Origin of the sequence: Saccharothrix sp. CCNWYY140 (assembly GCF_037401995.1) — a bacterium.
Lineage (GTDB): Bacteria > Actinomycetota > Actinomycetes > Mycobacteriales > Pseudonocardiaceae > Actinosynnema.
In genome coordinates, this window is sequence record NZ_JBBEGC010000063.1 from 1 (window position 1) to 42827 (window position 42827).

42 protein-coding genes and 1 riboswitch are annotated in these 42827 nt (G+C 70.3%); of the genes, 23 read left to right on the forward strand and 19 right to left on the reverse strand.

Annotated features, from left to right (window positions below; all coding sequences use genetic code 11):
* Positions 1-119 precede the first annotated feature (119 nt).
* Positions 120-1232, reverse strand: coding sequence for an XdhC/CoxI family protein (locus tag WBN91_RS24755; RefSeq protein WP_337724952.1), 1113 nt, complete (start codon positions 1230-1232; stop codon positions 120-122).
* Positions 1225-2343 (reverse strand): vWA domain-containing protein, encoded by a 1119-nt coding sequence (locus WBN91_RS24760; protein ID WP_337724951.1) that lies wholly within the window; start codon positions 2341-2343, stop codon positions 1225-1227. Before WBN91_RS24760 ends, WBN91_RS24755 begins: the two co-directional genes overlap by 8 nt.
* Positions 2344-2428: 85 nt before the next feature.
* Between WBN91_RS24760 and WBN91_RS24765 the strand changes: the two genes are divergently transcribed.
* The 7 genes from WBN91_RS24765 (at position 2429) to WBN91_RS24795 (ending at position 9972) form a co-directional block, all read left to right on the forward strand.
* On the forward strand, positions 2429-3616 hold the full coding sequence (locus tag WBN91_RS24765; protein WP_337724950.1) for a DNA cytosine methyltransferase: 1188 nt from the start codon (positions 2429-2431) through the stop codon (positions 3614-3616).
* 10 nt (positions 3617-3626) lie between these two features.
* On the forward strand, positions 3627-4421 hold the full coding sequence (locus WBN91_RS24770; protein WP_337724949.1) for a GIY-YIG nuclease family protein: 795 nt from the start codon (positions 3627-3629) through the stop codon (positions 4419-4421).
* Between the two features lie 10 nt (positions 4422-4431).
* Positions 4432-4863 carry a very short patch repair endonuclease gene (locus tag WBN91_RS24775; protein ID WP_337724948.1) on the forward strand — a complete coding sequence of 144 codons (432 nt, stop codon included), beginning with the start codon at positions 4432-4434 and terminating at the stop codon, positions 4861-4863.
* A 141-nt stretch (positions 4864-5004) separates the two neighbouring features.
* The gene (locus tag WBN91_RS24780; protein WP_337724947.1) at positions 5005-5847 is read left to right on the forward strand and encodes a hypothetical protein; all 843 of its coding nucleotides are present in this window, start codon (positions 5005-5007) and stop codon (positions 5845-5847) included.
* A 3-nt stretch (positions 5848-5850) separates the two neighbouring features.
* Positions 5851-7179 (forward strand): hypothetical protein, encoded by a 1329-nt coding sequence (locus WBN91_RS24785; protein ID WP_337724946.1) that lies wholly within the window; start codon positions 5851-5853, stop codon positions 7177-7179.
* Entirely contained in the window at positions 7176-9071 is a 1896-nt protein-coding gene (locus WBN91_RS24790) for a DEAD/DEAH box helicase (RefSeq protein ID WP_337724945.1), read from the forward strand. Before WBN91_RS24785 ends, WBN91_RS24790 begins: the two co-directional genes overlap by 4 nt.
* A gap of 76 nt (positions 9072-9147) precedes the next feature.
* Positions 9148-9972 (forward strand): DUF3883 domain-containing protein, encoded by an 825-nt coding sequence (locus WBN91_RS24795; RefSeq protein ID WP_337724944.1) that lies wholly within the window; start codon positions 9148-9150, stop codon positions 9970-9972.
* Positions 9973-10000: 28 nt separating this feature from the next.
* On the opposite strand, the gene WBN91_RS24800 is transcribed toward WBN91_RS24795, so the two are convergent.
* The gene (locus WBN91_RS24800) at positions 10001-10855 is read right to left on the reverse strand and encodes an AAA family ATPase (protein WP_337724976.1); all 855 of its coding nucleotides are present in this window, start codon (positions 10853-10855) and stop codon (positions 10001-10003) included.
* Between the two features lie 179 nt (positions 10856-11034).
* Entirely contained in the window at positions 11035-11913 is an 879-nt protein-coding gene (locus WBN91_RS24805) for an AraC family transcriptional regulator (RefSeq protein WP_337724975.1), read from the reverse strand.
* Between the two features lie 82 nt (positions 11914-11995).
* Between WBN91_RS24805 and WBN91_RS24810 the strand changes: the two genes are divergently transcribed.
* Both WBN91_RS24810 and WBN91_RS24815 read left to right on the forward strand, forming a co-directional pair.
* Positions 11996-12802 (forward strand): NADP-dependent oxidoreductase, encoded by an 807-nt coding sequence (locus WBN91_RS24810; protein WP_337724943.1) that lies wholly within the window; start codon positions 11996-11998, stop codon positions 12800-12802.
* Positions 12803-12861: 59 nt separating this feature from the next.
* Positions 12862-13101 carry a PspC domain-containing protein gene (locus WBN91_RS24815; protein ID WP_337724942.1) on the forward strand — a complete coding sequence of 80 codons (240 nt, stop codon included), beginning with the start codon at positions 12862-12864 and terminating at the stop codon, positions 13099-13101.
* Between the two features lie 128 nt (positions 13102-13229).
* On the opposite strand, the gene WBN91_RS24820 is transcribed toward WBN91_RS24815, so the two are convergent.
* The 5 genes from WBN91_RS24820 to WBN91_RS24840 form a co-directional block, all read right to left on the reverse strand.
* Positions 13230-14594, reverse strand: coding sequence for a beta-N-acetylhexosaminidase (locus tag WBN91_RS24820; protein WP_443217794.1), 1365 nt, complete (start codon positions 14592-14594; stop codon positions 13230-13232).
* Positions 14594-15427: a carbohydrate ABC transporter permease gene (locus WBN91_RS24825; RefSeq protein ID WP_337724940.1), complete on the reverse strand. Its 834-nt coding sequence runs from the start codon at positions 15425-15427 to the stop codon at positions 14594-14596. The genes WBN91_RS24820 and WBN91_RS24825 overlap by 1 nt, the downstream gene beginning before the upstream one ends.
* Positions 15424-16383: a carbohydrate ABC transporter permease gene (locus tag WBN91_RS24830; RefSeq protein WP_443217793.1), complete on the reverse strand. Its 960-nt coding sequence runs from the start codon at positions 16381-16383 to the stop codon at positions 15424-15426. The genes WBN91_RS24825 and WBN91_RS24830 overlap by 4 nt, the downstream gene beginning before the upstream one ends.
* Positions 16380-17669 (reverse strand): extracellular solute-binding protein, encoded by a 1290-nt coding sequence (locus tag WBN91_RS24835; RefSeq protein ID WP_337724939.1) that lies wholly within the window; start codon positions 17667-17669, stop codon positions 16380-16382. Before WBN91_RS24835 ends, WBN91_RS24830 begins: the two co-directional genes overlap by 4 nt.
* Positions 17670-17749: 80 nt before the next feature.
* Positions 17750-18403, reverse strand: coding sequence for a copper homeostasis protein CutC (locus tag WBN91_RS24840; protein WP_337724938.1), 654 nt, complete (start codon positions 18401-18403; stop codon positions 17750-17752).
* A gap of 445 nt (positions 18404-18848) precedes the next feature.
* On the opposite strand from WBN91_RS24840, the gene WBN91_RS24845 reads away from it, so the two are divergent.
* Entirely contained in the window at positions 18849-19670 is an 822-nt protein-coding gene (locus tag WBN91_RS24845; protein WP_337724937.1) for a phosphodiesterase, read from the forward strand.
* On the opposite strand, the gene WBN91_RS24850 is transcribed toward WBN91_RS24845, so the two are convergent.
* A complete protein-coding gene (locus WBN91_RS24850) occupies positions 19660-20082 on the reverse strand; it encodes a carboxypeptidase regulatory-like domain-containing protein (protein WP_443217795.1) in 423 nt (140 codons plus the stop codon). The genes WBN91_RS24845 and WBN91_RS24850 overlap by 11 nt on opposite strands.
* 59 nt (positions 20083-20141) lie before the next feature.
* A complete protein-coding gene (locus WBN91_RS24855; protein ID WP_337724973.1) occupies positions 20142-20747 on the reverse strand; it encodes an RNA polymerase sigma factor in 606 nt (201 codons plus the stop codon).
* A 346-nt stretch (positions 20748-21093) separates the two neighbouring features.
* On the opposite strand from WBN91_RS24855, the gene WBN91_RS24860 reads away from it, so the two are divergent.
* Positions 21094-22308 carry a low temperature requirement protein A gene (locus WBN91_RS24860; RefSeq protein WP_337724935.1) on the forward strand — a complete coding sequence of 405 codons (1215 nt, stop codon included), beginning with the start codon at positions 21094-21096 and terminating at the stop codon, positions 22306-22308.
* Positions 22309-23240: 932 nt separating this feature from the next.
* Here the strand turns inward: WBN91_RS24860 and groL are convergent.
* From groL to WBN91_RS24880, 4 genes are all read right to left on the reverse strand, one after another.
* The gene (groL, locus tag WBN91_RS24865) at positions 23241-24863 is read right to left on the reverse strand and encodes a chaperonin GroEL (protein ID WP_309111760.1); all 1623 of its coding nucleotides are present in this window, start codon (positions 24861-24863) and stop codon (positions 23241-23243) included.
* Between the two features lie 335 nt (positions 24864-25198).
* The gene (locus WBN91_RS24870; protein WP_337724934.1) at positions 25199-26440 is read right to left on the reverse strand and encodes a serine/threonine-protein kinase; all 1242 of its coding nucleotides are present in this window, start codon (positions 26438-26440) and stop codon (positions 25199-25201) included.
* A 123-nt stretch (positions 26441-26563) separates the two neighbouring features.
* The gene (locus tag WBN91_RS24875) at positions 26564-26770 is read right to left on the reverse strand and encodes a cold-shock protein (RefSeq protein WP_121223452.1); all 207 of its coding nucleotides are present in this window, start codon (positions 26768-26770) and stop codon (positions 26564-26566) included.
* Positions 26771-26849: 79 nt separating this feature from the next.
* Positions 26850-27494: an AIM24 family protein gene (locus WBN91_RS24880; protein WP_337724933.1), complete on the reverse strand. Its 645-nt coding sequence runs from the start codon at positions 27492-27494 to the stop codon at positions 26850-26852.
* 74 nt (positions 27495-27568) lie between these two features.
* Between WBN91_RS24880 and moeA the strand changes: the two genes are divergently transcribed.
* The 5 genes from moeA to WBN91_RS24905 all read left to right on the forward strand — a co-directional run bounded on the left by moeA (position 27569) and on the right by WBN91_RS24905 (position 35036).
* Positions 27569-28774, forward strand: a complete 1206-nt coding sequence (gene moeA / locus WBN91_RS24885) for a molybdopterin molybdotransferase MoeA (RefSeq protein WP_337724932.1) — start codon at positions 27569-27571, stop codon at positions 28772-28774.
* A gap of 133 nt (positions 28775-28907) precedes the next feature.
* Positions 28908-30491, forward strand: a complete 1584-nt coding sequence (locus tag WBN91_RS24890; RefSeq protein WP_337724931.1) for a M48 family metalloprotease — start codon at positions 28908-28910, stop codon at positions 30489-30491.
* A gap of 159 nt (positions 30492-30650) precedes the next feature.
* Positions 30651-31361, forward strand: a complete 711-nt coding sequence (locus tag WBN91_RS24895; protein ID WP_337724930.1) for a phosphatidylserine decarboxylase — start codon at positions 30651-30653, stop codon at positions 31359-31361.
* A gap of 5 nt (positions 31362-31366) precedes the next feature.
* Complete coding sequence (pssA, locus tag WBN91_RS24900) at positions 31367-32392, forward strand: CDP-diacylglycerol--serine O-phosphatidyltransferase (RefSeq protein ID WP_337724929.1); 1026 nt, start codon at positions 31367-31369, stop codon at positions 32390-32392.
* Positions 32393-32870: 478 nt separating this feature from the next.
* Positions 32871-35036: an AAA family ATPase gene (locus tag WBN91_RS24905; RefSeq protein WP_337724928.1), complete on the forward strand. Its 2166-nt coding sequence runs from the start codon at positions 32871-32873 to the stop codon at positions 35034-35036.
* 64 nt (positions 35037-35100) lie between these two features.
* Here the strand turns inward: WBN91_RS24905 and WBN91_RS24910 are convergent, their stop codons facing one another.
* Together WBN91_RS24910 and WBN91_RS24915 are read right to left on the reverse strand one after the other, a co-directional pair.
* Positions 35101-35721, reverse strand: a complete 621-nt coding sequence (locus WBN91_RS24910; RefSeq protein WP_337724927.1) for a LytR C-terminal domain-containing protein — start codon at positions 35719-35721, stop codon at positions 35101-35103.
* Positions 35718-36029, reverse strand: a complete 312-nt coding sequence (locus WBN91_RS24915; RefSeq protein WP_121223461.1) for a DUF3263 domain-containing protein — start codon at positions 36027-36029, stop codon at positions 35718-35720. Before WBN91_RS24915 ends, WBN91_RS24910 begins: the two co-directional genes overlap by 4 nt.
* Positions 36030-36135: 106 nt before the next feature.
* Here WBN91_RS24915 and WBN91_RS24920 point away from each other — a divergent pair, with 106 nt between their 5' ends.
* Together WBN91_RS24920 and WBN91_RS24925 are read left to right on the forward strand one after the other, a co-directional pair.
* Positions 36136-36723: a peptide deformylase gene (locus tag WBN91_RS24920; protein WP_337724926.1), complete on the forward strand. Its 588-nt coding sequence runs from the start codon at positions 36136-36138 to the stop codon at positions 36721-36723.
* A gap of 43 nt (positions 36724-36766) precedes the next feature.
* Entirely contained in the window at positions 36767-37003 is a 237-nt protein-coding gene (locus WBN91_RS24925) for a LysE family transporter (RefSeq protein ID WP_337729403.1), read from the forward strand.
* Here WBN91_RS24925 and WBN91_RS24930 read toward each other — a convergent pair.
* On the reverse strand, positions 36890-37642 hold the full coding sequence (locus WBN91_RS24930; RefSeq protein ID WP_337724924.1) for a hypothetical protein: 753 nt from the start codon (positions 37640-37642) through the stop codon (positions 36890-36892). The two genes, WBN91_RS24925 and WBN91_RS24930, sit on opposite strands and share 114 nt — an antisense overlap.
* 110 nt (positions 37643-37752) lie before the next feature.
* Positions 37753-37876: riboswitch (TPP riboswitch) on the forward strand.
* Between WBN91_RS24930 and thiC the strand changes: the two genes are divergently transcribed.
* The 4 genes from thiC to WBN91_RS24950 all read left to right on the forward strand — a co-directional run bounded on the left by thiC (position 37867) and on the right by WBN91_RS24950 (position 41760).
* Positions 37867-39519, forward strand: a complete 1653-nt coding sequence (thiC, locus tag WBN91_RS24935; RefSeq protein WP_337724923.1) for a phosphomethylpyrimidine synthase ThiC — start codon at positions 37867-37869, stop codon at positions 39517-39519. It overlaps the preceding riboswitch by 10 nt.
* Position 39520: 1 nt before the next feature.
* A complete protein-coding gene (gene thiD, locus WBN91_RS24940; protein WP_337724922.1) occupies positions 39521-40333 on the forward strand; it encodes a bifunctional hydroxymethylpyrimidine kinase/phosphomethylpyrimidine kinase in 813 nt (270 codons plus the stop codon).
* Between the two features lie 18 nt (positions 40334-40351).
* Entirely contained in the window at positions 40352-41164 is an 813-nt protein-coding gene (locus tag WBN91_RS24945) for a class I SAM-dependent methyltransferase (protein ID WP_337724921.1), read from the forward strand.
* 35 nt (positions 41165-41199) lie between these two features.
* Positions 41200-41760 (forward strand): VanZ family protein, encoded by a 561-nt coding sequence (locus WBN91_RS24950; protein WP_337724920.1) that lies wholly within the window; start codon positions 41200-41202, stop codon positions 41758-41760.
* Here WBN91_RS24950 and WBN91_RS24955 read toward each other — a convergent pair.
* Positions 41687-42214: a TetR/AcrR family transcriptional regulator gene (locus WBN91_RS24955; protein ID WP_337724919.1), complete on the reverse strand. Its 528-nt coding sequence runs from the start codon at positions 42212-42214 to the stop codon at positions 41687-41689. The genes WBN91_RS24950 and WBN91_RS24955 overlap by 74 nt on opposite strands.
* A gap of 77 nt (positions 42215-42291) precedes the next feature.
* Here WBN91_RS24955 and WBN91_RS24960 point away from each other — a divergent pair, with 77 nt between their 5' ends.
* Positions 42292-42744: an SRPBCC domain-containing protein gene (locus WBN91_RS24960; RefSeq protein WP_337724918.1), complete on the forward strand. Its 453-nt coding sequence runs from the start codon at positions 42292-42294 to the stop codon at positions 42742-42744.
* Positions 42745-42827: the final 83 nt, after the last annotated feature.

A 42827-nucleotide genomic window follows, 5' to 3' on the forward strand; every position in this document is an offset into this window, starting at 1 on the left:
ACAAGCAAGAAGCCCCCGCCCTTTCTTTTGCTTTGTGTCCATCCTTGGCGGCCTGCCCGCCGGCGAGGCGCTTTTAAGCTCTTCAAGCTCTTCAAGCTCTTCAAAACCAACGCTCCGCTTCACGTAACCCGGTGAATAGCCCCATCCGTCCGAGTCAACCGCTCCCCTCCCCCACCCCACCGCAACGCGATGATCTCCGCCGCGATCGACACCGCAGTCTCCTCCGGCGTCCGAGCCCCCAGATCAAGCCCGATCGGCGAAGACAACTCCGCCAATTCGCTCTCCGTCATCCCAGCTTCCCGCAACCGCCGCATCCGATCGTCATGCGTGCGCCGCGACCCCATAGCCCCGACATACCCGAGCTTCAACCGCAAAGCGACCTCCAGCACCGGCACGTCGAACTTCGGATCGTGAGTCAAAACAGTCACCACCGTCCGCTCATCAACCCGCCCCGCCTCAGCCTGAGCCTGGAGATACCGATGAGGCCAATCCACCACCACCTCATCAGCCTCAGGAAACCGGCTCTTCGTCGCGAACACCGGCCGCGCGTCACACACGGTCACCCGATACCCCAAAAAGGTCCCCAACCTCGCCACAGCCGCCGCAAAGTCGATAGCGCCGAACACCAGCATCCGCGGCGGCGGCTCAAAGGAGTTCACGAACACCGCCATGCCCTCGCCCCGCCGCTGGCCATCCGGGCCGTAGTGCAAAGTCGCACTGCGCCCGGTCGCGAGCAGGCCACGCGCATCATCGGCAATGGCGTCCCGAGCCCTCGCAGACGGCACGTCACCGGACACCCGATCCGGCCACACGACCAACCGCCGCCCAACCCACTCGGGGTGCTCGACAACAGTCGCAACAGCCACCGGCTGCTCCGCCCGCACGGTCTCCACCACGTCCGGCAGCTCGGGAAAGCTCTCCCGCGACACCGCCTCCACGTACACGTCGATGATCCCGCCGCAGGTCAGACCCACCGCGAACGCGTCGTCGTCACTCACGCCGTACCGCTGCAACACAGGCGTGCCCGAACGCACAACCTCCTGTGCCAACTCGTACACCGCACCCTCGACACACCCACCCGACACGCTGCCGACCACCGCCCCCTCCGGCCCGACCAGCATCGCCGCGCCGGGCGGTCGGGGGGCCGAGCTGAACGTGGCGACCACCGTGCCGACTCCGACCGTCTCCCCCGCCGCCACGCGACGGCCGAGTTCGACGAGCACATCACGCACCGCTTACCTCCTTGAGCAGGTGCCGCAGGGCGTCCAGGCTATGCCCGGCGATCAACTCGTCGAGGTGCGGCAGCGCGGCGACGATCCCGGACTGCACCGGCGCGTACCCGTCCTTGCCGACGTGCGGGTTCACCCAGACCACCTTGTGCGCCAGGCGCCGCAGCCGGGCCATCTGCGCGCCCAGCAGCGCGGGGTCGCCCCGCTCCCACCCGTCCGAGCACACGACGACCACGGCCCGCCGCGCCGCACCCCGCTGCCCCCACCGGTCCAGGAACGCCCCGACCGTCTCCCCGAGCCGCGTGCCGCCCTCGTAGTCGGGCACGGCCCGCGCGGCGGCGGCCAACGCCTGTTCGGGATCCCGATGGCGCAACTGCCGGGTGATCCGGGTCAGCCGCGTGCCGACGGTGAACACCTCGACCGGCATCCGCCGCGCCACGACGTGCGCGAACCGCAGCAACGCGTCCGCGTACGGCTTCATCGACCCCGACACGTCCAGCAGCAGGACGACCTTGCGCGCCCGCGTCCTCCGCCGCCGGCGCAGGGGCCGGACCGGTTCCCCGGACGCCACCATCGCCTTGACCGTCCGCCGGGCGTCCACCTCGCCGCGCCTGGCCGGTCCCTTGCGCAACCCGCGCCTGGTCGGCGGCACCGGCCGCAAGGTCGCCAACAACTCCCGCAACTGCGCCCGCTCGGCCACGCTCATCGCGGCGATGTCCTTGTGCCGCAACACTTCCACGTCACTGGCCGCCACCGCGAGCCGTCCGCCCGCCCGCCGCGACACCGCACCGTCCCCCAACGCCGCCGCCCGCCCCGGCGCACTCCCCCGCCGCTTCCCGACCACGACCTCGACCCCGCCGAACCAGGCGGCGAACGCGGCGTCGTACCGGGTCAGGTCGTCGGGCTCCCCGCACAACGCCACCCGCCCGGCCCAGTACACGTCGGCCCGCCGCGCCACGTCGACGTGCTCGAAGGCCCGCAGGAACGCCTGCACCCGCTCCGGCCCGCACTCGACCCCGGCTCCGCGCAAGGCATGCGCGAACCCCACGAGCCCGGTCACCGGCCCGACAGCGGTCACCCTCCGATTGTGCTCCCGGTCACCGCGATCGCGCATGATCGGCTCGACACCTATGATCGAACAGAAGTGCGATCCCGGCCCACCGGGGACATCGCATTGTCGGGAAGGTAGGTTTCGTGCCGTGCGGGGTGCGTCGAAGCGAGCAGCAGCGAACGAACCGACGCTGCCGCTCCCGCTCGGACCCGCGGCGGCGGAGTTCTTCGCAGGGATCGGATTGGCCCGCCTCGGTCTGGAACGGGCCGGCTTCCACGTCCCGTGGTCGAACGACCTCGACCTGGCCAAGAAGCAGATGTATGTCGAGCACTTCCGCGATTTGGACGGCGCCCACAAGTTCGATGACCGCGACGTGCGCGAAGTGCATGCCGAAGATCTGCCGCACGGCATCGACCTCGCCTGGGCGTCGTCGCCGTGCGTGGATGTCTCGCTCGCAGGGGCGCGCCTGGGCCTCAGCGGCGCGAGGTCTGCGGCCTTCTACCAGTTCACCAGGATCCTCGGTGAGATGCCCAAGGACGAGCGGCCGAAGGTCGTCACCCTGGAGAACGTGGTCGGCCTGGCCACCAGCCACGGAGGAGCCGATCTCAAAGCGGCCATCATGGAACTCAACGACCTGGGTTACTCGGTCGACGTGCTGACCTTGGACGCTCGTTGGTTCGTGCCCCAGTCGAGGCCGCGTCTGTTCGTCGTGGGGGCCCTCGAGCCGCCGACGGACACACCAGGCGCCAACCCGTTGCTGCGGCCGGCTTGGTTGCGGCAATCGTTCGACGACGACTCGCTGACGACCCACCGCTTCCTGCTCCCGGAGATCACGCCGTCGCCCGACATCTCGTTCTCCTCCGCGGTCGAACTGATGTCCGAGGACGACGGACGCTGGTGGGACGAAACACGAGTCGCCGCATTTGAACGCGAGCTGTCGCCGGTGCAAGCCGGCCGGCTCGAGGTGTTGAGGAACGCCGGGCAACTCACGCATCGAACGGCGTACCGACGCACCAGGCAGGGCAAGCCCCAATGGGAGATCCGCTCGGATGACATCGCCGGCTGCCTGCGCACCGCCCGCGGCGGCTCGTCCAAGCAGGCAGTCGTCGAGGTGGGCCGCAATGAACTTCGGGTCCGGTGGATGACCCCCTTGGAGTACGCCCGGCTCATGGGCGCGGACGACTACGCCATCGAGGGTCAACGCGACAGTCGTGTCGTGTTCGGCTTCGGGGACGCCGTCTGCGTCCCTGCCGTCGCGTGGTTGGCGAAGCACTACCTGATGCCACTCGTCACGGGGAAGTTGCGAAACCGCGACAACGAACTGGTCACCGTGTAAACCTGACAGGGTGCCGCACAAACCACACAAGAAGGACCTCCCCGCCGAGTCGGTGCGCCAGTTCCTCGACCTCCTCGAAAAGGCGTTGACGACGAAGGACGACCAGGGCAGGGTCTGGGCGGACGCCCAGTGGGGCTGCTATGCCTTCTACGACTACGACGGCGAGCCCATTTACGTCGGCCAGACCAACGAACGACTCAGGGCGCGTGTCCGCAGGCACCTGAGCAACCAGCGCACGGATGCGGTGGCGATGCGAATCCTGGACGTGTTCGAAGTCGCCGAGATGGAACTGTGGCCGCTCTGGGAGTTCGAAGGCACATCGACCAAGGATCCGGCAGCACGGAAGCGGCTGAACGAGGTCGAGCACACCGCGTACATGCGGGCGGTGGATCGGAGTCGATTCAAAGCGATCCTCAACGAGAAGATCCCGCCCGTCACCGGTTCCCTCGCCGAGATGCCGACGTCAAAGCGATTCTCGCTCATCAGCGACGAAACCAAGCGAGAGCGCGGGCATCCCGACATTCGCATCGCCCGAAGGGCGGAAACGATCTCTCGCCTGGCGGCCGTGGCGCACGAACGAGGGGAAGTGTCGGACGGCCTTCGTCGAGTGCTGGTGGTTCAGGCCGCTCGCCTCGCGCACCTCGCCGCAAGCAGGCTCGCCGAAACACGCGGAGCCAAGGCGCCGGGGGCCGAGGCGATCAACCTGCGTCTCCTGGTGGGTGACGTCCACAAGCCCCAGAGTGCGGCGGATGTCGACCAGCCGGAAGGGGACAGCCTCGAACTGGACTTCGGCAGTCAGGACTAGGCTGCGGAGCATGGCGGACCCGTCTTGGGCGACCAGCAGCGCGACACGCAGGTCGATGCAGGCCAACCGCAGCCGTGACACCAAACCCGAATTGCAGCTCAGGCGGGCGCTCCACGCGATGGGCTTGCGCTACCGCGTGTGCGCCCGCCCTTTGCCGGGCGTGAGGAGAACTGTCGACATCGCGTTTCCCAGCGCGAAGCTGGCCGTCGAGGTGCGCGGCTGCTTTTGGCACGGGTGTCCCCAGCACTACCGTGCCCCTGCCGCCAACGGCGGTTACTGGGCTCAGAAGGTCCAACGCAATATCGACCGGGACGCAGACACGGCTCGTCTCTTGGAGGAGGCGGGGTGGACGCTCGCAGTCGTCTGGGAGCACGAAGACCTCCCCGCCGCTGCTCACGCCATCGCCGAGCAGGTACGGGAACTCCGCAGCGCCATGCAGTGACGAATCCGGGCTTGGGCCGGCTGCGCCATATGTGCGTTGTCCGATGCGCACAGATGCCCGGTGGGGGTATGTTGCTGCTGTGGATGCGTTAGACGCCGTCATTTCCGCTGCCCCCGCCATGACACGCCGAGGCTGATTGCTATGACCATGGAAGCCGCTGCACCGTGCCGCCATGCCGGCGCGCCTCCCGAAGAGATAGTCGAGCGGGTTTCGCAGCTCATCCGCGGTCTCGCCGCCGAAGATGAGATCCTCAGTCGTCACGGCCTCAGCGTGGACGAGTTCGCAGGCGCGCTGCCCATGGCCATCGAGGCGCTGCGCGGCCGAACGAGCGCCAGCAATGCCCAGCGCCGCGAGTTCCTTCGGAACCTGTTCACCGCCATGTTGGACAAGAAATTGATCTCCGCACTGGCAGTGCCCAAGTACGGCGCCGACACGGTCTACCGACTCACAGTCGACGGATTCGGCGACATCGCGGTGATCCAGAAGGGGTGCCCGGACGGGGCTCACAGCAGCCGGACCTGGGAGGCTCCGGAATGGGCCGAGGAGACCTATCTGTGGTGGTTGTGCCCTAGTTTGAAGTCCCACCCGGGTGAGCACGTGGTCAAAGGTGTCAACCGCCTGAGGAAGCGCTTCTTCTCCGACCGCGAAGGCGAACTCGACGGCGTCGTCTTCCACAACGAACTGTGCGGCACAGCCGAGCGGATCTGCCCCAAGGCGTCCTCGTCCATAACGATCAACGGCGAGCTCGTGCCACCACCGTGCATCTACGTGATGCCGAGTCGAAGTGGCGACGGGCCGGACTGGAACTGGAAGGGCGAGCAAACGAGAGTGTTCCCGGAAATCCTGCTGCGCTTGTTCGGCGTACCCAGCGAGAGCGCAAACGCTTACATCGGGCACATCGGCTTCCAGGAGCGCGCGAACTCCATCGCGACAAGGGTCACCGCGAACTACGGCCCCGGCCGGTCTACAAAATTCAGGAGCTGACAGGTGCCGAACCCCGCGCTTGACCAAGACCGGGCCACCTTCCTAGAAGCCCGCATTCCCGACAAGGACAACAGGCGGTACATGGCCGTTCCCGCGTGGCCACGCAGCGAGAAGGAGTTGCTTCGCGTCGAAGTCGAGGTCGATTGGGTCCGTTTCTCGACGACCAACCACCGGACCCGAGCCGAGCAGATGCAGGTGGTCCACGTCAGGGACAACCCCGACCTGTTCACCGCCGACCCGCTGGGCGAGGAGGCTCAGGAAGCACAGTTCGAGATCCTCTCCGGACAGGAAGGTTTCGACGCACTCAAAGCAGACCTCAAAGAACGCGGGCAGCAAGAGCCGGCGATCATCACCGCCGACGGCATCCTGATCAACGGAAACCGCAGATCTGCGGCGCTCCGCTCGCTGTACCGCAAAGATCAACACCTCAAGGCCCGGTACGTGCAGTGCTTGGTGCTGCCTCAAGACGCGACCGTGGACGAGTTGGTCGACCTCGAAGCCGAACTCCAGGTGGCCCGAGATTTCAAGCAGGAATACTCCTGGATCAACGAGGCCCTGCTGATCGAAGAGCTGTACAACAGGGAGGGCAGGGACTTCGGGAGAGTCGCCCGCCGGATGCACCGGGACACCGCAACGGTGCGCTCGCTGTACGAAAAATTGCAGCACGTGCACCAATTGGTCGACCTGTCGAACGGGGCGCGACTGCACGTCGATTTCGCTGACAACGAATCCGCATTCGACGAGCTGGCGAAACATATCAAGAACAAGCCGCTCGCCGAAGCGAACAGCGTGCGCACGGTGTACTTCCTCGGCACACTGGCCAACGTTCAGTACCGGAAGCTCCGCAACCTCCGTCGTGACGACGCAGCTCACCTAGTCTGGAACGAAATCGCCGACGACGTCGCCTTGAAGCCGGTGCTCGACCAGGTCGAAAGCCTCTGGGAAGGCGATACCGGAGACGACCTGATCGACGACCTCGTCGGCCCGGCCGACAGTGAATCGCCTCTCGACGACCTGTTGAGCTTCCTGGCCAAGCGGAAGCCGGAGCAGGACATCCCCCTGTCCAACGGTGAGGCCGTGCTCACCCAGGATGTGCTCAACACGCTCCAGAGCGCGATCACAGCGGCAGCCGACGAAGCCGAAGAGCTCGACCGCGACCAGACCGCGGTCAAGGCGCCGTTGGCACGTGCCGACAAAGCCATCAGTGAATTGGAGCGGGTGTACGCCACCCTGCCGAAAGCCCGGTCCTACACCAGCTTCGACGAAGCTGCGATGCAGACGAGGCTGGAAAAACTGGAAACCCTGATCGCTTCGCTCAGGGAGCTCCGTTGATCCTGTTCGAACTGTACGACAGAGGTCGACCGCTGGTGATCGGCAGCGTCGACCACCAAGGCAGCCGCGGCGCTTGGGCACGTGTGCAGGAAGCATTCTCTCGAGGAATCGTGAACGGCAGCCGAGATCGCGTCGATGTGCGGGTCGACGTCTTCCTCGCGGAGTTGAACGTCCTCAAGGAGGTGCGACACATCTTCGGGGAGAAAATCGAACTCGGACCGACCCTTCGCACCCAACTCCTGCGCTTGCAGGAAGACCGGAAGAAGCGCGAACAGGTCTCCTCGGACGGCACGCCGGTCGACTTGCAGGAACTCGCGCAGGAGCTCCTCGCTGCGGGCTTCGACAGACCGCTCAAGAGCTTCCAGCTGGAGAACCTCGCGAAACTGGTCCGCCTCCCGCACGGGGCGGACTTTTCCGTCCCCGGCGCGGGCAAGACAACCGTGTCGTTGGCGAGTTTCGCACTGAGCCGCGTCGGCGGACGGGTTCAACAACTGCTCGTTGTGGCCCCGATCGCCGCGTTCAGCACGTGGAAGGAAGACGCCTTCGAGTGCCTCACTCCCGTGCCGACCGTGGTTGTGCACGCTGGCAACTCCTCGGTGATCCCAGAAAGCACCGACATCCTGCTGACGAGCTACAACCGGGTCGCGTCCGACTACGACCGGGTCCGCGCATTCGTGGCCAGGCGGCCGACGCAGGTTGTCCTCGACGAGGCGCACCGCGTCAAACGGGGGAACCTCGGTGTGCATGGGCGCGCGGTTCTCGACCTCGCGTATGCCGCGGAGCGACGCGACGTCCTCACAGGGACGCCAGCGCCGCAAAGCGCGTTCGACCTCGTGGCCTTGATGAGGTACCTGTACCCCGGCCAAGACCGCCAGATCCTGCCGGCAAGCGCCTACGTGGAACGCGATGGGCGTGAAGACCACGTTCTGCGGGCAACGAGCCAGGCGGTCGCCCGGTACTTCGTGCGCACCCCGAAATCGGATCTGTCCCTGCCTCCGACGGAATTCCGGATGCTGGTCGAACCGATGCCGCCGTTGCAGCAAGCGATCTACGAAGCGTTGATCGGGCGCTACCGGGGCAAGCTCGCCCTCGACGCACGGGCGCGACGTAAGTTCGACAAGCTCGGACGAGTGCTGATGTACCTGCTCGAAGCGGCCACGAACCCGGCGTTGCTGATCGCTGGGTCGGAGTCGGACGACGAGGAGGTCTTTCAGCACCCGCCCCTGGAGGTCAAGGAGGGCGACCCGCTGGCGGACTTGCTCGTCCGCTACCGCGAGTACGAGGTGCCCTGGAAGTACGAACGTGTCCAAGCCATCGTCGCCGACGCTGCCGCCCGTGGCGAGAAAGTGATCGTCTGGTCCACCTTCGTCCGCAACCTCCGGGCACTAGCCGCTCTGTTGAAGGAACATCAGCCGGCCGTCGTCCACGGCGGTGTGCCTCCGGAAGACGGTGCTCCACATGGCTCGACCACCCGTGAGCAAGAGTTGAATCGCTTCCGCTACGACTCCGACTGTCACGTGTTGCTCGCCAATCCTGCCGCTTGCGGCGAGGGCGTCAGCCTTCACCACTGGTGTCACCACGCCGTCTATCTCGACCGGACGTTCAACGCCGGCCACTTCCTCCAGAGCCAGGACCGCATCCACCGACTGGGTCTCAAGAACGACGTCCTCACGCGGTTCACACTCCTGGTCAGCAACGGCACGATCGACGAGGCGGTGAATGCTCGACTCTCGGACAAGGTGGCAGCGCTCGGGAAGTTGATGAACGACCCCAGTTTGGTCACGGTCGCTCTGCCGGAACCCGATGAGCACCGGCGCAACGAGCCCGCGTTCGAAGACGATGCGGATGCGGTCGTCGCCCACATCAGAGAAGCGGCGAAGCGTGCTACCTAGACACGGTTCCACGTACGCCGTATTCCTCCTGGCGCGGGCCGCCCGCGTCAAGCACCGCCACTCGGTAGCCGACTGGGTGGCGGCTGCACGCTCTCCCTCGTCCTATCTCGCCGCGACGGTGGAACTGCTCGGTCCGGTAGATGCCATGTGCCGGCTCGGCCTTGCCCGGGTCGATGGCGAAGGGGTCTTCGTCGACCCGGTTCTTCTGGGCCTCTCCGACGTCGCTGACAAGTTCACGCTGCACAACATCGCCCGCTTGCTCCTCGTGACCGATCCCCCGTTGTGGCTCAGCGTCGCGGTGACTCCCACGGGTGTGGCGAGGGAGTACATTCCGCAGCCCGACCTCGCAGCACTCCGTTGGCTTGGCCCGGCGTTGGACGAAGTCTTGTCCGCGGCGCACGCGGATGTGGCCGCGACGCACCCCGATCCCTTCCGCAAGGCCATCGGCGACACCGCCGAACTCTTCGTGCTGGCAGCCCTGGAGCGAGCCGGCGCAAAGCCGGTTCACGTCGCCAAGATCTCCGACCGCTACGGGTACGACATCGAGGCACGCAAGCCGAAGCTGCGGCGAATCGAGGTCAAGGCGGCGGGGCCGGCCAGCCGAGGGAGCTTCCACCTCTCGCGCAACGAATTCGACAAGAGCCGTCGCTACGGATCCGAGTGGCGACTGTTGCAAGTCGTGTTCCGCACTTCGGCGCTGTTCGCGAAGACCATCGACTGTTCACACGTGGAAGGGATGTTCGTCCTGGACGGCAACGCCTTGGACCGCATCGTGCCCGCGGACTCCACCCACTTCAAATGGACCGAGTCGGCCGCGATCACCTGTCCGGACGACCAGTGGCGTCCAGCCCGCCTTTCGCCGGATCCCACGTTCACAGCCCCAGGCCTGCACCACCGTTGAGCACCACGGGAGCGCGAATCACCTGGGATCAACGAGCGGGCGGCGGGGCGTGCAGCACACCTGCCGACAGGGCGCGCTGGGCGTCCTCCCGGTACTTCAGGACCGCGCCGAGCGTGATCGCCGCGGTCTCCGCGTCCAGGTCGGTGCGGCCCAGGGCGACCAGGGCTTCCGCCCAGTCCAGGGCCTCCGCGACACCCGGTGGTTTGAGCAGCTCCAGCTCGCGCAGCCGCCGCACGGCCGACGCGACCTGACCGGCCAGCCGCTCGTCGAGGCCGGGCAGCCGGCGGCGCAGGATGGCGACCTCGCGGGCCAGGTCGGGGTGGTCCAGCCAGTGGTAGAGGCACCGGCGCTTGAGGGCGTCGTGCACCTCGCGGGTCCGGTTGGAGGTGAGCACGACCAGCGGCGGGGTCGGCGCCCGCACCACGCCCAGTTCGGGGATGCTGACCGCGTTCTCCCCCAGGACTTCCAGCAGGAACGCCTCGAACTCGTCGTCGGCCCGGTCCACCTCGTCCACCAGCAGGACGCACGGCGCCTCCTCCAGCGCGCGCAGCAGCGGCCGGGCGAGCAGGAAGCGGCGGGTGTAGAGGGAGGCTTCGGCCGCTTCGGCGTCCACCGGGCCGGCGGCTTCGAGGGCGCGCAGGTGCAGGAGCTGGCGGGGGAAGTCCCAGTCGTAGAGCGCCTGGGACGCGTCGATGCCCTCGTGGCACTGGAGGCGGATGAGCGGCAGGTCCAGGGCCCGCGCGAGGGCCAGGGCGAGCGAGGTCTTGCCGGTGCCGGGCTCGCCTTCGCAGAACAACGGCCGGTGCAGCCGCACGGCGAGGAAGGCGGCCATCGCGACCCCGGCGTCGGGCAGGTAGCCGACCCGGTCCAGCGCGGCGGCCAGCGCTTCCGGCGACTCGACGAGATCGACCGGCTCCCGCGCGGCGGCTTCAGGCGACTCGGCGGGACCGACCGGCTCCCGCGCGGCGGCCGGCGCTTCGGGCGTCTCGGCGGGATCGGCCGGGTCCGGCGCGGCGGCGGGACCCGGTGCTCCCGGGGTCGGAGGGGGCGGGGTCGCCGAGGTCACCGCTCGAACATAGCTCTTCGGAAGCGGCCCGGCGGGATGCCGTGTTCGCGCTTGAAGGCGGTCGCGAAGGCGAACTGCGAGCCGTACCCGACCTCGCGGGCGATGGTGGACAGCGGGACGTCCGTGTCGCGCAACAACTTCGCCGCCGTCACCAGGCGCCACCACGTCAGGTACGTCATGGGCGGCTGGCGCATGAAGTGGGTGAAGCGCTCCGCGAACGCCGCCCGCGACATGCCCGTCTCGCCCGCCAGCGACGCCACGGTCCACGGCGACCCCGGGTTCCGGTGGATCGCGTGCAACGCCGGCGCCAGCGCCCGGTCCCGCAGCGCCGCCATCCAGCCCCGCCGGTCCGGCGACGACTCGAACCACGCCCGCAGCAGGTACACCAGCAGCACGTCGAGCAAGCCGGGCACCAGGGCGGCCGACCCCGGACCCGGCGACTCCAGCTCGTCCGCCAGCAGCCCGGCGGTCCTCAGCAGGTCCGGGCCACCGCGGTGCACGGTCGCCGACAGCCCGCGCAGCATCGGGTGGACGGTGCCCAGCTCGTACGCGCCGCACAGGGTGACCGTCGTCGGCATCTCGGGCTGCTCGTACCGCACCCGCGACCCCGGCGCGCACGCCTGCGCCGCCACCGGCGTGGCCAGGCTGTCCGCCAGCACGTGCCCGCGCCCGTCCGGCAGGAACACCACGTCACCCTGCCGCAGCCGCACCGGCACGTCGTCGTCCGGGACCAGCCACGCCTCACCGCGCACCACGACGTGGAACCCCGACGCGCCCGGCACCCGGTCGAACCGCTGCGCCCACGGCGCCCGCCAGCCGACCCGGGCCGCGACCGGCCGACCGGTCCGCATCACGTCGATCACGTCGGTGAGCATGTCCACGGTGTTGGACGATGACACATAAATCCGGACGAGAACGCATTGAGCGTCCAACTGTGGATACATACCGTCCGGCTGCATGAGAAGCGCACGCATCCACGAGCACGGCGGCCCCGACGTCATCCGCGTCGACGACATCCCGGTGCCCGTCCCCGGCGACGGCGAGGTGCTGGTGACAGTCACGGCGACGTCGTTCAACCCCACGGAGATCGCGGTGCGCGAGGGGCGGTTCCCGGTCGCGCTGCCGCACACGCTCGGCTGGGACGTCGCCGGGACGGTGGACGAGCGGCCGGTGGTCGGGTGGGTCGAGGGTGCCGCCGCCGAGTACGTCGTCGCGCCGGCCGACCGGTTGGTCGATGCGCCCGCGAGCATCCCCCTGGCCGACGCCGCCGCCCTGCCGCTGGCCGGCCTGACCGCGTGGCAGATGGTGTTCGAGCACGCGGGAATCGTTGCGGGACAACGGGTTCTGATCAACGGCGCGGGTGGCGGGATCGGCGGGTTCGCGGTCCAGCTGGCCAAGCACGCGGGTGCGCACGTGACGGCGACGGCGAGCGCGCGCAGTGCCGGGGTCGTGCGGGCGCTGGGGGCGGACGAGGTCGTCGGGTACCGCCCGGAGGGGAGGTTCGACGTGGTGCTGAACCTCGTGCCGGACGCCGAGATCGCCCACCTGGGTGGCAGGGCGGTCTCCGCGACCCTGAGCGACGTCCCCGAGGCGCACGTGGTGGCGCGGTGGGACGCCGGGCAGTTGGCCGAGCTGGTGTCGCTGGTGGACGCGGGTGTAGTGCGGGTCGACGTGTCCGAGCGGCGCACCCTGGAGGAGCTGTCCGACCTCCACCGCCGGGCGGTGGCGGGGTTGACCCGGGGGAAGGTCGTGGTTCAACCCTGAGCGGGTTTTCAGGGTGTGCCCCCGATGTGCCGCAAGGCTCTGACCAGCACCATTGAGCTATGACGAACGACGTGCTCAACCAGGCCACCGACAAGGTCCGCAAGCTCCGCCGCAGCCGGAACGACCGGATGGTCGCGGGTGTGTGCGGCGGCGTCTCCGAGCTGATCGGGGTGGACGCGGCGATCCTGCGGATCCTGCTGGTCGCCGCGACCCTCTTCGGGTTCGGCACCGGCGCGCTGCTCTACCTCGCGATGTGGTTCCTCGTGCCGGAGAAGGAGGAGGCGGACCAGGCCTACTGACAGCGGGGAGGCCGGCCGGTGACGGGGGTCGCCGGCCGGCCAGGGGGAACGGCCGGCGATGGGGGTCGCCGACCGACCGGAGGGAACAGCCGGGTGACGACGGGGGTCACCGCCCGGCCAAGGGGGAACTAGCGGGGGTGGCCGGGCACACCGGGGAGAACCTGCCACGGACGGGGACCGGACAGGGGCCGGTACTCGACACCGAGGGCGTCCAGGCGCGGCAGGTGGTGCTCGGCCAAGCGGTCGCGGAACTCGTCGGGGTCGCGGGACCCACCGGGGCTCCACACGACCTCGGCGAACGCGCACAGGCGGGGGAAGGCGGCGTAGTCCAGCCGCCTCGGGGAATCGAGGTGCTCGGTCCACAGGTTCGCCTGCGCGCCGAGCACCTCGTCCGCCGCCGCCGGTTCGTAGGCGTAGACGTCCTCCCAGGTCAGGACGGTGCCGACGGGGATGGGTTCGTCCTCGCGGTCGGACTGCCGGTAGTCCAGGTACACGTGCTCCTCGGGGCACATGACGACGTCGTGCCCCCGCGCCAGGGCGGTCCGGCCGGGGTCCTCCCCGCGCCACGACGCGATGACGGTCTTCGTCGGCAGCGGTCCGACGCCGAGCACCTCGTCCCAGCCGTACGGCCGCCGGCCGCGCTGCGCCAGGTGCTGGGCGATCCGGCGGACGAACCGCCCGTCGCCGCCCTCGGCCTCGTCGCCGCCGAGCCCGACCACCTCGTTGGGGAAGACGTCCAGCAGCTCGTCGAACACCTGCCGGTAGAAGTCCACAGTGGACTCGTCGGCCTTGAGGACGTTGGGGTTCACGCCCCAGTCCGTCCACACGCCGCCACCGCCACTGTCACCACCGCCGACACCGAGTTCCGGGTAGGCCGCGATGGCCGCCTGGCTGTGGCCCGGGACGTCGATCTCGGGGACGACCGTGATGAGCCGCTGTGCCGCGTAGGCGACGAGTTCGCGCAGGTCGTCCTGGGTGTAGTAGCCGCCGTGGGGACGGCCGGTCTGCCCGCCGTACCGGCGGTCGCCGTAGCGGGACGACGGGCGCCAGCCGCCGACCTCGTGCAGGCGCGGGAACTTCCTCGACTCGAACCGCCAGCCCTGGTCGTCGGTCAGGTGCAGGTGCAGGACGTTGAGCTTGTGCACGGCCAGCAGGTCCACGTACCGGAGCAGGTCCGGTTTGGGCAGGAAGTGGCGGGCCACGTCGAGCATCACGCCGCGCCACGCGAAGCGCGGACGGTCCTCGACCACGCACACCGGCAGCGTCGGAGGTCCGCCGATGGGCGCGGCGCGGAAGGCGTCCGGGCCGCTGAGCTGGCGCAGCGTCTGGCGGGCGTGGAACTCGCCCGCCGCGTCGGCCGCCTCGATCGTGACACGGCTGTCCACGGTCAGGCGGTAGGAACCGGGCGGACCGTCGTACGGCCGCACGTCGACCGTGCCGTCGAAGACGATCGAGCCCTCGCCCCGCGTGAACGACACCGGCTTGGGGATGATCACGATTTCACCGCTCCCGCGAGTCCCGCGACGAGTCGTCGCTGCACCACCACGAAGAAGACCAGCACCGGGATGGTCATCAGCGTGGACCCGGCCATGATCGCACCCCAGTCGTTCTGGTCCGGCTTGACGAACACCTGGAGCGCCAGCGGCAGCGTCTGGTTCTCCGCCGCCGAGATGATGAACGTCTTGGCGAACAGGAAGTCGTTCCACGCGTGGATGAACGACAGCACGCTCGTCGCCACCAGACCCGGCGCGACCAGCGGGAACAGCACCTGCCAGAGGAAGCGCAGGCGCGAGGCGCCGTCGAGGGTCGCCGCCTCCTCCAACTCCACCGGCACGGCCGCGACGAACCCGCGCAGCATCCAGATCGCGAACGGCAGGCTGAACGCCAGGTGCACCAGCACCAGCGAGCCCAGGTGGTTCAGGCCGAACGCCGGCGCCACGTCCCGCACCGACTGCATGACGAAGAACAGCGGGATGGTCAGCGCCTCGACCGGCACCATCTGCACGACCAGCAGCATCACCAGCAGGGTCGTGCGGCTGCGGAACCGGAACCGGGTCAGCGCGGTCGCGGCCAGGAATGAGATCAGCAGGCTCAGCAGCACCACGGCCAGCGCCACGACCAGGCTGTTCACCAAGTACCGCCCGAAGCTCTGCACGGTCAGCGCGCGCACGAAGCTGTCGAGCGTCGGCGTGAGCGTCCACGGCCGGGGGTCCGCGGAGATGACCTCGTGCTCCGGCTTGAGCGCGGTGAGCACCATCCAGTACAGCGGGAACGCCACCACGCCCGCGATGAGGACCGTGACGCCCTCGACGACCCCGCGCTTCACAGCTCCTCCCCCGACCGGCGCAGCGCCCGCAGGTACCCGAGCGTGACCAGCAGCAGCAACACGGTCATCACCACGCCGATGGTCGCGCCCAGCCCGTACTCGGAGGCGGCGAACGCCTGCTGGTAGGCGTAGACGTTGAGCACCAGGTTGCGGCCGGCGATGCCGCCGCCGTTGGTCATGATGTAGATCTGGGTGAACACCTTGAAGTCCCAGATGATCGACTGGATCGTCACGACGACCAGCAGCGGGCGCAGCAGCGGCAGGATCACCGAGCGGGCCGTGCGGAAGGTCGACGCGCCGTCCAGGGCCGCCGCTTCCAACACCTCGCCCGGGATCGACTTGATGCCCGCGTACAGGGTCACCATGACGAACGGGAACGAGCACCAGATCACCTCGGCCGCGACCAGGCCGAACGCGGTCCAGCGGTCGTAGGTCCAGGAGAACCCGGTGGTGCCGAGCAGTTCGTTGACGAAGCCGAAGTTGGCGTCGAACAGGAACAGCCAGATCGTCGAGCCGGCCACGGTCGGGGTCGCCCACGCGCCCAGCGCCGCCAGGAACAACGTCATCCGGGCCCAGGTGCGCACGCGGGTGGCCAGCACGGCGAGCGCCGCACCGACCAGCAACGTCCCCACAACGCACACGGCTGCGAACCCGACCGTCTGGGCGAGGACGGTCCAGAACGTGGTGTCGGAGAGCAGGCGCGCGTAGTTGTCCAGGCCGAGGAAGACCAGCGGCGCACCGCCGCTGACCTGCTCCTGGCCGTAGTCGAACAGCGAGATGAGCACGAGCTGGTAGATCGGGTAGCCCATGAGGCCGACCAGCACCAGCAGCGCGGGCGCGAGGTAGGCGAAGGCGATCGGGCCGTCGCCCCGCTTCCGCCACCGCGGCCCGCGCGGCGCTTCGGGACGGGCCTGCGCCCGGGTCGCGGGGCGCGGGTCGAGGTGGACGTCGGTCATGAAGCGAACGCCGTGTTCATCGCGTCGGCCGCCTTCTTCGCCGCGACGTCGAGGTCGTTGCCCGCGGCGGCCACCTCCTGGATGAGGGTGGGCAGCACGGCCTGGGCGTCGACCTTGGCCCATTTCGGGGTGACCGGGACGAACTTGGTGCCCGCGTTCAGGGTCTTGATGAACGGCTCGACGGCGGGCTGCGACTCGGCGACGGCCTTCTGCACGTCGGCGAAGGTCGGCATGTTGCCCATCGCGTCGAACATCTTGCGCTGGTAGGTCTTGCCGCCGAGCAGCTGGACGAACTCCTTGGCCAGCGTCTTGCGCTCGCTGCCCTTCAGGACGCCGAGCAGGTTGCCGCCGGCGAACGCGGGCGCGATCGACCCGGCCGTCTTGCCCGGCAGCGGCACGACCGCGTACTTGCCGGCGGCGCTGGAGGCGTCCACGGACTTGCGGTTGAAGTCGCCGCCGATGACCATCGCGGCCTTGCCCGCGCGGAACGCCTCGACACTGGCGTCACCGCCGTTGCCGGCGCACTGGGCGGGCGGGCAGATGTCGTCGGCGATCAGCTCGGTGTACTGGCGCAGGCCCGCCTTGGACTCGGGGCTGTCGATGGTGGAGACGTACTTGTCGCCGTCCTTGCGCGCGATGTCGCCGCCGTTGGCCCACACGAACGGCATGGCGCCGTAGGTGTACTTGCCGCCGGCGGAGATGCCGAGCAGGTCGGGCTTGGCCTCGCGGATCCGCCGCGCGGTCGGGGCGATCTCGTCGAGGGTGGCCGGGGGCTTGAGGCCGAGTTCGGTGAACACGTCCGTGCGGTAGTAGAGGGCGCGGACGCCGACGTACCAGGGCAGGCCGTAGACCTTGCCGTCGACTTCGCCGGTGTCCAGGACGGCGGGCAGGAGGTCCTTGGCGTCGGCCCAGCCGGACAGGTCCAACTCGGCGAACCCGCCGCCGGACACGTAGCCCGCGAGGTCGGTGTTGCCGAACTCGGCGACGTCCGGTGCGCTCTTGGGGTCGCTGAAGGCGGCCTTGAAGCGCTCGGCGCGGGTCTGGACCTGGATGTACTGGACGTCGACGGTGACACCTTGGTGGGCGTTCTGGAACTCGGCCACCGCCTCCTTGACCACGGCCTCCTTCGGCCCGCGGTTGACCTCGTCGAACAGCCAGACGCGCAGCTGCCCGGTCTGCTGGTCCGCACCGGTCGCGGCCGGCCCGGACTGGACCGGCGCGCACCCCGTCATGGCGAGCACTGCGGCGGCGACACCGGCCGCCGCAGCCTTGATGGCAACTCGCATCTCGACCCCTTGTTGCGTCACGTGCAACGGCTATTTCGTGTGAAGCAACGGGGATGCTAGTGTCCGGATCGGCGACCGGTCTAGACCAGATTCACCCAGGTCCGGACGGCCTCGGCGGACAGCGGCGAACCCCACCCGCCGGGCCTCACCGCGCTCCCGACGTGGAACGCCGTGACCCCGAGGGTCTTGAGCGGTGCGACGTGCTCCTGCTTGAGCCCGCCCCCGACCAGGAGTCGCAGGTGCCGTTGACGCTGGGCGAGGTCGCCGAGGACGTTCATCCCCTCCGCCACCCCCTTCGGCGAGCCCGCGGCGAGAACGGTGTCGCACCCCAGCGCGGCCACCAGGTCCCAGGACTGCACGGGGTCGAGCGAGTTGTCGAGGGCGCGGTGGAAGGTCCAGGCACACCCGTCGATCTCGGCGAGCACGGCCCGGCAAGCGGCTTCGTCGATCCGCCCGTGGGCGTCGAGGAACCCGAGCACGAACTCCTCCGCACCCGCCTCTCGCGCTTCGGCGGCAGCCCGACGGAGCCCGTCGAGATCACCGGGCGCAAACCCGGCGGCGTCGCGCAGCATGACCCGGACCGGGAGGTCGGTGGCGGCGAGCACGCTCTTGACCAGGGAGGGAGGCGGGGTGAGGCCGTCTGCGGCCATGTCGGTGACGAGTTCCAGGCGGTGCGCTCCGCCGGCTTGGGCGGCGTGGGCATCGGCGGCGTCGAGAGCAATGACTTCCAGCATGGTCTAGACCATAGTGGCGGTCGCTCCCATCCGACCCCAGCCGCTTTGTCGGTCCCCCGTGGGATGATGGTGTCGGGGGCCGGAGGCCGGCACAGCCCAAACTGACCAGCACAAACAAGCCGAATCCTGGCGACCGCCCAGCCCAGTTGCCCCCCTGCCACAGCCGCCTGCCGACACAGCCTCCGCCTGCCGACACAGCCTCCGCCTGCCGCGACCGCCTGCCAACCGCACAGCCGACCGCCCCAACCGCAGCTGTGCAGCCCACCCGCCCGCGAGCCAGGGCCGGATCAGCCACTGCCCGAACCGCAGCTGCCGCCGAGCCGGAGCCGCCATCGCATCGCGCTCACCGTCGAGCCGGAGCCGCCGGGCCTTGGGTGTGCGTGCGGCGTTTGCGCCGGGGGCGAAACCGTGTCCGGCCGGCGGCGGGCCGTTGTGCGATGGGGGCATGTTGATCGCGCACCTCAGCGACCCGCACCTGCGCACGGACGTCGTGTCGGCCGCCCCCGCGGAAGCCCTCCACCGGGCACTGGGCTCAGTGCTCGCGATCGATCCCCGGCCGGACTGCGTGGTGATCACGGGCGACCTGTCCGAGTACCGCCACGACGCCTACGCCCAACTGGCCGGGCTGCTCGACGGCTACCCGATCCAGGTCCACCTCGTGATGGGCAACCACGACGACGCCCCGGCCCTGAAGCGCGTCTTCGGCGGCACACCGTTCCTCGGCGGCACCCACGACACCCGGTACGTCGTGGACCAACCGCACTTCAGCGTGGTCGTGCTCGACTCGTGGCGGCCCGACAGCCCAGGAGGGCTGCTGGGATCCGCGCAGCTGGCCTGGTTGGACGAGGTGCTGACCCGACGCGAACGGCCGGTGGTCGTGGCGCTGCACCACCCGCCTGTGGACGTCGGCATCCCGTTCCTCGACGGCATGAAGCTGGAGGACGGTGACCGGCTCGCCGAAGTCGTGCGGAGGCATCCCCAGGTCGTGCGGGTGTTGGCCGGTCACGTGCACCGGGTGGTGAGCGCGCCGTTCGCCGGGACCCTCGTCTGCACCGCGCCCAGCACCCACCGGCAGAGCACGCTCGCCCTCCGGCCCGAACAGCCGATGGGGTACCTGCACGAGCCGCCGGCGTTCTTGTTGCACGCCGGTGTCCGTGCGGACTGGGTCACGCACGTGGTGCCGGTCGGGGCGCTGGTCGGTGGGTGGCGTGCCCCTACAGAGCAGGCCACCGCACAGCCGGCGGCCCCACAGCCGGCTACAACATGATCGTCGGGGTGACCACCGTGCGGCCGGGTTCGCCGCGGGAGTTCACCAGGTGCACCACGATCTGCGTGGTGCCGGCGGGCACGTCGGAGAGCACGAAGCGGCCACCGTCGTCGGCCTTCGTCGTGCTCGACTCGTGCTCGGCCACCCGTACCTCGACGGTGTGCTCGCCCGCGGGCACCAGCCAGCCGTCGATGCGGTGGCGTGCGCCGGTCGAGGTGAAGTTCACCATCAGGGTCAGGTTGTCGACCGTGAACGTGATGGTGCCCGGGTTACCGCCGCGGACGCCCGCGAACGAACCCGCCCGCTCCCAGCGGGCCACCTCCACGTCCAGGTTCTCCAGGGCCACCGCGAACTGGATGCGTTCGACCAGCCCCGGCGGTGGCGCGTCGAGCTCGTACACCAACCGGTTCAGCTCGGTGAGGACAGCGGTGTCCTCATGGCCTCTGCGGTCATCGCGCGGGTCGATGTCGTTCACCGCGATCCTCCTTCCGCGTCAAGATGTGCGCGCAACGTCGTCAAGCACCGGCCCCTGGTCGGACCGATGCTCCCGCGTGGCATGGACAGTGCTTCGGCGACCGCGCGGTACTCCGCCCGCCCGGCCAGCACGGTGAGTCGCAGGAGTTCCTGGCACTTCTGCGACAGGCGGCCGAAGGCCCGCCACAACCGGAGGTCCCGGTCGTCGACCAGGGCGGCGTCCTCGGGCAACCCGAAATCGCTCTCCAACTGCTCCGCCAGCTCGTCGGACAGCGCTGCTTCCCGACGGCTGGGGGTCCAGGTGCGCTGGGCCTCCCGCCGTGTCGCCACGACGAGCCACCCCGCCAGCGCGCGGGGTTCGACCAACCGGTCCAGGTGGCGCAGCAGGGCCAGCCACACCGTCTGCACCACGTCCTCCGCGGTGCTGCGGTCCAGGCCGTGCCCGCGCGCGACGTGCCACACGAGCGGCGTCAGGTCCGCGACCAGCACGTCCAGCGCCCTGCGGTCGCCGTCGCGGGCGGCGACGACGCAGGCGGCGTGCCGGTCCGTCCCGTCCAGACCTTCCCAAGGTGGCCGCTCACCAGCCGTGCGCAGCTCTCCCACGGTCGTCACCTCCTCCTCGACATCCCCCAGCCGGAGCTGATCGTTCCACGTCACGGGTGTCGGCGGTCCGCGATGCCCCCCTCGCACCGCGGACCGCCCTTCACCACGGGCGGCGTCCGGTCGGCACCCCTCGAAGCCGACCGTGCTCGCCACCCCCCTCCCCCGAGTGGTCAGTGGGACGGCCGGGTGGCCGTCCGCGGTGGTGTTGCTCGTGTTCCCCGGGGTCGAGGTTCGGTCATCAGATAAGGAGTGCGTAGTTCTACGCTGGATACACAGCCTGTCGTTAACAGTTCACGGTTAGCGAACCGATCATGCGTTCCCGCAGGTGGGTGGCACACTTCCCGGCATGTCCACACGCCGGGCCCGGGTCGTCCACGAGGGCGCCCGGGTGACACCGCTCGAACTGTTCTTCGACCTGGTGTTCGTCTACGCGATCACCCAGGTGACGCAGCTGATGGCCGCCGACCCCACGGTCCGCGGCGTGGTGCGCGGCATGCTGCTGCTCGCCCTGCTCTGGTGGTGCTGGTGCTGCTACTCGTGGCTGGGCAACCGCGTCCACGCCGACGACGACGGCGCGCGGATGGTGCTGTTCTCGGCGATGGCCGTGATGCTGGTGGCCTCGGTGACCATCCCGGAGGCGTTCGACGACCTGCCCGGCGGCCTGCCCGGACCGTTGGTGTTCGCCGGCTGCTACCTGTTCGTCCGGGTGCTGCACCTGGTCTCGTACTGGCGGTTCTCGGCCGGCGACGCGGCCCTGCGGCGGCAACTGGCGGTGACGAGCCTGCCGATGCTGTCCGGCACGGCGGTGCTGGTGACCGCGTCCTTCACGTCGGGGCTGACGCAGACGCTGCTGTGGGCGCTGGCGCTGGCCGTGGACTACGGCGGCGTGCTGCTGACCGGCGTGTCGGGGTGGCGGGTGCAGTCGGCCGTGCACTTCGCCGAGCGGTACGCGCTGATCGTGCTCATCGCGCTGGGCGAGTCGATCGTGGCGGTGGGGGTCGGCGTCGCGGACCTGCCGGTGTCGTGGCCGATCATCTACGGGATCGTGTGCGGCCTGGTCATCGCGGCGGCGCTGTGGTGGGCGTACTTCGACGTCGTCGCACCGGTCGCGGAACGGGTCCTGCACTCGGCGAGCGGCGCGCGCCGGGCGGCGCTGGCGCGTGACTCGTTCACGTACCTGCACCTGCCGATGATCGCGGGGATCATCCTACTGGCGCTGGGGCTGAAGAAGACCATGAACTACCTGGGCGGGGCGGATGGGCACACGCCTGGGGAGCACTTGCACGGGGTCGGGCCGTACGCGCTGTACGGGGGTGTGCTGCTGTACGTGCTGGGGCACATCGGGTTCCGGCTGCGGAACTTGGGGACGTTGAACAAGGTGCGGGTGGCGATGGCCGTCGCGCTGGTGGCGTTGACCCCGGTGGCGCTGCTGGTGCCGGCTTGGGCGGCTTTGGGGATCTTGACCGGGGCTTGTGTGGTGTGGATCGCGGTCGAGGTGCGGGTGTACGGCGGGGCACGGAGGGAGATCCGCGACCGCGTCCACGCGCCGGTCGAGCACTGAGGGCGGGTCACCTGATCGTGTGACATGTCGTTTTCGGCACCGATCGGCGAGTCGCGCGTCCCGTGAAGTGGAGGAATCGCGGGGGGACGGGCCGGGGTCGGGATCGCGGGGCCGGGTGGGCCGGGTGGGCCGGGGCTGCCGGGCGCTCGGCGGCTCGAAGCACCCCGGCGACGGCAGGGCGGGTGGCTGCGGCGGCCGGGACGGGATGGGGGTGCCGCGGCTCGGCGGCCGAGTTGGGGGTGTGGCTGCGGCAGCTCGGCGGTTGGGACGGGGTGTGGCTGCGGCGGCTCGGCGGCCGAGCCGGAGTGGGGCTGCGGCGGCTCGACGGCAGCCCTGGCTCCGACGGCCCCGCATCGGGCGGCGGAGCTTGGCGGCACCCTCGGCGGCCTGCACGCTGGCCGGTGGCACCTCGGCGCGGCAAGGCGGGCGGCCAAAGTGCGCCGCGAGCGCGGCGTGCCAGAGCGGCGGCGGGGCAGCCGAGCCAGCCCGGCGCGGCGGGGCAAAGCGGACAGGGCAGGGCGGCAGGGCGGCGCGGCAGGGCGGGCGGCGCGGCGGAGCGGCGGCCCAGAGCGGCGCGGCAGGGCGGGCGGCGCGGCGGGAGCGGCGGAGCGGCGGGAGCGGCGGCCCAGAGGGGCGTGGCGGGGGCGGCCAAGCCAGAGCGGTGGGGCGGCGGGCCGGAGCAGCCGGGCGCGGCGGCGGGCCAGAGCAGCGCGGCAAAGCGGGGCGGCCAGAGCGGCGGGGCAGGGCGGCGGGGCGAGCCGGAGCGGCGTGGGGCGGGGGCAGAGCCGCGGGGCGTGGGAGTGGCGGGGGTGTGCGAGGCGGGGGTGTGCGAGGCGGGGGTGTGCGAGGCGGGGGGAGGTGGCTGGGAAGGCGAAAGGCCCGGTCCGTGGGGACCGGGCCTTTCGGGGGTGCCGTGGTGCTTGGCGTTTGGCTCAGAAGTCCATGCCGCCGGCGTCCGGCACGGCCGGCGCGCCGGAGGACTTCTCCGGCTTGTCGGCCACGACGGCCTCCGTGGTCAGGAACAGCGCGGCGATGGAGGCCGCGTTCTGGAGGGCCGAGCGGGTGACCTTGGTCGGGTCCGGGACGCCGGCCGCGAGCAGGTCCTCGTAGACGCCGGTCGCGGCGTTGAGGCCGTGGCCGACGGGCAGGCCCTTGACCTTCTCCACCACGACGCCGCCCTCGAGGCCGGCGTTGATGGCGATCTGCTTCAGCGGCGCCTCGACGGCGACCTTGACGATGTTGGCGCCGGTGGCCTCGTCGCCCTCGAGCTTCAGGCCCGCGAAGGCGGCCTCGGCGGCCTGGAGCAGCGCGACGCCGCCACCGGCGACGATGCCCTCCTCGACGGCGGCCTTGGCGTTGCGCACCGCGTCCTCGATGCGGTGCTTGCGCTCCTTCAGCTCGACCTCGGTCGCCGCGCCGGCCTTGATGACCGCCACGCCGCCGGCGAGCTTCGCCAGGCGCTCCTGGAGCTTCTCGCGGTCGTAGTCGGAGTCCGACTTCTCGATCTCGGCACGGATCTGGTTGACGCGGCCCTGGATCTGCTCGGCGTCACCCGCGCCCTCGACGACCGTGGTCTCGTCCTTGGTCACGACGACCTTGCGGGCCTTGCCCAGCAGGGACAGGTCGGCGTTCTCCAGCTTGAGGCCGACGTCCTCGGTGATGACCTGGCCACCGGTCAGGATCGCGATGTCCTGGAGGATGGCCTTGCGGCGGTCGCCGAAGCCCGGGGCCTTGACGGCGACGGACTTGAACGTGCCGCGGATCTTGTTGACCACCAGGGTCGCCAGGGCCTCGCCCTCGACGTCCTCGGAGATGATCAGCAGCGGCTTGCCGGACTGCATGACCTTCTCCAGCAGCGGGAGCAGGTCCTTGACCGACGAGATCTTGGAGCCGTAGAGCAGGATGTACGGGTCCTCGAGGACCGCTTCCTGACGCTCCGGGTCGGTGACGAAGTAGCCCGAGATGTAGCCCTTGTCGAAGCGCATGCCCTCGGTGAGCTCGAGCTCGAGGCCGAGCGCGTTGCTCTCCTCGACGGTGATGACGCCTTCCTTGCCGACCTTGTCCATCGCCTCGGCGATCAGCTCGCCGATGGTCGAGTCGCCCGCGGAGATGGACGCCGTGGCGGCGATCTGCTCCTTGGTCTCGACCTCCTTGGCGGTCTTGAGCAGCTGCTCGGTCACGGCCTCGACGGCCTGCTCGATGCCGCGCTTGAGACCCAGCGGGTTGGCGCCGGCGGCCACGTTGCGCAGGCCCTCGCGGACCAGGGCCTGGGCGAGCACCGTGGCGGTCGTCGTGCCGTCACCGGCGACGTCGTCGGTCTTCTTCGCCACTTCCTTGACGAGCTCGGCCCCGATCTTCTCCCACGGGTCCTCGAGCTCGATCTCCTTGGCGATCGAGACGCCGTCGTTGGTGATGGTCGGCGCGCCCCACTTCTTCTCGAGCACGACGTTGCGGCCCTTCGGGCCCAGCGTCACCTTGACGGCGTCGGCGAGGGTGTTCATGCCACGCTCGAGACCGCGGCGGGCGTCCTCGTCGAACGCGATCATCTTGGCCATTGCGGTGTGTTCCTCCGCCTATAAACGACTTATGGGGCCACTGCGGACAGGTGCCCGCAGCGGAACACGGTGCTTGGCCAGGCTCGGTGCCCGCGACGGACGACCCACCCGGGACTACCGGGTGCGCCTCACCGTCCCAGCCTGCGTGCTGGCACTCAGGTGGTCCGAGTGCCAGCACCGTGTTTAGCACTCGACGGCGGCGAGTGCAAGAACCCCAGGTCAGCGCGCCGCGTGAATCGACGTCCGGCGACGGGGCAGGCGCGGGTGCCGCGGGACCGACGGGCAGCGCGAAACCGGCCGCCCGCCGGCGGCGGGAACAGGAGACCTGGTGCGGGTCAGCGGGACGTCTTGACCGGCACGCTGGTGGGCAGCGGCTTGGAGCTGGACTTGTCGCCGCCCACGTCGATGGACTGGCCGGAGCTGGTGGACGCCGGCGGTCGCGGCGGCTCGTCCTTGGGCGTGAGGATCAGCACGACGATGACGATGGCGATGATCGCCACCACGCCGACCACCACGGGCGCGACCCACGCGGGCCGCTCCTTCTTGGTCGAGGTGAACGCCGACGCGCCGCCCATCTGGGTCGGCGGGCGCAGCCGGACCGGGTCGGCGAGGTAACCGGGCTGGTTCGCGAAGCCCTGCTGCTGGGGGTGCTGCTGGGCCGGCATCCCGCCCGACGGCGGGCCGACCACGGGGTTCGGGGTCGAGACGGGCGCGTCGACGCGGCGGGGCGGGGAGGTCACGGTGGCCGCGCCGCCCAGCGCGGTGCGGACGGCGGCGATCAGCTCCTGGCACGACCCGAAGCGCTGGTTGGGGTCCTTGGCGGTGCCCTTGCGCAGGGCGTCGTCGATGCCCGGCGGCAGCGCGACCAGCGAGGTCAGCGCCGGGATCGCCTGGCCGAGGTGGCCCTGGATGACGTCCTGCACGCCGCCCTGGAACGGGGGTCGCCCGGTCAGGCACGCGAACACCATGCAGGCCAGGGCGTACTGGTCGGTGCGGCCGTCGAGGGGCTCGCCGCGCAGGTGCTCGGGGGCGGCGTAGGTCGGGGAGCCGAGGAAGTCGCCGGTGCGGGTGCGGTGGCCGGTGGCGCCGCGCCGGGTCAGGCCGAAGTCCGCGAGGTAGACGTGCTCGCGGGACGCTTCCTTGGTGGTGACCAGCACGTTCGCCGGTTTGACGTCGAGGTGGACGAGGCCCTTGCCGTGCAGCATGTCCAGCGCTTCGGCGACCTGGCCGAGCAGCGTGAGCGTGCGGGCGGGCGAGATGGGGCCGTCCTTGATGTGGGAGGCCAGGTCCTGGCCGTCGACCAGCCGCATCGCGATGTAGAGCAGGCCGTCGACCTCGTCGAAGTCGTACAGCGGCACGATGTTGGCGTGGTCGATCGCCGAGGTGTTGCGGGCCTCGTCGACGAACCGCTCGCGGAACTCCGCGTCGGCGGTGAGGTGCTCGCCGATGACCTTCAGCGCGACCTTGCGGCCGAGCCGGACGTCCGTGGCCTTGTAGGTCACGCTCATGCCACCGCGGCCGAGCACCCCGTCGATCCGGTAGTGGCCCAACCGTCGCCCAGACAGGTCCTCCGACACGCGAGGCAGCCTAACGTCCGGCCGAACGGGCGTGCGGGCGGTTCGGGGTAAGTCCGGTCACGGCACGGCCCGCCCGGTCACGGGGGAACGGCCCGACCCGCCGCCAGGCGGGCCGGGCGGGGTTCACGATGCCTTCCGGACGTCCGCCGCCTGGCTGCGGCCGTCCCGGCCCGCCTGGATCTCGAACTCCACGCGGTCGCCCTCGGCCAACGTGCGGAAGCCTTCCATTTGGATCGCCGAGTAGTGCACGAAGACATCGGGCCCGCCGTCGGCGGCGATGAAGCCGTACCCCTTCTCCGAGTTGAACCACTTGACCGTGCCGACAGCCAAGACGTCCTCCTTCGAGAAATACCTGAGCAAACCGCCACGCTAGAGGCACGAGGGGGTTCGCCGATACCTCCTTATGGAGTCATGCGCGCGTGCTGAATCCGTTGTCGCGCAACCAACTGACGAGTGCGCGCGGACTGTGCGTACGGGTCAGGACCAGTCCCGGACCGGCGAAGTCGAACACGAGCCCGTCTCCGGTGCGGACCGATTGCGGCAGGTCCGGGGACAGGGCGCGCAGGCGGCACTGGAGGGTGTCGGCGAAACCGACGACGTGCCCCGCGTCGAGGGTGACCAGTTCGCCCGCGGCGAGGGTGACCACGTCGAGGGTGCCGTAGCAGCTGAGCACGACCGAGCCAGTGCCGCGGAAGTGCGACAGGAAGCCGCTGTCGCCGCCGTGCAGGGCGCGCACCGGCGGCGCGGCCGGGTCGAGGGCGACGGTGACCGCGCTCGCGAGCCACGTGTTGCGGGCGACGCACCAGCCGGTGGTGCCGTCGAGTTCGAGGACGTGCAGGTCGCCGGGCAGCGGGGGCGCGACGTCCACCCAGCCGCCCTCGGGGTTCGCCGTGCACAGCGCGGCCTTGACGCCGGGCGCCTTGCCCCTGGTGTCCACGGTGACGCCGTAGCTGGTCGCGACCACCGACGACCGTTCGACGAGCACCGGCTCGGCGGGCGCGAGCACCAGCCTGGCCACCCCGAAGGTCGGTGTGTGTCGCGTGCGGACCTGCACCGGTCTTCTCCCCCCCTCGCTGCCTACCGGCGATCATGCGGCCGGTCGGAGCAGTCTCGCACGCGCGCGGCAGGATGGTGGCCGTGTCGAACCCCTTGACCCGAGTCGCCGACCACCGCGCCCGCGTGGCGGAGCTGGTCGGCGTGATGCCCGTGGTGGACCTGCCCGTCGCGGACTGCCTGGGGCTGGTGCTGGCGGCCGACCTGGTGGCCCCGATCCCGTTGCCGCCCTTCGACAACTCGGCGATGGACGGGTACGCGGTGCGCGCGGCCGACCTGGCCTCGGTTCCGGTGACACTGCCGGTGGCCGACGACATCCCGGCCGGGAAGACCTCGCTGGTGCCGCTGGAGCCCGGGACCGCGCAGCGGATCATGACCGGCGCTCCGGTGCCGCCCGGCGCGGACGCCGTGGTGCAGGTCGAGTGGACCGACGGCGGGACGTCGTCGGTGCGGGTGGACCGGTCGGTGGTCGTCGGCCAGAACGTGCGGCTGGCGGCGGACGACGTGGCCGCGGGCGCGACCGTGCTGGCCGCGGGCACGCCCTTGGGTCCGGCGCAGCTGGGCTTGGCGGCGGCGTTGGGGTTCGCGGTGCTGCCGGTGCGGCGGCGGCCCCGGGTGCTGGTGCTGTCGACCGGGTCGGAGCTGGTGTCGCCGGGGACCGAGCTGCTGCCGGGGCAGATCTACGAGTCCAACGGCGTGATGCTGGCGGCGGCCGTGCGGGAGGCGGGCGGCGAGGCGGAGCTGCTGCGGTTCGTGCCCGACGACGTGGACGCCTTCCACGCGGCGGTCGGCGCGCGGCTAGCCGAGTTCGACCTGCTGCTGACCTCGGGCGGGGTGAGCGCGGGCGCGTACGAGGTGGTCAAGGACGCGTTCACCGGGCGGGGCGTGGAGTTCACGAAGGTCGCGATGCAGCCGGGTGGGCCGCAGGGCGCGGGCCGCTACCAGGGGGTGGCGGTGGCGACGCTGCCCGGCAACCCGGTGAGCGCGCAGGTGTCGTTCGAGGTGTTCATCCGGCCCGCGCTGCGCGCGGCGCTGGGGTTCGCGCAGGTCGAGCGGCCGACGGCGAAGGCCCGGCTGAGCGCCGGCCTGACCTCGCCGGCGGGGCGCACCCAGTTCCGGCGCGGCAAGTACGACCCGGTGTCCGGGAGGGTCGTCACGCCCGTGGGCGGGCCGGGGTCGCACCTGCTGTCGGCGCTGGCGATCAGCGACTGCCTGATCGAGGTGCCCGAGGACGTGACCGCGCTGGCCGAGGGTGACGAGGTGCTGGTCCGCTTCCTCTGAGGAACCCGCTCGGCCCGCTGTGCGAAATCCGTTCGGAACCGCCGCCTGATCTGCGAAGATCTCGCCCGCAGTGCCCGCCTGGGGGTCCGCGGGGACGGTTCCTGTCGGGTTTTTCGGAAGTGGGGTGGGGGGAATGGCGCGTCCGATCCTGGCCGTGTCCCTGTTGGTCGGCTTCTTCGTGATCGTGCTCGGGTTGACGGTGGGCCTGGGCACGGTCGCCGTGGTCGCGATGACGACCGGGCACTTCGGCGTCGGCGCCATCAAGGTCGCCGTGATCGCCGGTGGCATCGCGCTGGCCGTGGCCGGCGCGGTCTACAAGGCGCTCAAGCTGCGCGCGGAGCCCGAGGGCGTGCCGCTGACCCGGGAGCAGCAGCCCGAGCTGTGGCGGGTGGTGGACGAGCTTGCGGTGATCGCCGGCACCCGTGCGCCCGACGACATCCGGCTGGTGCCCGAGGTCAACGCGGCGGTGTGGGAGAAGGCGGGCCTGCTGGGGCTCCGGCCCGGTCCGCGGTACCTGATGATCGGCCTGCCGCTGCTGGCCGGGCTGACCGTCGGCGAGCTGCGGTCGGTGCTGGCGCACGAGCTGGGCCACTACGGCGGCGGGCACACCAAGCTGTCCGCCCTGACCTACCGCGCGAAGAACGCCCTGGCGCACACCGTGGACAACCTGGGCGACACGCTGCTCGCCCGTCCGCTGGCCGCCTACGCCAGGCTGTACGCGCGGGTCGCGGCGTCGGTGAACCGGCGGCAGGAGCTGGACGCGGACGCGGCTTCGGTGGCCGCTGCCGGTCGGGCGACCGCGCAGTCGGCGTTGCGGAAGATCCTGTCGCTGGACGCGGCTTGGGACGCCTACCACGAGGACTACGTGTCGCTGGCGCCCGCGGCCGGGCGGACGCCGCAGGTGCTGGCCGGGTTCCGGTCGTTCCTGGGTGACCCGCGGCGGCGGGCGGAGCTGGGGCAGGTCGCCGACCGGTTGCTGGACGAGCAGCCCGCGTCGGTGTTCGACAGCCACCCGCCGATCCGGGAGCGGATCGCGGCGATGGAGGCGTTGCCCTCGCCGGACGTGGCGGGGGCTGCCGGTGCGGCCGGGGTTGCCGCTGGGGTTGCCGGTGGGGCCGGGTTTGCCGCTGGGGTTGTCGCTGGGGGCGGGGTTGCCGCTGGGGGCGGGGTTGCCGCTGGGGGCGGGGTTGTCGGTGGGGCTGATGAGCCGGCGTGGACGTTGGTCGCAGGGCTGGCGGAGTTGGAGCGGGGGATGATCCGGGACGACCTCGGGCCGGTCGCGGACTGGCCGGAGGTGGTTCAGCGGGCTGGGGCGGCGCACGTGGCGCATTTCGCGGGGCTGCTGGTCGAAGCGGGCAAGCAGAGCGGGTTCGCGCCGGCGGGGACGCTCGACGGGCTGCTGACCGGGTTGGAGCAGGGGCGGTTGGGGGTGCTGGCGCCGCACCTGCTGAGCGACTCGGTGCCCGTCGAGGAGCGTGACCGTGCTCTGGTCGAGGTGGTGACCCAGTTGCTGGGCGCGGTGCTGCTGGACGAGCTGGTGCGGTCCGGGCGGGCGTCGTTCCGGCTGGACTGGGGCGGACCGTGGCAGGTCGTGCTGGTGGACGGGACGACCGTGGACGCACCTGAAGTGGTTGCACCGGCCGTTCAAGATCCGACGAACGTGTCGCTGGTGCGCGAACGGGTGAGCGCGTTGTGTGACAGAGCGCTCACACGCTGACGTTGAGTACGCCATGTGACGGGGATTACACTCGACGCATGCTCGTCCGGTGGTGCGCGTGCGTTCGTCGGGGGACGCACGGGCACGCCGGACGGGGCCGGGTGCCGCCGGCGTAGCGTGTGGCCGGTCGAATGACACGTGCCCCGACCCGGAAGAGCCATGACCGTCGATCGCGACAACAACAGTGGTGCCGTCTCCCACTTCCTCGACCTCGCCAAGGGGATCGTCCCCCCGATGAACCCCGCGGGTCGCCCGTTCGTGCTGGGTGCGGCCGTCGCCACCCTCCTGCTGCGCCGCTTCTCCAAGCGCGCGGGTGTCGTCGGCGCCCTGCTGACCGCCTGGGTGGCGTGGTTCTTCCGCGAACCCAAGCGCACCACGCCCACCCGTCCCGGCATCGCCGTGGCGCCCGCCGACGGAACGGTGTCGCACGTCGTCGAGGCCGTCCCGCCGGCCGAGCTGGGCCTGGGCGAGGTCCCGATGACGCGGATCAGCGTGTTCCTGTCGGTGTTCGACGTGCACGTCCAGCGCGTGCCCGTGTCCGGCACCGTCAAGCAGGTGAGCTACCGGCCCGGCAAGTTCCTGTCGGCCGACCTGGACAAGGCCAGCGAGGACAACGAGCGCAACACCGTGTGGCTGCGGTCGTTCGACGGCCACGACGTCGTGGTCGTGCAGATCGCCGGCCTGGTGGCGCGGCGGATCGTGTGCCACGTCGTCGAGGGCGACAAGGTCGCGGCCGGCCAGACCTACGGCCTGATCCGCTTCGGGTCGCGCGTCGACCTCTACGTGCCGGCGGGCAGCCGGGTGCTGGTCGAGGCGGGTCAGAAGACCATCGGCGGCGAGACCGTGCTCGCCGAGCTCCCGGAGGGCTGACGCACATGGCTCCCAGCGGCCCAGGGGTCCGGCTGCTGCCCAACGCCATCACCGTGCTGGCGATGTGCGCGGGCCTGTCGGCGGTGTACTTCGCCATCAACGGGTTCTACGGCGCGGCCATCGCCTCCATCGCGATGGCCGCGGTGTTCGACGGGCTGGACGGCCGGATCGCCCGCCTGCTGGACGCCACCAGCAAGATGGGCGCCGAACTGGACTCGCTGGCCGACGCCATCTCCTTCGGCGTCGCGCCCGCGCTGGTCATCTTCGTGTGGCGCTTCGACTCCAGCCGCGAGGGCTGGGTCGTGGCGCTGATCTTCGCGGTCTGCATGGTGCTGCGCCTGGCCCGCTTCAACACCCTGCTGGAGGTCGAGCAGCCGCCGTTCGCGAAGGAGTTCTTCGTGGGCGTGCCGGCGCCGGCCGGTGGGTTGTTGTTGCTGCTGCCGCTGATCCTGGAGGAGCAGTTCCGCCGGCCGGGGTGGTGGTCGGAGCCGTGGGTGGTCGGGTTGTGGACCGTCGCGGTGGCATTGCTGCTGGTCAGCCGCATCCCGACGCTGTCGGTGAAGACGATCAAGGTCCCGCCGCGGGCCGTTGCTCCGCTGTTGGTGGGGGTGGCGTTGTTGGCGGCGGCGATCATCACGTTCCCGTTGGTGGCGTTGATCGCGGCTTCGTTGGTGTACCTGGCGCATCTGCCGTATTCGGTTCGGCGGTATCGGTGGTTGGCCAAGCATCCGGAGGCCTGGTCGGTGCCTGCTGCGGATCGGCGGGCTATCAAGCGGGCTCATGGGGTGGCGGCTCGGCGGTTGGGGTTGCGGCAGCCGTTGGGTGGGCGGGTCGCTGGGGCGGCTATGCGGGCTGTTCGGCGGCCTCGTCGGGCGGTGGATCCGGCTCGGGTGGCGGCTGAGGCCAATGGCGCGCCTGGTGGGGCCGGGGCTCCTGGTGGGCCTGGTGGGCCTGGTGGCGCGGGTGGCGCGGGTGGTGGGAAGCGTCGGGGCTGGCGGCAGATCGGCCTTCGGCGGCACCACCGGTCCTGAGGGCGGCTGGCCGGGGTGACCTGAGAGTTGGCTACCGGTTTTTGTCGGTGTGCCGTGGGATGATTGAACCGGGGGCCGGAGGCCATGCCTTTGCTCCCGGTTCTCTTTTTCAAGAGCGAAAAGCGAAAAGCTAAAAGCTTGAAAGCGCCTCGCCGGCGGGCAGGCCGCCAAGGATGGACGAAAGAACAAGGGCGGGGGCTTCTTCCGTCATCCCCGTATGGCCTGGCGGAGCCAACCACAGATTTCCGGGGTTGCCGCTAAAATTTTTGCTCGTTCCTCACAAAAATTTCGGCTGCAACCCCGAAAATCTGTGGTAGCCCTTCGGGCAGGCCATACGGGGATGACGGAAGAAGCCCAAGTTGGGGGGTCTGCTGCGCGAGCTCCGTGAAAAGCGTGCGCCCTGCGGGCGCGTGGGCTGCGGGGGTGGCTTGGGGTGTTGGCCGGTCGGGTCCTTGGGGGTACGGCTTAGGCTCTTGGCGTGATCACGTTGACGGCTCGTCTGTCTCCCTCGGCCCTCGACACCCGGCGTGGCGTGGTGCGGATGCATCGTGAGGTGTTGGATGCCTTGGGGTTGCGGGCCTGGGATGCCGTCAAGTTGACCGGGGCTCGGGTGTCCGCCGCGTTGGCTGCCGCTGGGGATGGGCCGCCCGGGGTGGTGTTCGTGGATGACGTGACGTTGTCCAACCTCGGGGTTGTCGAAGGGGCCGAGGTCGTCGTGGCGCCGGTCGAGGTGGTTGGGGCTCGGGTGGTGACTGTGGCTGGGTCGCGGTTGGCCAGTACCTCGTTGACGCCTGAGACGTTGCGGATGGCGTTGACGGGCAAGGTGCTCACTGTCGGGGACGCCGTCTCGTTGCTGCCCCAGGACTTGGCTCCGCCGCCCGGGGTGGACGTGAGCGAGACGCGGCGGAAGTTGTCGCATGCCATCGGCATGACGTGGACCAACGAGTTGTTGACGATCACGTCCGTCGAGCCCGCTGGGGTGGTGGCGGTGCAGCCCTCGACGGTGGTGGGGTGGCGGGACGGGGCTCGGACGGGTGATCCTGTGCCGCCGAAGAGTGTTCCGGCCCCTCCTGTGGTGGAGGCCGTGCCGGTGGCGGATCTGGTGGGGCAGCACGATGCTGCTCGTCGGCTGACCGAGTGGCTTGACCTCACGTTCCAGCATCCCGAGCTGTTGACTCGGTTGGGGGCGGCGCCTCGGTTGGCGGCGCTGGTCAGTGGGCCGGAAGGGGTTGGCAAGGCGACGTTGGTGCGGGCCGTTGCGCAAGGGGTTGGGGCGGCGGTTGTGGAGGTGGCCGCGCCTAGCATCGCGGTGTTGGAGGCCAACGACACGGTTGCGCGGTTGAGGCAGGCGTTGGCGTCGGCCGGGTCGCCTGCGGTGCTGTTGGTGACCGATGTCGAGGCGTTGTTGCCGGCTTCGGAGCCGCCGCCGGTGGCGACGGTGGTGTTGGACGCGTTGCGTGAGGCTGTTCAGCGGCCGGGGTTTGCGCTGGTCGTGACTAGTGCGCATCCCGAGGCGGTGGACCCGCGGCTGCGTGTGCCGGAGTTGGTGGACCGCGAGTTGGTCTTGCCGCTGCCGGATGGTGTGGGGCGGACCGAGTTGCTGCGGGTGCTGTTGCGGGATGTGCCGTTGGAGCCCGATGTGGACCTGGGTGTGGTCGCGGATCGGACGCCTGGGTTTGTCGCGGCGGACCTCGTGGCGTTGCGGCGGGAGGCTGCGGTGCGGTCGGCGTTGCGGCAGCGGGATGTCGACGAGCCGCATGTGGCACAGCAGGACCTGTTGGGCGCGTTGGAGACCGTGCGGCCGATCTCGATGTCCACTTCGGACACCCTGCGGACCGGCGGGCTGACGTTGGACGATGTGGGCGACATGACCGAGGTCAAGCAGGCGCTGACCGAGGCGGCGCTGTGGCCGTTGCAGTACCCGGACTCGTTCGCGCGGCTGGGTGTCGCGCCGCCGCGCGGGCTGCTGCTGTACGGGCCGCCGGGGTGCGGGAAGACGTTCCTGGTGCGGGCGCTGGCGGGTAGCGGGCGGCTCAACGTGCTGTCGGTCAAGGGCGCGGAGCTGATGGACAAGTTCGTCGGCGAGTCGGAGCGGGCGGTGCGGGAGCTGTTCCGGCGGGCCGCCGAGGCCGCGCCGGCCCTGGTGTTCCTGGACGAGGTGGACGCGCTGGCGCCGCGGCGGGGGCAGTCGTCGGACTCGGGGGTGGGTGACCGGGTGGTCGCGGCGTTGCTGACCGAGTTGGACGGCGTCGAGCCGCTGCGGGACGTGATCGTGCTGGGCGCGACGAACCGGCCGGAGCTGATCGACCCCGCACTGCTGCGGCCGGGGCGGTTGGAGCGCCTGGTGTACGTGCCGCCGCCGGACGCCGACGCGCGGGCGGAGATCCTGCGGGCGGCGTCGCGGAACACGCCGTTGGCGGCCGATGTCGACTTGTCGGCACTGGCGGAGGAGTTGGACGGGTACTCGGCGGCGGACTGCGCGGCGCTGGTGCGGGAGGCGGCGTTGACCGCGATGCGGGAGTCGCTGTCGGCGGCGGAGGTGACGGCGGACCACCTGGCCAAGGCGCGGACGGCGGTGCGGCCTTCGCTGGACCCGGTGCAGTTGGCGGCGCTGGAGGCCTACGCGGAGTCGCGGAAGGTGTGAGCAAACGCTTGCGGGGGCCAGCCTCCGGCCCCCGTCTCCATTGTCCCACGGGGGTACGACAAGATCAGATCTTGCCGGAAGGGCCTTCGTAGTCCCTGGTGACGATCACGATGATGCCCGGTTGGGCGCCTTCGATGCCGTCGAAGCGGGGCTTGACCTCGGCGCGCAGGGCCTGGGCCAGTTGCTGGGCCGAGGCTTCCTCGTCGGTTCCCGGGCGGAAGTACACCGTGGTCGTCGGGATGACGCCCTGGGAGTAGTTGCCCGTCTCGACGACGTCCCAGCCGACCTTGCGCACGTCGTCGGATGCCCGTGCCGCGAGGTTCGGGATGTCGCTGTTGTTGTAGACGCGCACCGGGACCTTGTTCGGCACGGTGACCGGGGGTGGCGGGGTGCCCGTCGTGCCGGCGGTGCCGGTGGGGGCGGCCGTCGTGGTGGTGGGTGCCGGTGTCGTCGGGGAGGCCGTGGTGGTTTGCGGCTCGGTCGGGGTGCCGGTGCCCGGGGACTCCGTGGTGGTGGCGGTCTCGCTGGAGCTGCCGGTGGGTTGGGCGCCGGGTGGTTGGTCGTCGCCGCCGCCGGTGAACAGGCTCACCACGCCGATCACCAGGGCCAGGGCCGCCACGCCGATCAGCGCGAGGCCCGCGGCGCGGGCGGGGTGGGCGGAACGTGCGGGCTCCGGGCTGCTCATCGGCGTTCGACACCCGGGCGCTCGACGCCGAACCGGCGGGCGGCGCGGGCTCGTTGCCTGCCGGTCCGGGAGCGGCGCAGCCGCTTCACCAGCATCGGGTCCGCCGCCAACGCCTCTTCCTTCTCCAGCAACGCGTTGAGCAACTGGTAGTACCTCGTGGGGGACAGGTCGAACAGCTCCTTGATGGCCTGCTCCTTGACACCCGCGTACTTCCACCACTGGCGTTCGAAGGCCAGGATCGCGCGCTCCCGGTCGTCCAAACCGTCGTCCGGCCCCTCCGCCGGCGCCAGTGCCTCTGCGGCGTCCATCTGGCTCCTCAGCCCTACCTGGTGCGTGGCTGCCATTCAATCACGTGATCTTGGTCGGGGTCGGTTCATCGCCTCGGCGCGTCCTGACCCGGATACGCTTGTCGGCATGGCAGTCCACCCCATCGTCATCGCCGGCGAGCCCGTGCTCCACCACCCGACCAAGCCGGTCGAGGTCTTCGACGACCAGCTGCGCACGCTGATCGACGACATGTTCGAGACGATGGCGGCGGCGCACGGCGTGGGGCTCGCGGCCAACCAGATCGGGGTCGACCAGCGGGTGTTCGTCTACGACTGCCCGGACGACGAGGGTGTGCGGCACCGGGGTGTGGTGGTGAACCCGGTCCTGGAGACCTCCGAGGTGCCGCTGGGCATGCCCGACCCGGACGACGACTACGAGGGGTGCCTGTCGGCGCCGGGCGAGTCCTACCCGACCGGGCGGGCGTCCTGGGCGAAGGTCACCGGGTTCGACGGGGACGGCAAGCCGGTCGAGGTCGAGGGCACCGGGTTCTTCGCGCGCTGCCTCCAGCACGAGACCGACCACCTCGACGGGTACCTGTACCTGGACCGGCTCGTGGGCCGGCACAAGCGGGCGGCGAAGAAGATGATCAAGGCGAACGGGTGGGGCGTGCCCGGCCTGTCCTGGGACCCGGCGACCTCCGAGGACCCCTTCGCCGACGACGAGGACGACGACTGAGCCGAAAAGCCCTGGACGGCGGGGTGACGATGGCGGTGTGGGTGTGTTCGCGTTGTCGTTCCTGCCGCAGTTCCCGCCCGCGGACGCCGGCCGGGGCGCGTTGCTGCTGTTCGCGCTGGTCTGGGTGGCCGTCGACACGCTCTGGTACCTGGTGGTCGTGGGTGTCCTAGACCGGGTCCGCGGCCTTCTGGCCCGGACGCGGGTCCGGCGGGCGGTCGAGCGGGTGTCCGGGGCGGTGCTGGTCGGGCTTGGGCTTCGGCTGGTGCTCGACCCGCGCTGACCGGCGCCACGGCAGTTCGGGGAACCCGGCCAGTTCGACGTGGGTCGTGCAGCCGGCCAGCTCGGCGTACGCGCCCGCGAGGACGTGCGCCCGGATGCGCCGCACCTGGCCGGCCGTGGGCAGCTCGCCGACCAGCAGGAACGGCATCAGCAGCCGCCACGCGCCGACCACGGTCGCCCGCCGCCGGTGCGGTGCGCGCAACACCGCTCGCGCGACCCGCAACGCGTGCTCGCCGGCGGTCATGGCGTGCGGGTAGCCGGCGTGGTCCCACGCCCAGCGCAGCTCGTCCGCCGTGGCACACCTAACGCAGTCCACGGGACCTGTGGCGGGTTCTTCGCCGCAGTGCGCGCAGGTCACCAGGGTCATCGCCCAGTCGGTGCACGTCCACGGGTGGCGGCCCACCTCGTCGGCCAGCACCAGCTCGGCCAGCTCCTTCTCCCCCGCCCCGCCCTCGGCGAGCTTCTCGGCGGCGAGCAGCTCCTGCCAGTCCAGCAGCCAGTACTGGTCGACCAGCTCGGCGCAGTACCGGCAGGACGGGTAGCTCCGCCCGGCCGGCTCGCCGCACGACGGGCACGGCGAAACCGCAGCGGGACGCGTCACGCGCCGCGCGCCGGGCGGGAAGGGCTGGTGATCAGCCACGCGGAGAAAGGTACGCGCAAAGGGGGGTGCTTGGCATCCGCGTGCCGCCGTGGGCCGTCCGGGTCGGCCTTGGCATCCGACCGGGGTCGTGGCTATGGTCAGGCGGACAACTCAACACACGCGGGAGCTTGCGCCACAGCGGGCTGAGAGGGCGGCTGGAGGGGACTCCGGTGCCGCCGACCGCCTGAACCTGACCGGGTAATGCCGGCGTAGGGAGGAATGTCGTGACGGCACTTGACGACCGTTCGGTGAAGCCGACTGTCACCACCGGCCCGATCTCGGGCTCGCGCAAGGTCTACCGCGAGGTGGCCGACGGGGTGAAGGTCCCCTTCCGCAGGGTGGAGCTCACCAACGGCGAGCACGTCGACCTCTACGACACTTCCGGTCCGTATACCGACTCCGACGCGACCATCGACGTCCACAGTGGACTTCCCAAGCTGCGCGCGGACTGGGTCGCCGCGCGCGAGCCGATCAACGGCGCGGTGACCCAGTTGGCCTACGCCAAGGCCGGGATCATCACGCCCGAGATGGCGTTCATCGCCGCGCGCGAGAACATGAGCCCCGAGTTCGTGCGGGAGGAAGTGGCCATCGGCCGCGCCGTGATCCCGTTGAACCGCAACCACCCCGAGGCCGAGCCGATGATCATCGGCAAGAAGTTCCTCGTGAAGATCAACGCCAACATCGGCAACTCCGCCGTGACCTCCTCGATCGAGGAGGAGGTGGAGAAGATGGTCTGGGCGTCGCGGTGGGGCGCCGACACGATCATGGACCTGTCCACCGGCAAGCGCATCCACGAGACCCGCGAGTGGATCATGCGCAACTCGCCGGTGCCGATCGGCACCGTGCCGATCTACCAGGCGCTGGAGAAGGTCAACGGCGACCCGGCGAAGCTGTCCTGGGAGGTCTACCGGGACACCGTGATCGAGCAGGCCGAGCAGGGCGTGGACTACATGACGGTGCACGCCGGCGTGCTGCTGCGGTACGTGCCGCTGACCGCGCGCCGGGTCACCGGCATCGTCTCGCGCGGCGGGTCGATCATGGCCGCGTGGTGCCTGGCGCACCACAAGGAGAGCTTCCTCTACACGCACTTCGAGGAGCTGTGCGAGATCCTGCGCGCCTACGACGTGACGTTCTCGCTGGGTGACGGCCTGCGGCCGGGCTCGATCGCGGACGCCAACGACGAGGCCCAGTTCGCCGAGCTGCGCACGCTGGGCGAGCTGACCCACATCGCCCGCTCGCACGACGTGCAGGTGATGATCGAGGGTCCCGGGCACGTGCCGATGCACAAGATCGCGGAGAACGTGCGGCTGGAGGAGGAGTGGTGCGGCGAGGCGCCGTTCTACACCCTCGGGCCGCTGGCCACCGACATCGCGCCCGCCTACGACCACATCACCTCGGCGATCGGCGCGGCGCAGATCGGCTGGCTGGGCACGGCGATGCTGTGCTACGTCACCCCGAAGGAACACCTGGGCCTGCCCAACCGGGACGACGTGAAGACCGGCGTGATCACCTACAAGATCGCGGCGCACTCGGCGGACCTGGCGAAGGGCCACCCGGGCGCGCAGGACTGGGACGACGCGCTGTCCAAGGCGCGGTTCGAGTTCCGGTGGGAGGACCAGTTCAACCTGTCGCTGGACCCCGACACCGCGCGCTCGTTCCACGACGAGACCCTGCCCGCCGAGCCGGCCAAGACCGCGCACTTCTGCTCGATGTGCGGGCCGAAGTTCTGCTCGATGAAGATCACCCAGGACGTCCGGAAGTACGCCGAGGAGCGCGGACTGTCCACCGTGGAGGCGATCGAGGCGGGCATGGAGGAGAAGTCGCACGAGTTCACCGACCACGGCAACAAGGTCTACCTGCCGGTCGTGACGGACTGACATGTCCGTGACCCCACCGAAGGCCCTCACCATCGCCGGATCCGACTCCGGCGGTGGTGCGGGCCTCCAGGCCGACCTGCGGACGTTCTTCGCGTGCGGCGTGCACGGCATGACCGCCGTGACCGCCGTGACCGTGCAGAACTCCCTGGGCGTCACCGGGTACACCGAGATCCCGCCGGACGTGGTGGCCGCCCAGATCGAGGCGGTCGCGGGCGACATCGGCGTGGACGCGGCCAAAACCGGCATGTTGGCGTCGGCGGCGATCATCGAGGCCGTGGCCGACGCGTGCGACCGGGTCCACATCGGACGGTCGATCCCGTTCGTGGTGGACCCGGTGGCGGCGTCCATGCACGGCCACCAGCTCCTGCGCGACGACGCCCTGGACGCCTTGCGCGGCAAGCTGTTCCCGCGCGCGACCCTGATCACGCCGAACCTCGACGAGGTGCGGCTGCTGACCGGGATCGAGGTCCGCTCCCACGACGACCAGCGCAAGGCCGCCGAGGTGCTGCTGGAGTACGGGTCGAAGTGGGTGCTGGTCAAGGGCGGACACCTGTGGGACGACCCGGGCTGCCTGGACGTGCTGTACGACGGGACGGAGTTCATCGAGTTCCCCGGGCCGCGCTACGACGTCAAGCACACCCACGGCAGCGGCGACACGCTGGCGTCGTCGATCACGTCGAGGCTGGCGCGGGGTGAGGACGTGCCCACGGCGGTCGCGTTCGGCAAGGAGTTCATCGTGAAGTCGGTCGCGGCGGCCTACCCGTTGGGTGGCGGCGTCGGACCGGTGTCGCCACTGTGGCGACTGGAGGGCTAGAGGGCTAGCGTCGGTGGGGTGGACCGTGAACGGATCACGCTCACCGGCGCGCCTGAAACGATGCTCGCCACCCTCTACGCGCGTGCGCTGGACAGCCGCTCGCGCAAGCCGATCTTGAACGACACCGCGGCCCTCGATGCCGTGCGGAGGATCGACTACGACTTCCGGCGGACCGGCATCAACGCTTCTTCGGCGGCCGGTGTGGCGATGCGGGCCAAGAAGCTCGACGGCTGGACGCGGGATTTCCTGGGTTCTCATGAGAACGCGACCGTCCTGCACTTGGCGTGTGGGCTGGACACGCGGGTGTTCCGCCTCTACCCCGGCCCGCACGTCCTGTGGGTCGATGTCGACTTGCCGCAGGTCGTGACGTTGCGGGAGCGCCTGCTGCCGGTTCCGGACGGGGAGTACCGGCTCATCGCGTCCTCGGTGACCGACGACGGCTGGCTGGACGAGGTGCCCGCCGACCGGCCGACCGTCGTGGTGGCCGAGGGGCTGACCATGTACCTGCACGAGCACGAAGTGCGTGGGCTGGTCGAGAAGGTCGTCGGGCGGTTCGCGGGTGGCGAGGTGCTGTTCGACGTGTACGGGTCGGTCGGGATCAAGATGCAGAAGCTGGTGCCGGCCGTGCGCCGGTCCGGGGCGACCCTGCGCTGGGGGCTGGACGACCCGCGGGCGATCGAGGCGTGGGGCCTGTCGCTGGTGGAGGACGTGCGCGCCCTGGAGTTGCCGGAGATCGCGGACATGCCCGCGTCGGGCCGGATCCCGTTGCAGGTCATGGCCAAGTTGCCGGGGTTGAGGGACGTGGGCCGCATCCTCAGGTACCGGTTCTAGGCCAACCGGAGCAAGACTCACGCGTCTCATATGGCATGAGCGCACGACAGGACGCCTACATCGCGGAGCTGGTGCTGAGCCAACCCGAAGTGGTCGCCGGGTTGTTCCTCGGCGGGGTCGGGTTCGGCACGGTGGCCTTCTTCCTCGCCCGGTGGCGGGGGTGGCGGCCGGTGCCGGCGGCGTTGGCCGGGTGCGGCCTGGCGTTGGCGCTGGCGGTCACACTGGGCAGACCGGGGGTCTTGGACGCCGGCGTGGTCACCGCCGACCCCATCGGGTGGTGCGTGGCCAACGAGTTCTCGCTGACCGGGTCGTTGCAGCGGCTCAACCTGCTGATGCTGGTGCCCTTCGCGTTCTTCGCGACCCTCGCCACGAGACGGCCGGTGGTCGTGCTCGGGCTGTCGGCGGGGCTGAGCGGCGTGGTCGAACTGGTGCAGGCCACGACGGGCCTGGGCGTGTGCGAGGCGCAGGACTTCGCCAACAACACCGTGGGCGCTGGTGCCGCGGTGCTGGTGGGGTGGCTGATCACAGCCGCGATAGGTAGCGCGCGTAGAGAGCCCGAAGATCGACCTGCTCGGGATCCAGCAACCACAAGGTGACCGCGCCTTCGAGGAACGCCGCCAACTCCGTCGCGGCCTCCTCCCCCAGGATCCGGGCACACGCCGACCGAAGCGCCCGACTCCGCGCCAGGAACCGCTCACGCACCTCGGAGCCAGCCGCCGCCAGGTGCTCGGCCTGCAACACGATGTGCAGTGTGGCCAGCCCGGCATGGGCCTGCGTGTACTCGGCATCCGCCAGGAGAGCCGCGACCAGCCCGTCCCGCCCACCGTCGAGGTGCCCGGACACCCGAGCCGCCGCCCGAGCGTCGAACTCGTCGAGCACGGCCCGCAACAGGTTCTCCTTGGACCCGAAGTGGTGGATGACCGCCGAGGGCGTCACCCCGGCCCGCGCGGCGATGGCGGCAACACCGGTCCCCGCGTAACCCTGCTGCCCGAACAACTCGATGGCAGCGTCCACCATCACCCGCCGCCGCTCGACGCCGCGCTTCTGCACCTGCCCTTTGACCCCTGCGATGGCAGGGAGTTTATCCGGGTGCGCGGGGCGGGCACGGAGCATTAACCTGCACGACCATGCAGGAAAATGAGCTGAGGACCGAGATCCTCATCGACGCCCCGCCGAGCGCGGTGTGGGCGGTGCTGACCGACTTCGGCCGGTACCGGGAGTGGAACGACCTGATCGAGTACGTGTCGGGGCGGGCCGAGGAGGGGGCGGAGGTGCGCACGCGGGCGGCTTGGGGGTCGCCGGCGGAGCGGGAGTTCGAGGGGCGGATCACGGCGGTGGAGCCTCCGTCGTTGTTGGCGTCGGAGGGCGGGGATCCGGAGCTGTTCTTCGGGCGGCACCGGTGGGAGCTGAGTGCGGAGGGTGCGGGGACACGGTTGGTGAACCGCGAAGTATGGACGGGGCCGCTGGCGGAGTCGGTGTATGCGCAGAGCAAGGAGTTGCTGACCGATGAGTTCGACGCATTCAACAAGGCCTTGAAAACGGAGGCCGAACGCCTCAACGGCGCGCGCAGCGCACTGTAGCCCTAGCTACAAGTGGAGGGCCTCGGTTCCCCCACCGTATGGCCTGCCCGAAGGGCTACCACAGATTTCCCGGGGTGCAGCCG

Excerpts from the sequence above, each read along its gene's own strand:
- WBN91_RS24950 (WP_337724920.1), top strand. The coding sequence starts at position 41,200 with ATGAGCGCACGACAGGACGCCTACATCGCGGAGCTGGTGCTGAGCCAA.
- WBN91_RS24915 (WP_121223461.1), bottom strand. The coding sequence starts at position 36,029 with ATGGACGCCGCAGAGGCACTGGCGCCGGCGGAGGGGCCGGACGACGGT.
- groL (WP_309111760.1), bottom strand. The coding sequence starts at position 24,863 with ATGGCCAAGATGATCGCGTTCGACGAGGACGCCCGCCGCGGTCTCGAG.
- WBN91_RS24910 (WP_337724927.1), bottom strand. The coding sequence starts at position 35,721 with ATGAGCAGCCCGGAGCCCGCACGTTCCGCCCACCCCGCCCGCGCCGCG.
- WBN91_RS24805 (WP_337724975.1), bottom strand. The coding sequence starts at position 11,913 with ATGCTCACCGACGTGATCGACGTGATGCGGACCGGTCGGCCGGTCGCG.
- WBN91_RS24835 (WP_337724939.1), bottom strand. The coding sequence starts at position 17,669 with ATGCGAGTTGCCATCAAGGCTGCGGCGGCCGGTGTCGCCGCCGCAGTG.
- WBN91_RS24760 (WP_337724951.1), bottom strand. The coding sequence starts at position 2,343 with ATGCGCGATCGCGGTGACCGGGAGCACAATCGGAGGGTGACCGCTGTC.
- moeA (WP_337724932.1), top strand. The coding sequence starts at position 27,569 with ATGGTGGCCGTGTCGAACCCCTTGACCCGAGTCGCCGACCACCGCGCC.
- WBN91_RS24780 (WP_337724947.1), top strand. The coding sequence starts at position 5,005 with ATGACCATGGAAGCCGCTGCACCGTGCCGCCATGCCGGCGCGCCTCCC.
- WBN91_RS24960 (WP_337724918.1), top strand. The coding sequence starts at position 42,292 with ATGCAGGAAAATGAGCTGAGGACCGAGATCCTCATCGACGCCCCGCCG.
- WBN91_RS24895 (WP_337724930.1), top strand. The coding sequence starts at position 30,651 with ATGACCGTCGATCGCGACAACAACAGTGGTGCCGTCTCCCACTTCCTC.
- WBN91_RS24840 (WP_337724938.1), bottom strand. The coding sequence starts at position 18,403 with ATGCTGGAAGTCATTGCTCTCGACGCCGCCGATGCCCACGCCGCCCAA.
- WBN91_RS24890 (WP_337724931.1), top strand. The coding sequence starts at position 28,908 with ATGGCGCGTCCGATCCTGGCCGTGTCCCTGTTGGTCGGCTTCTTCGTG.
- thiD (WP_337724922.1), top strand. The coding sequence starts at position 39,521 with ATGTCCGTGACCCCACCGAAGGCCCTCACCATCGCCGGATCCGACTCC.
- WBN91_RS24830 (WP_443217793.1), bottom strand. The coding sequence starts at position 16,383 with ATGACCGACGTCCACCTCGACCCGCGCCCCGCGACCCGGGCGCAGGCC.
- pssA (WP_337724929.1), top strand. The coding sequence starts at position 31,367 with ATGGCTCCCAGCGGCCCAGGGGTCCGGCTGCTGCCCAACGCCATCACC.
- WBN91_RS24845 (WP_337724937.1), top strand. The coding sequence starts at position 18,849 with ATGTTGATCGCGCACCTCAGCGACCCGCACCTGCGCACGGACGTCGTG.
- WBN91_RS24920 (WP_337724926.1), top strand. The coding sequence starts at position 36,136 with ATGGCAGTCCACCCCATCGTCATCGCCGGCGAGCCCGTGCTCCACCAC.
- WBN91_RS24810 (WP_337724943.1), top strand. The coding sequence starts at position 11,996 with ATGAGAAGCGCACGCATCCACGAGCACGGCGGCCCCGACGTCATCCGC.
- WBN91_RS24815 (WP_337724942.1), top strand. The coding sequence starts at position 12,862 with ATGACGAACGACGTGCTCAACCAGGCCACCGACAAGGTCCGCAAGCTC.
- WBN91_RS24860 (WP_337724935.1), top strand. The coding sequence starts at position 21,094 with ATGTCCACACGCCGGGCCCGGGTCGTCCACGAGGGCGCCCGGGTGACA.
- WBN91_RS24775 (WP_337724948.1), top strand. The coding sequence starts at position 4,432 with ATGGCGGACCCGTCTTGGGCGACCAGCAGCGCGACACGCAGGTCGATG.